The following is a 55,457-nucleotide window of genomic DNA, read 5'->3' as shown; positions in this document are numbered from 1 at the left end:
AGGCCACCGCGTTCGCCGCCGAGCCGCTGCTCATGTACCAGGTGGAGCGGCATGTCGCCCTCACGCTCCAGCACAGCTTCCTGCCCCAGCCGCACCGGCTGCCCGAGCTGCCGGGCCTGGACGTCGTGGTCCGCTATGTGCCCGCGTCCCCGGAGACGGAGATCGGCGGCGACTTCTACGCGGCGCTGCGTACCGACGAGGGCGTGCTCACCGCGGTCGGCGACGTCGTCGGGCACTCGCTGGACGCGGCGACCGTCATGGTGGAGATCCGGCACGCGCTGCGCGCCTACGCCGTCGAGGACAGCGACCCGGCCGTGCTCGCGGAGCGCCTCGACCGGATGCTCCAGCGCTACCACCCCGACCTCACGGCCACCGTCTGCATGGCCCTGATCGACCCGGGCACCGGGCGGACGCTGCTGGCCAACGCCGGCCACATCCCCCCGCTGATCATCCGGGACACGGGCAGCGCCGACTACGTCAAGGCGGCCGGACCGCTGCTCGGCGTGGGTCTGCCCCACCCGCCGGCCACCGAGCTCTTCCTCGAACCCACCGACCGGCTCCTGATGGTCACCGACGGTCTGATCGAGACCCGGGGCACGGACCTCTCGGCCTCGATGGAGCACCTCCGCGCGGCCGCGGCCGGCTCCCTGCCGGGCCTGGACGCCCTGTGCGACACCCTCCTGGCCTCCTTCGGCCATGACCGGGAGGACGACATCGCGATGCTGGCGCTGCGACTAGGCTGACGTGTGTTGACCTAGAACAGGAGTGCTCATGCCGCAGATCACCGTCGACTACTCCCAGACGATCGCCGCCGTCTTCGACCGGGCCGGCTTCGCCCGGGCGCTGCACGAGGCGACGGTCGAGATCGCGGCGGCGAAGCCGGAGGCGTGCAAGACGCAGTTCCGGCCGAGCGCGTACACGGCCTTCGGCTACGAGGACCCCGACGAGCAGGGCCACGCGGTCGTCCACGTCACCCTCGGGCTGCTCGCCGGACGCACCGAGGAGACCAAGGCGAAACTCACCGAGGCGGTTCTGGAGCTGCTGCGTAAGCACATCGAGACAGACCAGGACTTCGTGCTGCACGCGTCCGCCGAGGTACGCGAACTCGACGCGTCCTACCGCAAGTTCTAGGACGCCAGCGCGATCAGCCGGGCGGCCAGGTCGGTGAACGGCCCGTCGTGCGGCTCGTCCTTCAGCATCCGGGACAGCAGCGCGCGCATCTCCTCGTCGTAGGCCGCGCTCACCGCGGCCAGCGCCGCGAAGTCGTGGACGAGCTGGGTCTCCAGCTCGGCGCGCGGGATGCGCCGGCCGTCCAGCCAGATCAGCGCGGTCGACTCCGCCAGCGAGATCCAGGAGCGGATGACCAGCTCCAGTCGCGCGGGCGGATTCTCCACCCGCAGATGCGAAAGGATCTGGTCGTACGCGGCCTGTCGTACGGCGTCGATGAGCGCGTTGGTCGCCGACGAGCCGACCGCCGGGCCGCCGCGCATCAACGCCGCGAAACCGGGTCCGTGGTCGTCCACGAAGTCGAAGTACCGCCGCATCACGCGCAGCAGCCGGGTGCCCAGCGGCCCCTCCCGGGGCTCGACGAACCGGCCCGACAGATCATCGGCGGCGCGCTTCAACGCGGCCTCGTACAGGCTGAGTTTGCCGGGGAAGTAGTGGTAGACCAGCGGGCGCGAGATGCCTGCCGCGGTCGCTATCTCGTCGATGGAGACGTCGTCGGGCGAGCGTTGGCTGAACAGTTCGAGGGCGACGCCGATCAGCTGCTGCCGCCGCTCCTCGACTCCCATTCTTCGCCGTACCCCGGTAGTCATGCGAACACCTTACCGATCGGATCCGGCCCGGAACGGCCCGGTCCGGCCACGAGTGTTCACAGATCCAGCACAAGTCGCTCACTTCGCGCCCGCGAAACACAGATCAGCATCGAGTCACCGCGCTCACCGTCGGTCAGCAGCTCGTCGCGGTGGTCCACCTCGCCCTCCAGCACCCGCTGTTGGCAGGTCCCGCAGAAACCCTGCTCGCAGGAGTACAGGGTGTCCGGCAGCTCCCGGCGCACGGCGGCCAGCACGGTGGAGTCCGCCGGGACCGTCAACGTCCGCCCGCTGCGCCGGAGTTCGAGCTCGAAGGAGCCGCCCGGCGCGGTGGCCCGAGGGGTGAACCGCTCCAGGTGCACGCGCGGGAACCGTTCCGCCACCGCCGCCATGAGCCCGTCCGGCCCACAGCAGTAGACGGCGGCGTCCTCGGGCACCTCCAGCGCGTCGAGGTCGGGCACACCGACGGCCACGGTCACCCGGTCCAGCCTCTCCAGCTCGGCCACGAACGGCATCGACTCCCGCGACCGCCCGCAGTACAGCAACCGCCACCGCGCCCCGTCCGGCAGGGCCCGCAGCATCGACAGGATCGGCGTGATCCCGATGCCGCCCGCGACGAAGACGTACGAGTCCGCCTCGACCAGCGGGAAGCGGTTCCGCGGCCCGCGCACCTCCAGCTCCATCCCCTCGGCCACCTGCTCGTGCACCTCGCGCGAACCACCCCGCCCGTCCGCCACCAGCCGGGTCGCCAGGGTGTACGACGAGGTGTCCGCGGGGTCCCCGCACAGGCTGTACTGCCGGACCAGCCCCGAGGGCAGTACGAGGTCGAGATGCGCGCCGGGCTCCCAGCGCGGCAAGTCGCGCCCCTCCAGGCGCAGTTGGACGACCCCGTCGGCGACCTCCTCGCGCGAGGCCACCAGCAGCCGCAGCGCCCGCGACCGGGGGCGCCCGGAGGTCGGTTCGTCCAGCGCGGGCAACGGCCACAGCGGCGAGGCCTGGATCCGGCGGCGCATCGCCCGCCGAGCGAGCAGCGCGGCACCCGCCACGACGGCGACGGTCAGCGGCTTCGGCGGCATCAGACGGCACCCTTCTCGGCGGCGATCGCCGCGGGCGACCGGGTCAGATACGCGACCGCCTGCTCGGTGCAGCCCTCCTGGGAGGGGTGGTAGTCGCGGCTGAGGTAGCGCGGGATGGACCTGAGCATGTCCGGCGTCGCGGGCAGGGTGCCCTGCCGCCCGCGGACGTAGAAGTCCTTGAAGGAGGCCTTTCCGTCGACCAGCGTCGGGTCGTTCTCCATGAAGAAACGGGACCCGCGCTGCCACATGAACAGCAGCGCCGCGAAGGCCGTCGCCCAGGTCCGCACCCGGCGCCGGTAGCCGCCGTCGACGTGCATGAACAGATCGAAGGCGACCGACCGGTGCTCGACCTCCTCGGCGCCGTGCCAGCGCAGCAGGTCCAGCATGGTCGGATCGGCGCCCCGCCGGTCCAACTCGTCGGCGTTCAGCACCCAGTTGCCGAGGAACGCGGTGTAGTGCTCGACGGCCGCGATGATCGCGACGCGCTCCATGAGCCACCACTGGCGCGGCCTGCCCGGCGGCAGGGTCCGGTCGCCGAGCAGCTTCTCGAAGAACCAGTCGACCTGCGCGAGATACGGCGTCGGATCGAGCCCGAGTTCCTTCAGGTGCGGCAGCACCTCGTCATGGGCCTGGGAATGCATGGCCTCCTGGCCGATGAACCCGATGACGTCCTCGCGCAGTCGCTCGTCCCGGATGAGCGGCAGCACCTGCTTGTAGACGTGCACGAACCAGCGCTCGCCGGCCGGCAGCAGAAGGTGGAGCACATTGATGGTGTGCGTGGTGAACGGATCGCCGGGCACCCAGTGCAGCGGGGTGTCCTCCCAGGCGAAGGACACCTTCCGCGCCTTGAGCGGCACCCGGGCCTGCTTGTTGGACATGCGTCAATGTACTGACGGGTAGGGCCTCGGGGAACCCCTCTGCCCGCTCTTGTTTACGCCGGTGTCAGCAAGCCTGCTCCCTGGGCTACCGCAGCCCGTTGACCGACCGGCCGCTCTCCAGGGTTCCCTTCAGCCCGGCCTGCGCGCCTTCCTTCGTCTTCACGGCCAGCAGGTTCCCCTGCGCGGAGCCGCTGACCGCGCCCGTCGCACGGATCGACGCCGTGTTCGCGCTGCCCGCGGCCAGCAGGTACCAGGAGCCCTTCGCCGACTTCCACAGCACACCCGCCAGCACCTGCGGATCCCGCGGCCCGCACGCCGGGACGTTCTCGGCCTGCGCCGCGACCGCGCCGTAGGCCCCGCCCGGGGTGCGGAACTGCGCCAGCACCCGGGTGCCGCCACCGCGCCAGGTCTCGGCCCGCGTGCACACCCAGTCCGCCGCACCGCTCGCGTCGGGCAGCCGCTGCTCGGCGTACGCCCAGGCGTTCACCGTCCGCACCCCGGCGGAGCGCATCGCGGACAGGGAGCAGGCGTACGGCGCCCAGGTGCGCAGCGCCTCGGCGCCGGAGGCCTCGTGGATGGCGCCGGGGCGGCCGGTGGTGAGCCGGGCCGGGACCAGTTCGCCGAGGTCGCTCATGAGCCGGCTGCCGCCCCGGCCGTTCACCTGGAGGACGTTCCAGGACGTGCAGCCGCCGTTCTGCTGGACGGGGCCGGACAGCGGAGAGGTCACCCCGTCGGTCAGGGTGAGGGGCATCGCGCCGGAGGAGGGCTTCAGCAGATCCCGTTCGGCGGCCTTCGTCACCCAAGGCGCCATCAGATAGCGGACGTTGCCGTCGGCCCGGCCCAGCACGACCGCGCTCGCCTCGGCCGGCGTCGCGCCGTCGACCCGGGCGAAGTCGAGGGCCGCGCCCTGCGTGCCGTCCTTCGGCTCGGCGTAGCGGGCGATGCGCAGACCGTCGTAGAGGATCACCACGCGGGCGTTGTCGACGAGCCCGGCGTACAGGAGCTGGGTCGGGCCGGCGGGGCCGCCGGCCGGGGTGCCGGGGGTCGCGGAGACCCGGACCGTCTCGCCGGGGCGGGCCCAGACGGCGAGGGCGCGGCGCAGGAGCGCGGTGTCGTCGGTGAGGTCGCCGCGGGCGGGCCACACGGAGAAGTCGTTGCGGGAGGCGGCCTGCCAGGCGGTCGCCGGGACCCGGGTCAGTTGCCCCGGGTCGAGGGCGGCCTGGGCGGCCGGGTTCCGCGCGTACGAGGGTGCGGCCGCGCCGTCCGGTCCCCAGCCGTCGCCGGGCAGGCCGAGCAGGGCCCCGCACACGCCGATGGCCACGGCGGCGGCGAGGGCGGCCTTCAGATGCTGGCGCCGCCGCATCAGGTCGGTGGGGCGGGCCTGGAGGGAGCAGGGGTCGAACTCGGGGGAGTCGAGGAGCGGGTACCGGTCGGCAGGGACGGTGCCGGCCTCCTCCAGCGCCTCGTCCGGCTCCGCCACCCCGGCCGCCGTCAGCACCCGGCGCACATCACCGTCCGGGAGCCGCTCCAGGCCGCGCAGCACATAGGCGGCGCGGGCCGGGCCGGACAGGGCGGACAACTGCTGGTCCAGGGCGAGTTCGTCGGCGCCGCCCGAGCGGGGGAAGAGCCTGAGGCCCCACACCTGGGGGAGCAGCGGCGGCAGCTGGGAGCGCCTGGGGCGCGTCCTGAAGGTGAGCGGCAGGCCCGCCTCCAGTGCCGTACGCAGCACCTGGAGGCGGACGAAGGCGTACCCGGGGTCGCCGTCGCGGCCGGTCGACTGGGCCGGGATGACGGGGGTCGCGGCCCGGCCCCGGGGCAGGGCACGCTGGGTGAGGGCGTGCGCGGTCAGGACCCGCCGGTTGCGGCCGAGGCTCGGCGGCAGCACCAGATAGGCGAGCCGGACGAGCCGTGGGTAGTGCTCGACGAGCGCGGCCTCGGCCTGTTCGACATCGACGAACGGTTCGGCGGAGGAGGCGGGTGCGGGGCTCGGGGCGACATCCTGTGACTGCACGTTCAGCAGAACGAGCGAATCGTGGGTTGGTCACCGCCACCCGGGTGACCTCAGGTCGCCGCGGGGTCCTCGGGCTCCACCAGGGCGCGCGCGTAGTTCGCCATCGACCGCTGGTAACGCGGCAGATGAGGGGCCAGCGCACCCAGGACGAGGGAGAGCCCCTCACGGTCCCGGCCGAGGCTGGACAGACACAGCGCGAGAGTCGCTCGTACGGCGTCGTCCAACTCGTCCGAAGGGCCGTCCAGTTCGGGTGTCAGCAGCTTGACGCCCTCCTCGGCCTGCCCGATGTTCCGCAGCGAGCTGGACAGCTGGATCTTGGCGCGGCGGCCCTTGTAGCCGGTCAGGCCCAGTGCCAGCGCCTCCCGGTACAGCGGGGCGGCCCGGTCGGAGTGGCCGGTCGAGTCCCAGGCGCAGGCCCGCTCGAACGGGGCGTCGGGGCTGCCGTCGGGGAGTTCGGCGACGAGGGTGTCGATCACCGCGCGGAAGTCGGCCGCTCTCTCCTCGGGGTAGTCGTCGAAGGTGGCCCAGGCGGCCGTGATCCGTTTTTCCCAGTCGTCGTTCACCGGCACACTTTCGCACGGGTGTGCCCACGGGGACAGCGGATTTGAGCAGACCTTGGCCCACGGCCGTATGGATGGGGACGGGCACCCAGGCCCACGGGATGGTTCCGGAGGAACAGATGAGGTTGACCCGACCGATGCTCGCGGCCGCCGCGGCGGCTCTCCTGCTCACCGGCTGCGGATCCGGCGACGACGACAAGGCCGCCGTACCGGAGACGGCGACCGGCAGCCTGGAGCATCTGGCCGCCGAGGTGGGCTGCGAGCCGACGATGCAGATCGACGCCGACGAGATCCGCCAGGCCTCGTGCCGCAAGAGCGACGCCGACGGCAAGTTCATCCTGGCCACCTTCGCCACCGACCGCGGCCAGCGCGAGTGGATCAACGGGGCCAAGGACTACGGCGGCCACTACCTCGTCGGCCGCAAGTGGATCGCCGTCGGCGAGACGAAGACCGTGACCACGCTGCGCGCCACCCTCGGCGGCGACATCGAGGAGGGCCAGGACCACTCCGCGCACACGGGAAGCCACTCGACGAGTCACTGAATGAGTCACTGAACGAGTCGCTGAACGCGCGAGAAGGCCGGCGGTGGGAAATCCCACCGCCGGCCTTCTCATTGCTCAGGCGCTAGCTCACTGGCACTTCTTGCCGGTGTTGATGCAGTTGACCATCTTGTTCATCGTGTTCGCGGAGAAGAAGTTGATGAAGTCGTTGTGGTCGGTGATCGGCTTGTGGATGTTCTCCGGGAAGGTGTCCACCGCGTACGGGTTCACGACCGTCCCGTTCTGCAGCTTCGGGGCCGGAACGTTGTAGACCAGCCGGACCTGGAGCTGCGGGATCGCCTTGAAGTTGTTGGCGCAGGTGCCGTCGGCCTGGACGAACGCCACGTGGGTGCGGTGGTTGGCGCTGTCGATGTTCTGGCCGTCCCAGCAGCTCTGGAAGTTGGTCGTGCGGACGACCTGGCTGCCCTGCGGGCAGATCGGGTACTTGTCCTTCAGCTGGACCTTGTTCTCGAAGCCGGTGCAGGACCAGTTCACGTTGGCGTTGGCGTTGCCGTTGACGAAGGCCTTGGCGTCACCGGTGATGATGCGCAGGGCCGTCGGCATCGCGACGACATTGCCCTTCTTGTTGCCGACGAACTTCAGCTGGGCCTGGGCCGGCTGGAGGATCTTGCCGACGTTGCCCTCCTTGCCGCCGCCGTCGTTGTTCTGGTCGAAGTCCTGCGTGCCGTCCTGCAGACGCAGCACCGGCCAGAAGTACGAGGACTTGTCGCCCTGGTTCTGGCACGTGGTCTGGGCCCCGGCCAGTTCCTGGTCGCTCGCGAACGCGTCGTTGCTCTGGTTGCCGACGTAGTCGTGCAGGTGGTGGGCACCGTTGGAGACACCCGGGGCGACGATCACGTTGTCCGTGTTGTGGTTGTCGTTCCCGTTGGTGCCGCACTTGGTGGTGAAGGTGCCTCGCGAACCGGACTGGCCGTTGGCCGGGAGGCCGTTCGCGCCGACGCCCAGCTGGGCGTTGCCCTGGACCTTCGTGATGTCCACGAAGTCCGCGGCCACCGGGCCGTTGCCGCCCTGGCCGTTCTGCTGCTGACCGCCCTGCTGCTGGCCACCGTTCTGCTGGCCACCGTTCTGCTGGCCGCCCTGCTGCTGGCCGCCGTTCTGCTGCTGACCGCCCTGCTGCTGGCCGCCGTTCTGCTGCTGACCGCCGTTGTTCTGACCGGCGTTGGTCTGCTGGGCAGGGACTCCGGTGCACGCGGCGAACTGGCCCAGGTTGGGGTTGGCGCCGCCGGAGCGCTGGATGTTGATTCGGATCCGGTCCAGAGCCGCGGTCCGCTTGTCCTTGAGCGGGCCGAGGATCGCGTTCTGGACGAAGCCCGAGTCGTTCGTCTGCGCCTGGCGCGTCGAAGCGAGTCGGGCGTATGCCTCGGTGATCTGCTTGTCCAGATTCGCCAGCTCCGTACTCACGCCGGACCGGGCGCCGTTCGGGACGTTCGTCAGCTTCTGGCCGACATCCGGGCACTGGATCGTGGCGATCTGTGCCCCGGCGGCCTTCACCTGGTTCTGTCCCGAGTTCGACTCATGCGCCGAAGCGTAGAAGTTCGCCCAGACAAGCCCGCCCCCACCGAGCGCTAGGGCTGCCGACCCGGCCACGACCTTGGTGGTCATCGACGTACGGCGTTTGCGATTGTTGCGTCCCATGGAACTCCTCTGACTTCCTTGCGGGGCTATCGAGGCGCCCGACAGGAGTGAAGCGGCGCAGTTCCATACGGACGCCGTCCCACGGGTGTTCAGCCGTCCCACAAACAAATCAGAGGATTGCTCGGCCGCCTGGTCTCAACGGCGGCCTGAGCAGCGGAAGTTACACAGAATCAGCGAACTGTCACCGGCCCTGGTCCAGATAGGCCAGGACCGCCAGTACGCGTCGATTGTCGTCGTCCGACACCTCCAGGCCCAATTTGGCGAAGATATTGGAGGTGTGCTTGGCAATGGCCCGTTCTGTGACGACGAGCTGTCCCGCGATCGCCGCGTTGGAGCGGCCCTGAGCCATCAGCTCCAGCACCTCCAGCTCCCGGGCGGTAAGCCGGCCGAGCGGCTGGTCGGCGGCGGCCCGCCGGGTCAGCAGCTGCTGGATCACCTGCGGGTCCATCGCCGTCCCTCCCGCCGCCACCCGGTGCACCGCGTCCACGAACTGCGTCGCGTCGAACACCCGGTCCTTCAGCAGATACCCCACCCCGCCGGTGCCGTCCGCCAGCAGCTCACGCGCGTACAGCTGCTCCACGTGCTGCGACAGCACCAGCACCGGAAGCCCGGGCCGGGCCCGCCGGGCGTCGAGCGCGCACTGGAGCCCCTCGTCGGTGTGCGTCGGCGGCAGCCGTACGTCGACCACGGCGACGTCCGGCTCCAGCTCGGCCAGCGCCCGGGCGAGCTCGGGGCCGGACTCGACGGCCGCGGCGATCTCGAAGTCATGGGCTTCCAGCAACCGGACCAGTCCGTCGCGCAGCAGGAACAGGTCTTCGGCTAGGACAACACGCAAGGGATCTCCATGGTGACCATGGTGGGACCGCCCGCGGGAGAGCTGACGGCCAGGACGCCGTCGAATGTACCGAGCCGGCGCTCGACCCCGGCCAGACCCGAGCCCGCCCCGATCACCGCACCGCCCCTGCCGTCGTCGGTGACGGTGACCCGCAGCATGCCCTCGGCGTGATGCAGGTCGACCCACAGCCGGTCGGCGCCGGAGTGCTTCACGGCGTTGGTGAGGACCTCGCTGATCGCGAAGTACGCCGCCGACTCCACCGGCGCGTCCGCCCGCCCGGGCAGCTCCACCGTCACCTCGGAGGGCAGCGGCAGCCGCAGCGCCAACGCCCGTACGGCGTCCCCGAGTCCCCGCTCGGCCAGCACCGGCGGATGGATCCCGCGCACCAGGTCGCGCAGTTCGGCCAGGGCGTCCACGGACGACTTACGGGCCTGCGCGAGCAACTCCCGCGCTTTCTCCGGGTCCTTGTCGAGGAGCATCTCGATGGTGCCCAGGTCCATGCCCATGGCGACCAGCCGGGCCTGCGCCCCGTCGTGCAGATCCCGCTCGATGCGCCGCAGCTCGGCGGCCGAGGTGTCCACGGCGTCCCGCCGGGTCTCGGTCAACACCCGAACCCGCTCGGCGAGTTCACCCTGACCGGCGCCCAGGACGACCCGGGTGAGCCGGAAGTGCGCCTGGAACACCCGGGACGTGAAGAAGTGCGCGAAGAAGAGGATGACGAGCCCGAGGGCACCGGCGGCCAGCGCGGAGGCCTGCCCCGTGACGGGCACGAACCCGTACCAGTACCCGTCGGGGAACACCCGCCACAGCCCCGCCGCCAGCGCCAGCCCCTCCAGCGGATAGAGCACGAGCGCGGCCGGCAGCAGCGCGGTGACGAAGCCCGCCGTCATGTCGACCGGCAACCACCGCAGGTCCCGCCAGGTCGCCGGGTCCCGGAGCATGCCGAAGGTGCGCGCCCACGGGTTCGCGTCCTTCGGGATCGGCCGGTACGTCGACGGGATCCGCACCCCGCCCCACTCGGCGGCGAGCACCCGCCGCCAGTCCGCGAACGCCCGCACCCCCGTGAGCACCCAGGGCGTGGTGACGATGCCGACGCCGATCGGGATGAGCGCGAGGGACACCATCGAGAGCGTGAAACAGAGCACGGCCCCCGGCAGCGTCACCAGCGCCAGTCCCAACCCCCGAAGCGCCGCCAGCGCCATGCCCTTTGCCCCGGTACGGCCGTTGCCGTCCTGTGTCTCGATGTCCATGCCAGCAGTCTCGCCGAGGGGACGGGGCGGGGGCACGGGGCTTGGCCACCCGATCAGGGGGTGGTGTCAGATACACCCCCGGCGGTCCCTCGGCGGTCCCTCTGCGGTCCCGCGGACGTCCCCTCGGCGCCCCCGGGTCACGCCCCGTCGAGGCCCAGCACCTTCGCCTCCACCGCCGGGTCGAGGCCCACCGCGGGTCGGTCGGGGCGCTGGGGCGCGGTTCCGCCGATCTTCTGGAGCCAGCTCCAGGTGTCGGCCACCGTCTCCTCGACGGGACGGCAGCGCAGCCCCGCCGCGAGGGCCCGCGAGACGTCGGCACTGTGCAGGGCCGCGTGCAGGTCGCTGCCCGGCGGCACCCACACCGGCAGCTGGGTCCACGGCTCGATGCCGGCGCCGAGCACCACGTCCGGGTCGGTCCACCGCAGCTCGGCGTCGCCCCCGGTCACCTTCGAGCATGCGTCGAGGAGGGCGCCCATGGTGGTGTGCCCGCGCTCGCTCATCAGGTTGTACGGGCCGTGCAACTCCTGCTCCACGCCGCCCAGGACCCACTCGGCGAGGTCACGGACGTCGATGTACTGGAGCGGCAGCTCCCGCGGCCCGGGCGCCAGCGCGGGGCCACCCCGCGCGATCCGGTTCAGCCACCACGGCAGCCGCCCGATGTTCTCGTACGGCCCGATCAGCAGCCCCGACCGGACGAGCAGCGAGCGGTCCGCGCCGAAGGCCTCGGTCGCGGCCAGCTCGCCGCCCAGCTTGTCCCGGGCGTAGTCGCTCTGCCCGGCGTCGGCGGCGGCGCCTTCCACCAGGGGAGCGTCCTCGGTGTATCCGACGGGCGGCGCCCAGGCGTACACCGAGCAGCTCGACACGTACACGTACCGCCCGGCGCGGTCCCGCAGCAGCCGGGCCGTGTCCCGCACCGCGTGCGGCGCCGCCGACCAGGTGTCGACGACGGCGTCCCAGGTGTCCTCGGTCCCGGCGAGCGCGGCGAGCCCGTCGGGCGCGGTGCGGTCGCCGCGCAGCGACCGCACTCCGGCCACGGGTGCGTGCCGGCCACGATGGAACACGGTCACGTCCCAGCCGCGCCCGAGGGCCGCCTCGACGACGGCCCGTCCCGCGAACTCCGTACCACCCAGCACCAGAAGTCTCATGACACAGACTCTGTACGGTCGGGCGGCCGAACGGAACGGCTGTCTGCCGTCAGCAGACGACCGCGGGTGTCACCGCCCGGCCGGCGGGGCGTACTTGTAGCCCACCCGGCGGATCGTCTGGATCGCCTGCCGGTGCTCGACGCCCAGCTTGCGGCGCAGCCGGGCGATATGGACGTCGACGGTACGGCCGTCGCCCACATGTCCGTACCCCCACACCGTGGTGACCAGCTGGTCGCGGGTGTGCACCCGGTGCGGGTGGGCGACGAGGTGGGCGAGGAGCTCGAACTCCAGGTAGGTGAGGTCGAGTTCGGCGCCGTTCACCTCGGCGGTGCGCTGCACGGTGTCGATGCGGACGAGCGGGTCGCCGCCGAGCGCGCCGATCGCGTCGACCTCGCCCGCGGGCCGGGGCGGCTGCCGGTCGGCCGGGACGAGCACCAGGTAGCCGATCATCGGCGGCCGGCCCGGCAGGGTGGGCAGGGTGTGCGGGGGAGCGGGCAGCAGGGTGGCACCCGGCGGCAGGTAGTCCACCAGGTCCGGGACGTCGTCCGGACCGACGGCCCGGAGCCGGTGCCGGGCACCGCCCTCGGACGGGGCGTGGAGGGCGGCGTCGGAGAGAGGGGCCGCGGACAGGGAACGGGAACGAGTGGTCGCCATGACAGGTCAGCTCTTTTCGCGCGAGAAGGTGCGTCGGTGGACGTACGTCGACTGCGCGCAGGCCGAAGGCCGAAGGGGTGTACGGCTTTAGAGGGCCGGCGCGTTCATCGCGCGGCAACACACCCGGTCGAAGTCATGGTGCTGACGGGAGGGCCAGAACGGCTCGAGGTCATGGCGACCTGTCGCGCTGGGGTTCTGGAAGCCGGTCATGCGCTCATTGAAGCAGACACAGCCCCGTTACAGCAGTCTCCTCTCACTGCTTGGACGCTTCCTTGACCCGAAACCGACGTTGCGTGCGTCACCCCACCAGGCGTTTGCGCCAGATCAGGGGTGCGACGGTGATCGCCTTGTCCGGATCGCCGTCCCACTCCGTGGACAGCCCCGCGGAGTCGAGGGCGGCGACGACCTCGTGGCCGACGGCTCTGGAGGCCTGCGGGGAGTTCTCCAGCCCGCCGTAGTACAGGGTGAGCCCATGGCCCTCGGCCGCGCCGCGCGTGCACTGGTAGTGGAAGAAGACGAACCCCCGGGCGCCCTCCGTGTCCGCCAGCTCGGCGCCGATCTCCGTCATCCCGCAGCTCCGGCAGCAGGTGAAGTTCTCTCGCGCGACGATGCCGCCGCGCTCCAGGGCCGCGAACGCCCGCTCCAACCGGTCCGGGTCGGTGATGTCCGTCCAGGTCTCCTGCTCCTCGACCTGCTCCAGCCACAACCGCTCCACGAGCGGGCGGGCCTGGGCCGTGTTGAGCCGGTCCTCCACCATGTACACCGTCTCGCGGATGATCTTCTCGATGCCGAGGTAGCCGTCGGCGAGCGCCTCGCGCACATACCGCTCGGCCTCGGCGGCGACCTCCGGATCGGGGGCGGGCACCTCCCCGGGCGCCCCGAGTTCGTCGCGCTGCCAGTCGATCCCGGCGTCCCAGTCCTTCTCCTGCCGTGCCCAGCGCGCCATGACGTCCGCGACGAGGTCCGGGTCCGTCACCTCGGTCACCCACATGTGGGGGACGGAGCCGGTGCGGTGCTGGAACTCGTAGACCCCACCCGGCTCGTGGGCGACCTGGATGAACACCGCCGGCCGGTCCGGTATCCGCTGCACGACCAGGAAGTGGTCGTCCGCGCCCCCGATCCGGTGCACCAGCTCCCGCAGCCGCTCCGCCGAAATCCGCGCGTACGACTGCCCGTTCTCCGTGCCGACCTTGATGGCCAGGCCCCCGTCGATCTCCATGCCTGAACCATCGCACGCCCCACTGACAACGCGGTGAGGGGCGCCCACCGCGAAGGTGGACGCCCCTCAAGGAGCTTACGAGTGCGAGGCTCAGACCTGGCCGGCCTTCTCCAGCGCCGAGCAGCAGGTGTCGACGATCAGACGCGTCACCAGGTACGGGTCGACGTTGGCGTTCGGACGGCGGTCCTCGATGTAGCCCTTGCCGTCCTTCTCGACCTGCCACGGGATACGGACCGAGGCGCCACGGTTGGAGACACCGTAGGAGTACTCGTTCCACGGGGCGGTCTCGTGCAGACCGGTCAGACGGTCGTCGATGCCGGCACCGTAGTTCTTGACGTGGTCGAGCGGCTTGGAGCCCTCACCGAGCGACTCGCACGCGGTGATGATCGCATCGTAGCCCTCGCGCATCGCCTTGGTGGAGAAGTTGGTGTGCGCGCCCGCGCCGTTCCAGTCGCCCTTGACCGGCTTGGGGTCCAGGGTGGCGGAGATGCCGAAGTCCTCGGCGGTGCGGTAGAGCAGCCAGCGGGCGACCCACAGGTGGTCGGAGACCTCCAGCGGGGAGACCGGGCCGACCTGGAACTCCCACTGACCGGGCATGACCTCGGCGTTGATGCCGGAGATCGCCAGGCCCGCCTTCAGGCAGTTGTCCAGGTGCGCCTCGACGACGTCACGGCCGAAGATCTCGTCGGCGCCGACACCGCAGTAGTAGCCGCCCTGGGGGGCCGGGAAGCCGCCCTTGGGGAAGCCGAGCGGGTAGCCGTCCTTGAAGAAGGTGTACTCCTGCTCGATGCCGAAGATCGGCTCCTGAGCGGCGAACTTCTCGGCGACCTCGGCCAGCGCGGCGCGGGTGTTGGAGGAGTGCGGCGTGAAGTCGATGTTGAGGACCTCACACAGGACCAGGATGTCGTCGCCGCCGCGGATCGGGTCCGGGCAGGAGAAGACGGGCTTCAGCACACGGTCGGACGAGTGACCCTCGGCCTGGTTCGTGGAGGAACCGTCGAAGCCCCAGATCGGCAGCTCGGCGCCCTTGGCGGAGTCGGCCAGTATCTTGGTCTTCGAACGAAGCTTGGCCGTCGGCTCGGTGCCGTCGATCCAGATGTACTCAGCCTTGAAGGTCACGGGCCACATCCTTCGGGGGTGGGTCTCTAGGCGCACGCGGGTGCTTGCGGCGTTGCGGCACTGAAACGCCGCGCTTGATGCCCGGCAGCCTGTCAACAGGCGATTTCCCGATCATTGCTCGAATGTGAACCCCGTGTTACCTGGTGGTTCTGTGGCGCGTCTCACGCCGTGAGGGCGGCCGCCGTGCGCGCCCCGACACAGAAAGCCGACAGAAACCCCTGTTCACAGCCGCCGAGCACCGGACCGCGACGGCTCGTATGCGATGCGGTTGGGGATCTCGGGGAGACGGCCGCCGACTTCCCCTCCGTGTCGAAGCCGGTGACCGGCCCCACGCGCCGGTCCTGCCGATCGTGGCCGCGAGCAGCAGGACCTGTGGCGCGTTCCTAGGCCGTGAACCTCACCCCACCTTCTCGATCAGGGCCCGCCGGATCAGGAACTTCCCGGGCTCACGGACCTGCTCGAAGGCGGCGTTGTTCAACAGGGCACAGCTGCCGGAGACCGAGGTGACCTCGACCGTCGTGGACTTGTTGTTGTCCAGGTTGGTGACCTTCAGCTTCGTCCCCGCCGGGAACTGGTTGCTGGAGGCGGCGGGCGCCCCGCCCTCCCCGGAGAGGGTGACGGTGGAGCCGTTGCAGACCTGCTGCCCCGAAGCGGCACCCGCACCGGCGTTCCCCGCGTTCCCGCCGTTCCCCGCGGAGGCCGCGGGCGTGCTCGGCGCGGCCGGCGCGGCGGGCTGGGCCGTCTGGGAGTCCTGAGCCGACTCCCCAACGGCGCACCCGGACGCCTTCTGCTGCACCTTGATCTGGGCGATGACCGCCTCACGGTTGGCGATCCGAGCCTCGGACTGCGCGTCCGGGTTCGCCCGCTGGCCGTCGATGAACTTCTGGTTGTTGCCCAGCGCGGTGGCGAGCCCCTGACAGACGGACGAGTCCGCCTTGGTCTGCACCTTCTGCGGAGCCTGCGAGGCGTTGGAGGTGCTCGCCATGACGAAGGCCCCACCGCCCGCCACCGCCGCCGCGCCGACCAGCAGCGCGATCTTCTTGCCCGTACTGACAGTTCTCCTACGCGACATGCGCGCCTCCTGAAGAGGTAGGGGAGCGTACGCCGCTATGTACGAGATACCGAACGAGGTTACTCAGCGGTTTACAGGAGTCACCGAAGTAACCTGCGTCACACGGAACTTGGGTCCTCGTAGGCCACGACGTTGTCATCGGCGTACCGGAGGAGGTCCTCGGTCTGCCGGGTGATCGCGGCCTCGTCGCTCTCCGACCCGTCCCCCCACTGTCCGTTCGCGAACACCACGGACCGCACGGTCATCACCCGCCGGAACACCCCGGCCGACCCGGGCGGCACGGTCGGCAGCCCCGCCTCCGGCGGCGGATCCAGTGACACCGTCTGATAGGTCACCGGGTCCATCGAGGCCATCGCGAAAACGGTCGAGGCGTCCTCGACCCGGCGGAAGCTCAGCACGGTCACCGTCACCTGGGACCGCCGCTCGGAGTCGGTGAACAGCGCGGCGGTCAACCGCTCGCAGCCCTGCCCCTGTTCGATCAGCGCAGACAGCTCCGGTGCCACGCCCTCGGAGCAGTCGGCGGTGGTGGCCAGGTCGACGCGCTGGTACCGGGAACCGTCCGCCAGCCGCACGCTCTTCGCCGGGAAGGCCTGTTCGGGGCGGATCACGGGCCGGGAGAGCAGCGAGGGCAGGGAACTCGGGGCGTCGGAGGGCAGCGATGCGGTGACGGACGGGACCGGCGACGCGGTCGAGGACGGGGGAGCGGCCGCCCGGCCTTCCTCGTCGTCTCCGCCCGTGTACAGCACGGCGCCCGCGGTGAGCGCCGCGACGAGCACGACGCCGGTCCCCGCGGCCGCCGCACGCCGGGTGCGACGGCGCCGGCGTATCCGCTCCTGCTCGACCACCCACTGGGTGTACGGGTCCACGGCCCCGTACGGCGTTCCTTGATCACCGAAGCTCATGGCGGCGGAGGGTAACAGCGTTCGGGTGCCGAACTCCCGCCGCCGGACAATCAGTTGGCTACCTGGACAGAGCGTCCCGTACCGCCTCGTCGGTACGGCCGACCACCGCCGTGCCGTCCTGCGCGGTGATGATCGGCCGCTGGATCAGCTTGGGGTGCTCGGCGAGCGCCTTGACCCACCGCTCCCGCGCCGACTCGTCCCGGGCCCACTCCTTGAGCCCGAGCTCCTTGGCGGCGGGCTCCTGGGTGCGGGTGATGTCCCACGGCTCGAGGCCGAGACGCTCGAGCACGTCCCTGATCTCGGCCTCGCTCGGTACGTCCTCCAGATAGCGGCGGACGGTGTACTCGGCACCCTCGGCGTCGAGCAGGCTGATGGCGCTGCGGCACTTGGAACAGGCCGGGTTGATCCAGATCTCCATGCCGCCCACGGTACGCGAAAACCCGTTCTCCACCTGCGTCACAGCACCCTCGAAAGCCCTTGTGGCCAGGGCCTTTTGTCAGTGGGGGCGGGTAGAATAGAAGCAGTGTTCGAGGGTGTTGCCGGGGGCGCCGAGGCCTTCGGTGGAGACCCTGACCGCGACAGGAGGATGCCTGTGCCCGCTGCCGCACTGAAGCCGATGCCCACCCAGTCGACCGTCCAGCGCCCGGTGCTGCTGGACCTGCCGTACACACCCGTGGAGAAGCGCCCGCTGCCGTCGGGACGTCCGCGCGAGTGGTACATCACGCACAACCGCCGCCTCAAGGCGATGCGGCTCGCGATCGCCCTGCTCGACTCGGGCGTGTACCTGCCCAACCAGGCCCGCAACGAGACGATACGTACCACGGCGGAGACGATCGGCGTCCATCCGCCGTCGGACACGACGTGCCACATGGTGCGCGCGCTGATGCGTTACTCGCGGTGAGCCATGGCGCCGGGCGCCCCGCGCTGACCGGGGCGCCCGGCGCTGATCGGAGCGTCGGCGGGCACTCCTAGCCGCCCAACTCCCGCTCCAGCGGCGTCCGGAACCGAGGTGTCACCCGCGTCGCCCCCAGCCAGCCCCGCAACCGCTCGGCCTCCACCGCGATCGCCGCCTCGCCCTCGCGCCCCACACCGCCCGGCTCCAGCACCCGCCAGACGATCTCCCCGTCGGCACGCTGTGCCCAACTCCCCACCACCCGCCCGTCCCACCACACCGTCGGCCCGACGTTGCCGCTGCGGTCGAAGAGGAGGGGCCGCAGCTCCGGCGCCAGATACCAGTCCCGCCCCTGCCAGCCCATCGCCGTGGGATCCAGCCCCGGCAGCAGTGCGGCCCAGGGCTCCGCGGGCCCGGCGACCGGTTCGGTGTCCCCGGCCACCACCCACCCCGTGCCGTCGTCGAGAGCCACCGTCTCCGCGCCGATCGCGCCCAGGGCCCGCCGGACGTCGGTCACCTTCCATCCCGTCCACCACTTGAGGTCGTCCTCGGTGGCCGGCCCGCACACCGTGAGCCAGCGTTCGAGCAGGGACGCCTGCGCCCCGGCCACGTCGAGCTCCGGATGCGGGGGCGCCGGCGCCCAGCGGAACTGCGAGGACGTCCAGGACCCGAGCGGCCGCCCCCGTACGACCTTCCCCTCCGCGCCCAGCACCATCAGCAGCCGGGTCGAGACGGTGTGCACCCCCTCGTAGCTCTTCCCGGCCGCGTACACGAACTGTTCCCTCAACCGGGGCTCGTCCTGGGCGAGTTCGGCCGCCGTCGCCTGGCCGCGCCGCGCCAGTGCGGCGAGCGCCGACTCCTCGACCGCCGCCAGCCAGGCGGCGTCCGGCGCCCCGGCCTTCGCCATGTCCTTGAGCAGCGCGGCCCGCACCCGCGCGGCGATCGTGAGGCCGGTCGAGGCGTGCACGACCGCGGTCAGCTCGGTCGGGAACACGAACACCGTCCGCCGCATGCCGTGCATACGGACCAGCGTGCCGTCGTCGTACAGCGCCCGCTCGGTCTCGGCCACCGTCCTGGCCGGCTCCGCCAGCCGCGCCCCCACGGCCAGATACACGGCCGCCGGATCGGACCCGTGCAGCGCGACAAGGGTCTCCGCGACCTCCTCGGGTCGCGCCGCGCGCGCCGCCGCGGCCAGCCGGTGCCGCACCCCGAGCCGCGCTCGCCGCTCCGCCACCCCGACATGCCGCTGCTTCCCGCTGCCCATCCCGGCCTCCGCCCGTCACCCGACCCGTGTGGGCATCCTGGCGGACACCACTGACAATCACTCCCGTCATCGGCCCCGTGTGGGCGTCCTGCCGGACGCCACTGACCACCACCCCCGTCACCCGATCGCCGTGCCCGGCATGCGCGGGCCCGTGTCCCGGGCTTCCCTGCGATCAGGAGGTGGCGGCGGATCCGGGAGGCACGATGTGCGGACAGGGCGGGGGATGAGTACCCCCGGAAGCCCCGACGAGCGCGCCGCCCGCGGCCGCGCCGCCCGTAAACGGGTCGCCCGTTCCGCGCACGCCGCCTGGATCCCCGCCGTCGACCGCCCGGACCCCGTCGCCGTACTGGAACGGCAGGGCCGGGACCGGCTCCCGGAACTGCTGCCCATCCGGTACGGCCGGATGACCTCCTCCCCGTTCGCCTTCCTGCGCGGCGCCGCCGCGGTCATGGCCGCCGACCTCGCCGCCCAGCCGCACACCGGGCTCACCGTCCAGCTGTGCGGCGACGCCCATCTGCTCAACTTCGGGCTGTACGCCTCGCCCGAGCGTTCCTTGCTCTTCGATCTCAACGACTTCGACGAGACGTTCCCCGGCCCCTTCGAGTGGGACGTCAAACGGCTCGCCGCGAGCGTCGTCGTGGCCGCCCGGGAGAACGGCCACAGCGAGGCCAAGGCGCACCGCGCGGCCCTGGAGGCGACGGCGGCGTACCGCACGGCCGTCCACCGGCTCGCCCGGCTCGGCGAACTCGCCGTCTGGTACGAGCGGATCGACGCCGACAGTCTGCTGCCGCTCGTCCGCTCCGCCCGGCACCGCAGGCGGGTGGAGTCGAGCCTGACCCGGGCCCGCCGCCGCACCAGCCTGCACGCCCTCGGCAAGCTGACGGAGGTCGTCGACGGGCGCCGCCGCATCATCCAGGACCCGCCGCTGCTCGAACCCGCGGGCGCCCCCGACATGGCCGCGCTGCGCAAGATCTTCAGCGACTACCGCTCCACGCTCTCCGAGGAGCGCCGTCTGCTGCTCGACCGCTATCGCTTCGTCGACGCCGCCCGCAAGGTCGTCGGCGTCGGCAGCGTCGGCACCCGCTGCTTCATCGTGCTGCTCGCCGGGCGGGACGCCGACGACCCGCTGTTCCTCCAGATCAAGGAGGCGCGTCAGTCCGTACTGGAGGAACACCTGCCGCACGGGCCCTACGTCCATCCCGGGCACCGGGTCGTGGCCGGGCAGCGGCTGCTCCAGGCGGCCAGTGACATCTTCCTGGGCTGGATGACCGGGCCCCAGGGACGGGCCTTCTACTGGCGCCAGCTGCGTGACATGAAGGGCTCGGCGGACATCGCCGGCATGACTCCCGCCGACCTCACCGCCTACGCCCGCCTCTGCGGCACCGCCCTCGCCCGCGCCCACGCCCGCTCCGGCGACCGCGTCGCCATCGCCGCCTACCTCGGCGCCTCCGACACCTTCGACCACGCCGTCGCCGACTTCGCCCGCACCTACGCCGACCGAACCACCCACGACCACGCCCTGCTGACCGCCGCGATCGCCGCGGGCGTGGTGAGAGCCTCCCCCGAGATCTGACACAGGACCCCTTGAAAGACCGGCCCTTGAAAGACCGACCCCTTTGAAAGCCCGATCCCTAAAAGCCCGACCCTCAAAAGCCCGGCCCCTTAAAAGCCCGACGCCGTAAAAGACCGCCCCCTCCCCGACCGGCCCCCCGGCACCTGCCCCTCCGACCGGGCCTGCACGAGCGACGACCGTGCATGCGCAGGGTCCCCCGGCAGGCCTACGCTGGCCGCGTGCACTCCGACGCACCGTCCGGCGACCGTTTCGACGTCGTGGCCGTAGCCGCCTCGGCCGGGGGTATCCACGCCCTCGTCACGCTCCTCGGTGACCTGGGCGCCGGTCTGCCGGTGCCGGTGCTGGTCGTGCAGCACCTCGATCCGCGGCACCGCACCGTCATCGCCGAGGTACTCGGCCGGCGCACATCGCTGGAGGTGAAGCTCGCCGAGGATCATGAGCGGGCCCGCCCGGGGACGGTCTACATCGCCCCGCCCGACCGGCACCTCCTCGCGGCCCCCGACGGCCGGCTCACCCTCAGCGACTCCGAGCTCGTGCACTTCGTCCGGCCCTCCGCCGACCTGCTCTTCGAGTCGGTCGCCGGGGCGTACGGGCCGCGGGCCGTGGCCTGTGTGCTCACCGGGACGGGGCGGGACGGCGCGATGGGCGTGGGCGCGGTCAAGGAGCGCGGCGGCACCGTGATCGTCCAGGATCCCGGAACGGCTGAGTTCAGGGGCATGCCGGAGGCTGCCGTGGGTACGCGAACAGTGGACTTCGTGCTACCTCTGGGGGAGATCGCCGCGGTGATCCGTGGACTCGTCGAGACCAAGAGGCAGTAGAGCAGTGGTGGCAGGCACGGGTGACGGAAAGCCGGATGCGGAAGCCGACGAGGATCTGGAGGAACTCCTCGGTTTCCTCCGGGATGCCCGCGGCTTCGACTTCACCGGCTACAAGCGGTCCTCACTGGGACGCCGGATCCGCAAGCGGATGGCCGACGCGCGCGTGCCGTCGTACACCGACTACCGCGACCTCCTGGAGACCAACGCCGGTGAATTCGACGCCCTGTTCAACACCATCCTGATCAACGTCACCTCCTTCTTCCGCGACACCGAGGCCTGGGACTTCCTCCAGCGCGAGGTACTGCCCGAACTGCTCGCGCAGAGCAACGGCGACGAGGAGATCCGGGTGTGGAGCGCGGGCAGCTCCAGCGGCGAGGAGGCCTACTCGCTGGCCATGATGTTCGCCGAGGCGCTGGGCCTCGACGAGACCCTGGAACGCGTCAAGATCTACGGCACCGACGTGGACGACGAGGCCCTGCGCGACGCCCGGGCCGGACTCTATTCGGCCAAGTCCCTCGCCGCCCTGGCACCCGAACTGCGCGACCGGTACTTCGAGCAGAACGGCGCCCGCCACGGCTTCCGCTCCGATCTGCGCAGGCGGGTCATCTTCGGCCGCCACGACATCACCCGGGACGCCCCGATCTCCCGGCTCGACCTGCTGGTGTGCCGCAACACGCTGATGTACTTCAACGTCGAGGCGCAGACCCAGATCGTCGACCGGTTCCACTTCGCGCTGCGCGAGGGCGGCTTCCTCTTCCTCGGCAAGGCGGAGATGCTGCTCAACGACTCCGACCGGTTCGACGTGATGAGCGTGCGCCAGCGGATGTTCCGGCGCCGTCCGGGCGAGGCCGTGACGCCGTACCAGCCCGCCCCGATGAAGCTCAGGGCCGGCATGAGCGCGGAACTGCACTCCGCGGCCCGGCACCGGCAGATGCGTGACCTCATCCTGGACGCCGCGCCCAACGCCGCCCTGGCCGTCGACGGGGGCGGCACGGTCGTCCTCGTCAACAGCCAGGCCCGCGCGCAGTTCGGCCTCACCCCGGCCGACATCGGGCGCCCCTTCCAGGACCTGGAGCTCTCCTACCGGCCCGTGGAGCTGCGCTCCCTGATCGAGCAGGCCACCCACGAGCGGCGCACCCTGCGGGTCAACGGCGTCGAACGCCGGATCGCCGAGGACGTCCAGTACTTCGACATCGTCGTCCAGCCACTGGCCGGCGCCGACGGTCCGGCGGCCGCCACCTGCATCACCTTCAGCGATGTCACGGTCGCCACCCATCTCAGGTCCGAGATCAAGCGCGTCCGCGAGGACCTGGAGACGGCCTACGAGGAACTCCAGTCCACCAACGAGGAGTTGGAGACCACCAACGAAGAGCTCCAGTCCAGCATCGAGGAACTGGAGACCACCAACGAGGAACTCCAGTCCACCAACGAGGAGTTGGAGACCACCAACGAAGAGCTCCAGGCCGGCAACGAGGAACTGGAGACCATGAACGAGGAGATGCGGGTCCGCACCGAGGAACTGGACGAGGCCCGCGCCTTCCTGGAGGCGGTGCTGACCTCGATCGGCGCCGGGATCGTCGTCCTCGACCAGTCCATGAGGGTCAAGAGCTGGAACCGGGGCGCCGTCGACATGTGGGGTCTGCGCCCCGACGAGGTCCTCGACCAGCCCTTCTTCGACCTCGACTTCGGGCTGCCCGCCGAGAAACTGCGCGAGACCGTCCTGCGCTGCGTCGAAGCTGGCCGGCGCGGCGCCCCGCTCTCGGTGCCCGCCGTGAACCGGCTGGGCCGGGCGATCAACTGCCTGGTGCACTGCAGCCCCTTCGACGGGTACCACGGCGGCGTCGTCCTGCTCATGGAAGAAGGCCGGACGGACGCTCTCGCCTGAGCACCCGGGGCGTACGATTCCGGTATGGCCACCGGAGGAGGGGCCTCGGACACCGTGGCCTCCGCGGAGCGGAGAGCCGCCGCGGCTCGAGCTCGTTCGGCTCACGAGACCAGCTGCGCCGACCGGCACACGGCCCTCGCCGGAACGGCCCCCACCGAGCTGCTCAGGGACGCCCACGCGCGCATCGCCGCCGTCCACCGGTCGACGGCCTCCTGTCATCTGGCCGCGGCCCGGCTGCACGACGACTACGTGGCCCGCCTGGCCGTCTGGGCCAAGGCGCAGGACAGCCCGCAGCCCCTGTTCATGACCGGTGTCGCGGCGGCCTGCGGCACCGACAGCGCCGCCCTCACCCTCGTCGGCGCCACGCTCGACCAGACCACTCTGGCCGCGTCCAACGAGCCGGCCCGCGCCGCTCAGGAGCTGGAGTTCCTGCTGGGCGAGGGGCCGGCCCGGGACGCCACCCGCGAGGCCCGTCCGGTGTCGGCGGCCGGCGCGACGCTGACCGCCCGCTGGCCCGGCTACGGCGCCGCCCTCGGCGAGCTCGGCATCACCGAGGTGGCCGCCGTACCGCTCAGCCTCGCGGACATCTGCGTCGGCGCCCTCGCGGTCTTCGATCCCGGGCCGGGTTACGGCCCGGCCGCCTTCGCCCAGGTCGCCGAGGCCCTCACCCGCTCGATGATCCTGACGCCGGACGGCGATCCCAGCCTCTACGGCGCCGTCGACCTGCGCGCCGCGGTGCACCAGGCGGCCGGCATGGTCGCCGTACAACAGGACTGTGCGGTGGCCGACGCGCTGGAGCTGATCAGGGCACACGCTTTCGCGGAAGGCACCTCGGCGGGGTCCGTGGCGGCACGGATCCTGCGGGGTGAACTGCACCTCGGCTGAGGCGGGGAGACACCAGGGGTGTGGGCAGGGAAGGCTGCGGGCGGGAGTCCGTGGCCGGGTCCGAGAGGGGAAGGAACTCCATGATCATGCCTCTGTCGCAGCAGCGGATCGCACAAGCGTTCGTCGACCTCGCCGCCTGCGGTGTCACCGAACCGTCCAGGCTCCTGACGGTCCTCGCGGACCACGGCAACGGCCTGCTCGGCGACGGCGCCGCGATCGTGCTGTACGCGCCCGACGAGCGCGCTGCGACCCAAGTGGCCGGCACGGGCGAGGAGTTGCTGCGGCTGGCGCGCGACGCCGTGGAGTGGGGCGAGGGTCCCGGGCCGCAGGCCCGCCGCACCGGCCGCCCGGTTCCGGACACCGCCCTCGACGAGGAGCCCGCCCGCCGCACCTGGCCGCGCTACACGGCCCGGGCCCGGGCGCTGGGCTACGGCAGGGCCGCCGCACTGCCGCTCCGGGTCGGCGCCGCCACCCCCGGCGCCCTGGTCCTGCTGGGTTCCGGCCGCACCCCGCTCTCCCGCGAACTGCTGGGGCTGGCCCAGGCGCTCACGGATGCCGCCGGCTGGGCCCTCCAACGCGACCGTGAACTGCGCGAGAGCCGTGCCCTGGCCGACCAGCTCGGCCAGGCCCTGACCAGCCGTATCGTCATCGAACAGGCCAAGGGCATGCTGGCCGCCCGGCTCTCCGTCACGGTCGACGAGGCCTTCCAGATCCTGCGCGTCCACGCCCGCTCGAACCGGCGCCGGCTGACGGACGTGGCCGGGGAGGTCGTACGGCAGCGGCTGGACCTGCGCGGCGCCGACTGAGCCGTCAGGCGTACCGCTCCAGCAGCCCGCCCACATAGGCCGCCAGCCGCCCGCCCAGCACCTCGGGCGTCAGATCGGTCCGCCCCAGCTCGCGCCACGAGCCGGCCAGCTTCTCCGCGTCGGGGGCGTAGCCGAGGGAGTCCAGCAGCCGCCAGTACAAGTGGTCCTCCCCGTCGGCGAGCCGACGCCCGCCGTGGGCCTCGTACCGGTCCCGGAACGCCAGTCCGTGCTCCGGCCCGTGCAGCAGCGCGAGCGCCGTCGAGCAGTGGGCGACATCCAGGTCGGCCGGCCCCCACGAGGTCTCCACCCAGTCGACGACCCCGCTGATCCGCACACCGTCACCCGTCCGCGGGTCCTCCGAGAACAGCACGTTCCCGGGATGGAAGTCCCGGTGCAGGAAGACCCCTTCGTACGAGGGCGGATCGCGCCGGATGACGTCCACGGCCCGTTCCCACATCGCCCCGTGCAGGGCCCGCACCCGCTCCGGCGACGTCCACGCCTGATAGGCGCGCGGCCTCTCGTCCGGTACGACCTCGTGGATCCGCACCAACTGGGCGGCCAGCAGGTCCAGTCGGCGTACGAGGTCCTCCTCGTCGACCCGGACGCGGCCCGGCAGCCGGGTCATCAACAGGGCGGGATGGTCGGCGTGTTCGGCCGTCGCGTCCACGGCGACCAGTCCGGGTGCCGGGATGCCGTCCTCCTCGGCGAGCAGGGTGAGGACCGTCGCCTCGCGGTTCAGCAGGCCCGGCGCGTGATGCCGGAAGAAGGGCTTCACGAAGGACCGCAGCACCAGGTCCGTGCCGTCGTCGAGGGTGAGGCCGCGCATCTGCGAGGTCCAACCGCCGGACAGGAAACGGGAGTCGGTGACCGTACGGCCCGCCGGGAGCTGCTTGGCGACCCAGCCGCGGGTCGCCGTCCAGCCCTCCACCAGCAGCAGGTCGACGAACTCCCGCCGGTCGTCGGCGTGGTCGCGGAGCCAGAGGCCCAGGAAGTGGTCGGCGTCCGGGAGTTCGAGTCGGGTGTACTGGGCCCGCGCGGACAGCGCCTCCTGGACCGCCTCCGTCACCGCCGACGGGACGACCGCGTCCTGCCCCGGCACCGCGAGCACCGCCCGCCCCTCGAACCCCCGCAGGCCCTCCAGCGCGGGCGAGCCGCGCCAGCTGTCCGGCGTCCGCAGGATCTCGCTGAACCGCCCGTCACCCTCCCCGAACGGCACGTCCCACGCCTCGGCGGCGTACACCGCGGGCGAGCACAGCCCGACCGCCGTCACGCGCCGGCCGTAGTGCCGTACGAGATCCGCCACCGTCTGCCCGCTCATGCTGAACCCGATCAGGACCAGCGGCCCGTCCGCGGGCACCCGGGCGTCGATCACCGCGACGGCCTGCTCGAAGCGGCGACGCAGGCTCAACTCCCGGAGCTCTCCGGTGGATTCGCCGTGCCCGGAGAAGTCCAGGGCGAGCCCGCCGAGGCCGCGGTCCAGGAACTCCGCCAGCAGCGGGAGCAGCCGCTCCTTGCTGCCGTTGCCCGCCCCGTGCAGCAGAACGGCGGTGGCCCGGTCCGGACCACCGCCGCCGTACACCCCGCTGAGCCGTTCCTCGCCGTGATCGAACGTGAAGTCGGAGAGCGTGAAGTCGGAGAGCATGCCCTCATTCGATCACGGCGGCCCGGCGTCAGGCAGCCGACTTCTGCGCCGCCCTGATCGCTTCCCGCAGATGCTCCTCGTCGGCCTGGCTCAGCGAGGTCTGCACCAACTGGCCGCCGAACGGGGTGAGTTGCGGGATCACCTTGTCCTGGGCGGCCTGCTTGACCAGGACGAACAGGGCCGCGGCGCCCGGACGCAGATTCTGGCTCAGCTCCTTCATGAAGTTGTCGTTGATGCCCGTGTCGGTGACCGCGCCCCCGGCGGCACCGGCCGCGGCGCCCACCGCGGCGCCGAGCAGCGGGGCGAGGAACAGCAGACCGATCACGCCACCCCACAGCGCGCCTCCGGCGGCACCCACGGCGGTGTGGTTGACGGCCTGGTGGAGCTTGATCTTGCCGTCGTCGCGCCGCTCGACGACCACGATGTCCTCCAGCTCGACGAGATGCTGCTTGGACAGCTCGACGACCTTGTCGCGGACCTTGTCGGCGGTGGCCAGGTCGTCATAGGCGACGACGAAGAGATCACTCATCCGGAATACCCCTTGTGTGTGGATTCTTCCTGTTCGCCCGACTCTAGGCGGCGGGAAAAGGAGATGCACGCCGAGTGACCGGCTCCCTACGCTGGACACGCATCGCGGAGCTGCTCCCCACCGCTTGCCGCAGGACCGGTTTCACCGGGCCGACGCGGGGCTACTCTGCTGCTCACCCACCCACGTACACGGAGGCCCGTGATGGGCACCATCGTCATGGCCGGGGCCGCGGTCCTGGTCGTCCTAGGATTCGGAAACAGCGTCTACTGGCTCGCCGCCGCCGCGGTGCTCTTCCTCTACATGCAGTACGGCCGGGGCCCGTCCTCGACGTCCTCGTCGCGCGGCGGCTCCTCGTCCGGGGTCGTGCCCGGTGACTACCGGGCGTACCGCGACCGCCGGGACAAGCAGGCCAAGTGGGAGCGCCGCTACCGCCGCGACCGCCCCTTCGAGTCCCGCCGTCAGGAGCGCGAGAAGAAGGGCAAGTGAGTCCTTCCCGAGGGACTCCCTTCGGGGCGCCGCCCGGTCACAGGCCGGGGGCGCCCCACACCGGGAACCAGCGGCTCAGATCCTGCTCGACCCGCAGATCGTCCCCGAGGGCCGCCCTGACCCGCAGTTCCAGCGCGTTGTCGCGCCGCTGTCCACCGCCGGGCAGCGGCGCGAACGGGAACCAGGTGCCGCGCTTGTAGCGGTAGACCAGCGCGAGCGTGCGGCCCTCGCCGTCCCGGAAGCCCGCAAGCGAGCACAGCAGCTGCGGGCCGAAGCCGTTGACCTCCATCGAGGAGTTCACGGCGTGCAGGTCGTTCACCAGCAGGGGCAGTTCGTCGGCGCCCCGCTCGGAGACCAGCCAGGAGTAGCCGTACTCGTCGCGTCGCAGCAGGACCGGCGGCCCCTCGCGGTCGGCGTCCGCGTCCAGCAGCGCCTGCACCTCCCGGTGCGTCTGCTCGAACGCGGCGCCCTCGACCGTGGCGAAGCACACCGCCCCGCTGCCGGTCGGGGTGAACCCCGCGGCGGCCTCCAGGGTGACGGCCGCCGACGGCAGTGCGAAGAGCTGGTCGAGATCGGGCGCGACCGGTTTGGTCCGTCCGAGCAGGATGTCCAGCAACCCCATGTCTTCTCAATCTGCCTTCCCCGGGTTCCCCGGCCTCACGGCCTCACCCAACTCGGTGGAGATCCGGCCCAGTTGATCCAGTCGCTGTGCCAGGCTCGGGTGGGTGGAGAAGAGCCGGGCGATGCCGGGCTCGGACCCGAGGGCCGGGGTGAAGTAGAAGGCGTTGAACGCCTGCGCCGTCCGCAGGTCCTTGGTCGGGATCCTGGCGATGTCCCCGGAGACTTTGGTGAGCGCGGAGGCCAGCGCCGAGGGCCGTCCGGTCAGCTGCGCGGCGGCCCGGTCGGCGGCCAGCTCCCGGTACCGGGACAGGGCCCGGATGAGGAGGAAGCTGATCGCGTACACGGCGGCGGAGACGCCCATGACCCCGGCGAAGACGACGGCGGTGTTCTGGTCCTTGCGCCCGCTGAAGATCTGCGAGTAGAAGGCGAACCGCACGATCAGTCCCGCGAGGACACCGAGGAAGGACGCGACGGTGATCACGGCGACGTCCTTGTGCGCCACGTGCGACAGCTCGTGCGCCAGCACGCCCTCCAACTCCTCGGGCTCCAGCCGCCGCAGCAGCCCCGTCGTCACACACACCACGGCGTGGTCCGGGTTCCGGCCGGTCGCGAAGGCGTTGGGCATGTCGATGTCCGACACGGCGACCACCGGTTTCGGCATGTCCGCGATGGCGCACAGCCGGTCCACGACCCCGTGCAACTCCGGGTACTCCTCCCGCTCCACGACCCGCCCGCGCATGGCGAACAGTGCGACCCGGTCGGAGAACCAGTACTGGGCGCCCAGCATCCCCGCGGCCACGACCGCGACGAGCACCCAGGACCTTAGCAACACGATCAACGCGGCGACAAAGCCCACGTACAGCAGCCCGAGCAGAAAAAGCGTGACCGCCATCCGCACGGTCAGCCGCCGATCGCTCCGGAAACGGCTCTGCATCTGCATCACCCCGCAGTCAGGCACTCGCCCCACTGCCAGTGTGCACCCGGCCCCACCATGAAGCGGTCGTGATCACCTCTAGGACCAGCAAAGGTTCAGGCCTTGACGCCGGCCTCCCACAGACGCCACTTCAGCCCGTCCTCGCTGAACAGATCCCGCGCCCGGTACAGCAGCTCACCCACCTCCGCCGTCCCGCGCGGCACGTCCGCCGTCGGACTCCACCGCTGCGCCGACCGCCGGGCCCGGCCCCGGAGCCTGTCGTCCGGATCGTCGACCAGCGCGACGGCCGCCCGCAGGGCCACGAGCCCGTCATGCGCCTGGAGCAGCCGGAACGCGGCGACCCGCACGGCGCGGGGCCGCTCCACCGCGAGCCGCGTCATCAGCGCCTCGGCGGACAGCTGGTCCGCGTACGGCAGCAGCGCGGCGGTCGTCTCGCGCACGACCCCGGGCGCCGGATCGTCGAGCAGCGCCCGCAACCGCCGTACGTCCACCCTGTCCAGCACCCGCAGCCCGGCCACGGCCCGCGACCGCACCCCCGCCGCCGGGTGGTCGAGGAGCGGCCACAGCAGCTCGGCGTCCGGCCGTTCCCCGCACTCGGCGAGCCCGATCACGACGCCCGGTGACAGGTCGTCGCGGCCGTCGGCACACCTTTCCCGGTACCAAGGCAGCGGATCGATCCCGCCCTGCCGTACGACGTACCGCGCACAGGCCCGCACGATCCCCGACCGGTCCCCGAGGAACCGCGCCCCCCGCTCCGGCCGCCCGGCCCGCCGCAACGCGGTGACCCCGGCGGCCCGCGCCAGCGGACCACGGGCGGCGAGCAGCGGTTCGAGTACGTCGTCGTCGGCGCCGTCCGGGACGGCGGCCAACGCGGAGTCGGCGCACAGCGACTGCACGACCGTGTCGGTGTCCCGGGCGGCCGCACGGGCCAGTTCGGCGGGGGAGAGGAACCTCTCCTCGACGGCGAGCCGGTACGCGAACCGGCGTACCCGTCGACGCGGGTCGGTGTACAAGGGCGCGAGTGTCTCCGGGGGCGCCGCCCGCAGCAGCCCCGTGACGAGACCGGTGACGAAGTCCGACCGGTCCCGCCGTCCGATCGCGACCACGAGGGGCGTCACCCGCACCGCGGCCTCGGCGTCGAGCGTCTCCGCCAGCCGCCGCCGGGCGATCTCCCGCACCGGCGCGACCCAGTCCGAGCACCGCACGACGAGCAGGGGGAGCAGCCCGGGAAACTCCACGGCCCGCCCCAGCGCGGCCTGTCTGATCCGGCCGTCCCGGTGGCACAGGGCGAGGGCGACCTGTTCCTCGCCGAGCGGCCCGCCACCGCGCAGGGTGTCGATCAGGGCCCGCCCGCCCACGGTGTTCTCCCAGGCCGGCAGCGACACGATCACGTCCAAATCCCAGGAGATCGCCCGCGCCCCGGCGTCCAGCGCGGTCCAGGCCGCCGGATCACCCGTGTCGAACGCCTCCCGCAGCGAAACCCCGTCCGCCAGCCGCTCCGCGGCCACCGCCCCGTCCCCGACCGTCGCGCCCATGCCCACCCCTGACCAGCCTCGATGTGTCCGGTGATGGTAGGCGGCGGGTCCGTGTCAGGTCGCGCGATATACGCGGCACGGGGGCCGGCGCACGGTCTAGAAGGGCGCCCTGAAGTTCGCGTACCCCAGCAGCACGATGACCGCCGCGACACATCCGAAGACGAGGGCCGTGGACGTCCACGGCGACCGAGGCCGGCGCACCCGCTTCGCGTCGGCACGGAACGGCTGGGGCGCGGGAGGGTTCTCCTTCCAGCGCGCGGCGAGCATCCGGGCCCGCGCGGACGGCTCCTTCTGCTCGGCGCCGTCGGCCCACTTGATGTCGAACTCCCGCTCAGGGTCGTCCTGTTCGGCCATCCCCGTAACCCCCGCCGGTCCTTCTCGCACGTCTGTTCCCGAAACCATACGACGACGCCCCCGCCCTGAGAAACCAGGACGGGGGCGCCGAATCAGCCGTGGGAACCGGCCGCGGTCCGATCACACGTCGAAGTACAGCTCGAACTCGTGCGGGTGCGGACGCAGCTGGAGCGGCGCGATCTCGTTGGTGCGCTTGAAGTCGATCCACGTCTCGATCAGGTCCGGCGTGAAGACGTCGCCCTGGAGGAGGAACTCGTGGTCGGCCTCGAGGCGGTCGAGGACGGCCGGGAGGGAGGTCGGGACCTGCGCGACGCTCGCGTGCTCCTCGGGAGCCAGCTCGTAGAGGTCCTTGTCGATCGGCTCGGCCGGCTCGATCTTGTTCTTGATGCCGTCCAGACCCGCGAGCAGCAGGGCCGAGAAGGCCAGGTACGGGTTGCCGGAGGAGTCGGGCGCACGGAACTCGACGCGCTTGGCCTTCGGGTTGGAGCCCGTGATCGGGATACGCATGGCCGCGGAGCGGTTGCGCTGCGAGTACACCAGGTTGATCGGCGCCTCGAAGCCCGGGACCAGACGGTGGTAGGAGTTCACCGTCGGGTTGGTGAAGGCCAGCAGCGACGGGGCGTGCTTGAGGATGCCGCCGATGTAGTAGCGGGCGGTGTCCGACAGGCCCGCGTAGCCGGCCTCGTCGTAGAACAGCGGCTGGCCGCCGGTCCACAGCGACTGGTGGACGTGCATGCCCGAGCCGTTGTCACCGAAGATCGGCTTCGGCATGAAGGTCGCGGTCTTGCCGTTCTTCCAGGCCACGTTCTTCACGATGTACTTGAAGAGCTGGAGGTCGTCGGCCGCGGCGAGCAGCGTGTTGAACTTGTAGTTGATCTCCGCCTGGCCGGCGGTGCCCACCTCGTGGTGCTGGCGCTCGACCTGGAGGCCGGAGGCGGCCAGCTGGAGGGAGATCTCGGCACGCAGGTCGGCGAAGTGGTCGACCGGCGGGGTCGGGAAGTAGCCGCCCTTGTAGCGGACCTTGTAACCGCGGTTGTTCTCGACCGCACCGGTGTTCCAGGCGCCGGCCTCGGAGTCGATGTGGTAGAAGCTCTCGTTCGCCGAGGTGGCGAAGCGGACGCTGTCGAAGACGTAGAACTCAGCCTCGGGACCGAAGTACGCGGTGTCGGCGATACCGGTCGAGGCGAGGTAGGCCTCGGCCTTCTTGGCCACGTTGCGCGGGTCACGGCTGTACTGCTCGCCGGTGATCGGGTCGTGGATGAAGAAGTTGATGTTCAGCGTCTTGTCGCGGCGGAAGGGGTCCACCCGGGCGGTCGACAGGTCGGCGCGCAGCGCCATGTCGGACTCGTGGATGGCCTGGAAGCCACGGATCGACGAGCCGTCGAACGCGAGCTCCTCGTCCGGGTCGAACGCCTCGACGGGCAGCGTGAAGTGCTGCATGACGCCCGGCAGGTCGCAGAAGCGGACGTCGACGAACTTGACGTCCTCGTCCGCGATGAACTTCTTGGCCTCGTCGGCGTTCTGGAACATCCAGCTCCTCCTACTCCCGACCCGCTCCGTGCCGGGGTGGTAGTTCGTTCGTGCGGCCAGTGCGGTGGCACACGCTGCCCTCGACCCTAGGGACGGGTGATTTCTCGGGCGTGACCCATTTGTTTCGCACAAGTTAACCGGACATCGTTCGCCTCACCCCACCTGTCCGTATCCCGAAACGCGCGCAGTACGGTGGTCGGGTGGACAAGAGGGAAGCAATCGGATCGTGGCTCTCGGGGCCCCGCGCGGCCGCCGAGCAAGCCGGTGTGGACTTCGGTTACCGGGGGCAGCAGCTGGGCCTGCCGGAGGAGGGGCCGGGCTCCATCGCCCGGCCGGGGCGGCGGCTCGGAGCACTCGCCGTGGACTGGGCGATGAGCGTTCTGATTGCATCCCAATTGATCACTCAGGGCTACGAGGTCCCGGCGACCTCGAACTGGGCGCTGCTGGTCTTCCTCGTGATGAGCGTGCTCACGGTCGGGACCATCGGTTACACCCCGGGCAAGCGTCTCTTCGGTCTGCGCGTCGTCGACCTGTCGACCGGCCGCCCGAGCCCGCTGCGCGGCCTCCTGCGCAGCGCCCTGCTGTGCATCGCCGTCCCGGCCCTGATCTGGGACCGCGACGGCCGCGGCCTGCACGACAGGCTGGCCCGCACGGTGGAAGTCCGTATCTGACGTCTCTACGACGAGAAGGGGCCCGGAGAGATCTCCGGGCCCCTTCTCGTCGTAGAGGTCGATCAGCGCGCCTTCGGGCCGCCCTTGGGGAGCTTCATGCCCTTCGGCATCGGCCCCTTGGGCAGCGGCATGTTGCTCATCAGGTCGCCCATCGCCCGCAGCCGGTCGTTGGTCGCGGTCACCTGCGGGCCGGTCAGTACCCGGGGGAGCTTCAGCATGCTGGTGCGGAGCTTCTTCAGCGGGATCTGGCCCTCGCCCGTGCCGACGATCAGATCGTGCACCGGTACGTCCGCGACGATCCGGTTCATCTTCTTCTTCTCGGCGGCCAGCAGGCTCTTGATCCGGTTCGGGTTGCCCTCGGCGACCAGGACGATGCCGGCCTTGCCGACGGCCCGGTGCACCACGTCCTGGCTGCGGTTCATCGCCACCGCGGGCGTCGTCGTCCAGCCCCGGCCGATGTTGTCCAGCACGGCCGCGGCGGCCCCCGGCTGGCCTTCCATCTGCCCGAAGGCGGCCCGCTCGGCGCGGCGCCCGAACACGATCGCCGTTCCGAGGAAGGCGAGCAGTACACCCAGGATGCCCAGGTAGACCGGGTGGCCGATCAGGAAGCCGATCGCGAGAAAGACACCGAGGATGAGGATGAAGACACCCGAGAGAACAAGGCCGATCGTCTTGTCGGCCCTGCGGGTCATCTTGTACGTCAGGGCGATCTGCTTCAGTCGCCCGGGGTTCGCGGCATCGGCCGCACTGTCACTTCTCGCCATGCGACGAAGTCTACGTGGCCCCTGGAGCGCCGACGACGGCAGTGCCCCGGGAGAAACGCCTCAGGAACGGGGGAGGAGCGTCTGCTCCAGGACACGCTGCGCCTCGACCCTGTCCTTGGCGCGGCGGCGGTCCTCCAGGACGGATGTCCAGGCATTGCGACGGGCGGTGCGCTGGCCGCTGCTCATGAGCAGCGACTCGACGGCACGGAGTGCATCGGTGAACGACGGGATGGCGGTGGCGCGGACGGGCGCGGCCTGCATGATGGAGGTCCCCCCTCGGGAAAAGGCAGCTTTGGTGAGTGGTGCACGGGCTGTACAACCAGGGTCACTGATTGGTGTTACCAGGGCGTGACCGACCGGTCAAACACCAATGAAGCCTTGATTTGCGGCACGAGAACACCGACGCGGCCCCGGCACCGCCCCCATCTGCGGGGACGCCCAGGGCCGCGTCAATCGGTCGCTACCGAGCGGTAGTTGCTTGTGCTCGGATTCACACGCGTCAGATGGCACTCCGTGCCATGCCGACGACCTCAGACAGCCTGCGAGGCGACGTACGCGCCGCGCTTCTCGATGGCCATCTGGTACAGCCGGCCGGCGCGGTACGAGGACCGGACCAGCGGGCCGGACATCACACCGGAGAAGCCGATCTGGTCGGCCTCCTCCTTCAGCTCCACGAACTCGTGCGGCTTGACCCAGCGCTCCACGGGGTGGTGGCGCACGGACGGGCGCAGGTACTGCGTGATGGTGACGAGCTCGCAGCCGGCGTCGTGCAGCTGCCGCAGCGCCTCGCTGACCTCCTCGCGGGTCTCGCCCATGCCGAGGATCAGGTTGGACTTGGTCACCAGGCCGAAGTCGCGGGCCTCGGTGATGACCTTCAGCGAGCGCTCGTAGCGGAAGCCCGGGCGGATCCGCTTGAAGATCCGCGGCACCGTCTCGACGTTGTGCGCGAAGACCTCGGGGCGGGACTCGAAGACCTGCCGGAGCAGCTCCGGCACGGCGTTGAAGTCCGGGGCGAGCAGCTCGACCTTGGTGTGGCCGCTCTCGCGCTCCGCGGTCTGCTGGTGGATCTGGCGGACCGTCTCGGCGTACAGCCAGGCGCCGCCGTCCTCCAGGTCGTCGCGGGCGACGCCGGTGATGGTGGCGTAGTTCAGGTCCATCGTGACCACGGACTCGCCCACGCGGCGCGGCTCGTCACGGTCGAGGGCCTCGGGCTTGCCGGTGTCGATCTGGCAGAAGTCGCAGCGCCGGGTGCACTGGTCGCCGCCGATGAGGAAGGTCGCCTCGCGGTCCTCCCAGCACTCGTAGATGTTGGGACAGCCGGCTTCCTGGCAGACCGTGTGCAGCCCCTCGCTCTTCACGAGCTTCTGCATCGCGGTGTACTCGGGACCCATTTTCGCCCGCGTCTTGATCCACTCGGGCTTGCGCTCGATGGGGGTCTGGGCGTTCCGGACCTCCAGGCGCAGCATCTTGCGTCCGTCGGGTGTGACTGCGGACACATCGGCTCCCTGTAGCTTCGATTCTTCGGCGTACACCAGGGTACGCCCGTGTTTGTAGGGCCCTGCTGTTGAGGCCAACCTCTGGACTCCGGGGACCATTCCCACCTAGGGGCGCGGGGAACTGCGCGACCAGCCCCCGCGGCCCGCAGCTCTCCACCGGCCGTCAGACCGCAGCTTTTTCAATCTCCCGAGGCTTCAGATCGGCAGTCTCGAGAACATCCCTCAGGTGCCGCTCGACAACCGGCAGCACCTCGGAGATCGTCACGTCCCGCCCGAGCTCACCGGCCAGGGAGGCGACCCCCGCGTCACGGATCCCGCACGGGATGATCCGGTCGAACCACCGGTTGTCCGGGTTCACGTTGAGCGCGAACCCATGCATCGTCACGCCCTTCGCCACCCGGATCCCGATCGCCGCGATCTTGCGGTCCTCGCGGCGCTGGCCCGCGTTGGACGGTGCGTACTCGGGCCCGTTCATCCGCGGGTCGAACTCCTCGTCGTGCAGACGGGGATCGAAGTCCAGCGACAGTCCGCCGAGCGCCGGACGCTGCTCGACAGGGTCACCCAGCACCCATACGCCGCTGCGGCCCTCGACCCGGCTGGTCTCCACGCCGAACTCCGCGCAGGCGCGGATCAGGGCTTCCTCGAGTCGTCGTACGTGCGCCACGACGTCCACCGGACGCGGGAGCTTCTGGATGGGGTAGCCCACCAGCTGGCCCGGGCCGTGCCAGGTGATCTTGCCGCCGCGGTCCACGTCGACGACCGGGGTGCCGTCGAGGGGGCGTTCGCTGTCCGCCGTGCGCCGCCCGGCCGTATACACCGGCGGGTGTTCGAGCAGCAGCACAGTGTCGGGGATCTCGTCCGCGAACCGGGCCGCGTGCACCCGGCGCTGCTCGTCCCACGCCTCCTGGTACTCGACGGCGTCCGCGTCGAAGCCCATACGGACGAACCGCAACTCACTCACGGCAAGCGCCTCCCTAGAGGGGTCGTAAGGCACGAAGCGTGCCTACGCCACTGTACGACCGACCGTCGCGCGTCAGCCGTGCGGTCAATCCTCACACGATCGGATGAACGAGCGTCGAAGTGTGCGATCGTCTGCTCACTCTCCGCTACATTCGCGCCGTCCTATAGAGGCCATAAGGGCTGCTCACAGGCAATCCGGGCAGGAGACACCACCGCAGATGACGGAACGACCCGCGCAGCGCACTCCCAACCGCCAGCTCGCCGCGCTCATCGCAGAAGCGGGGTTCTCCAACGCGGGACTCGCCCGTCGCGTGGACCAGCTCGGTCTCGAACACGGGCTCGATCTGAGATACGACAAGACATCGGTCACCCGGTGGCTGCGCGGCCAGCAGCCCCGCGGCACCACCCCCGCCCTCATCGCCGAGGTCTTCACCCGCCGTCTGGGCCGACGGCTGAGCGCCCAGGACCTGGGCCTCGACGCCTGCGCGCCGGTCTACGCCGGTCTGGAGTTCGCGGCCACCCCCGAGGAGGCCGTCGACATCGTCAGCGGGCTGTGGCGCAAGGACTCCGGCAGCCACGCCGAACTGCGCAAGATCGCGTTCACCCCGGCGGGGCTCGTCGTGCCCAGCCGCGACTGGCTGATCGGCCGGGCCGACGACAGGGTGGCCCGCGGCGAGCCGCCCGTCCGGGTCCCCGTCCAGGGCCGCCCCGCCGTGCCCCGGCAGCGCGGCGCCGAGCGCGGGCCCGGCCAGAAGGTCACCGGCGGCGACATCGCGGCGCTCCGCTCGGTCGGCGAACTCTTCCGCTCCCTCGACGACATGTACGGCGGCGGCCACGCCCGCCAGGCCCTCGTGCGCTACCTGGAGCACGAGTGCGAGCCGATGCTGCGCGGTATGTACGGCGAGCAGACCGGCCGCCGTCTGTTCGCGGCCGCGGCCGACCTCACCCGGCTCGCCGGCTGGACCTCGTACGACATCGCGGCGCACGGGCTCGCGCAGCGGTACTTCGTGCAGTCGCTGCGGCTCGCGCAGGCGGCGGGGGACCGGGCCTACGGCAGTTATGTGCTGATCACGATGAGCCGGCAGGCGGTGTACCTCGGGCACGGGCGCGAGGCGGTGCAGCTGGCGCGGGTGGCCCAGCAGGGGGTCGGCACCAACGCCCCGCCGGTCGTCCAGGCCCTGCTGCACTCCGTCGAGGCACGCGGGCACGGAGTGCTCGGCGAGGTGCGGGCCTGCACGGGCGCGCTGGTCCGTGCCGAGCGCGCCCTGGAGACGGCCCGGCCCGGCGACGAAGTCCCTTACTGGGCACGGTTCTTCGACGAGGCGCAACTGGCGGACGAGTTCGGGCACGCGCACCGGGACCTTCAGCAGTTCCGGGCGGCGGCTCAACATGCCGAACGGTCCTTGCAGTTGCGTGCGCCCGCGTACGCCCGTAGTCGGCTCTTCTGCCGGGTGGTGCTGGCCTCCGCCCGGCTCGGGCTGGGTGAGCTGGACCAGGCGTGCGCGCTCGGTGCGGAGGCGGCGGGGGCTGCCGTGGAGATGCGGTCGGTGCGGGCCGTGGAGTACGTGCGGGACTTCGAGAAGCGGTTGGAGCCGTACAAGGACGCGGCGCCGGTGCGGGGGTATCGCGACAGGGTCGCCGCGCTGGGGTGAGGGGCTCGCCGTGGCGGCGACCGCCCGTGGGACTGCGCGACAGCGTCGTGGCTTGTCGCGCCCACGCGGCGGTAGCCGCACATCGATACAGCCCCGCGCCCCTTCAGGGCGCGTTTCAGGCGGCCTGCGTCGTTGGGATCGGTTCTGCCCTGTGCATCGGGATCGCCGATCCCAGGTCCGTCAGGATTGCCGTCGAGGCTCGGTGGCCCGAGTGGAGGGCGCCCTGGACCGTGCTGGTGTCGCGGTGGTCGCCGCACACGTACAGGCCCGCCAACAGGCGTACCGGCCGCCGGAGATCGTGCGGTGCCCGCATCGCCGGTACGGCTTCCGGGGTGTGGTGGACGGCGAGGGTCTCCCAGCGGTCGGTGGGGGTGCCGTAGAGGCGGGACAGGTGCATGCGTACGGCCGTGTCGACGTCCGGCGGAGGCGGGCCCAGGACCGTGGAGCTGACCAGGGCGCGGCCCGCCGGGGCGCGGCTCGGGTCCACGCGGCTCATCACCGCCGTGTGCGCCACCGGGCCGCTCCGGTCCGCGTCCAGGAGCATGGACGCGTCCGTCTCCGGGGGCTCGTCCGTGGTGTGGTGGACCACCGTCACCGGGTGGAAGTCCGGTACGCGCAGGCCGGGCAGCAGATGCGCCGCGGTGCGGGCGTCGGTCGCCAGGAGCAGCGCCCGGCAGCGGAACTCACCGTGCTCCGCCGTGCTCACGGAGCTCGTCGACACCGAAGTGACCCGTACGCCCGTGTGCACCGTGCCCGGCGGCAGCGAGCGCGCCAGGAGTTCCGGCAGCACCTCCGCGCCGCCCTCCGGCACACACAGCCGCCCGGCGGCGAAGGCGCGCAGCGCGAGGTCGGCGCACCGGCTGGACGTGGTCAGCTCGGGGTCGCAGAGCAGCGCGGCGAGCAGCGGGCGCAGGAAGCCGTCGATCGTACGGGCGGGCAGACCGCGGGCGGCGAGGGCCTGACCTGCCGGCGACTCGGGGCGGGACAGCAGCCGTTCGATCGGGGTGTGCGCGATCCGGGTGAGCGCGGCGCCGAGGCGGGCCTGGTCCACGCCGCTGCCCAGCGGGCTGGTCACGGACGCCGTGGTCGGCCGGGGCGCGCTCGCCAGGGCGCGCACCGCGTGGAGTGCGCCCCGTGCGCCCCGCGCGCTCCCGGCGCCTGCCGGGGCGTGCACGCGATGGTGGCGTCCGTCGCTGTGCAGCAGGACACCGGGCGCGAACGGGCGCAGGACCAGCCCGTCGAGCCCTGGTGTCATCCCTAGTTCCGGGTACGCCGTGGACAGCAGCTGTCCGATCCGGTCGAGCCGGAAACCGTCGACCTTCTCCGTCGACATACGGCCGCCCACCCCGTGGGCGGCCTCCAGCACCGCGGTCGTCACTCCTGCGCTGGTCAGCCGATGCGCGGCGGAGAGTCCGGCAACCCCGGCTCCCACGATCACGACGTCCGCCTGGTACGCGGGCTCAAGCACGTGCCCCTCCTCGAGGTTGCGCGGCCGGTGGAGACGTCATGCCCCCAACTGGCTCCGGGGATACCCGAGTTCGGCTTGAGGTTAAGTCGGTAGTCGGTCAGGAACAGTCGCGCATGAACAGAGCACGGTCGCACGCCGGTCGCATACGGTCACGCGGCGGCTCGGAGGGCTCCCTCGATCTCCGGGAACGCGAAGGTGAACCCCGACTCCAGCAGTCGCTTCGGCACCACCCGTTGGCTGCCGAGCACATCCCCGGACAGCTCACCGAGGACCGTCCGCAGCACCGGCGAGGGCACCGTGAAGAGGGTCGGCCGGTGCAGTACGCGCCCCATGGCGGCGGTGATCTCCCGGTTCGTCAGGGGGTTCGGGGCCGTCAGGTTGAACGGTCCGGAAAGCCCGTCGGTGTCGATGAGATGCCGGATCGCGGCCACCTCGTCGTGCAGCGAGATGAACGACCAGTACTGCCCTCCGTCGCCCAACCGCCCGCCCAGTCCCGCCTTGAACAGCGGGAACAGACGCCCCCAGGCCCCGCCCTTGCGGGACACCACCAGCCCGGTCCGCGTGAACACGGTCCGTACGCCCGCCTTCCGCGCCGGCTCCGCCGCGCCCTCCCACTCCACGCACAGCTCGGGCAGGAACCCCTCCCCGGGCGGCGCGCTCTCGTCGACGACCCGGTCGCCGGTCTCGCCGTAGTAGCCCATCGCGCTGCCGTTGACGAAGACCCGCGGCGGCTTGTCCAGCGAGGCGACCGCCTCGGCGAGCGCGGTCGTGCCGAGCACCCGGCTGCATCGGATCCGCGCCTTGTACGCCTCCGTCCAGCGCCGGTCACCGATCCCGACACCCGCGAGGTTCACCACCGCGTCGCACCCGGCGAGCCCGGCCGTGTCCACCCGCTTCCCCTCGGGATCCCACCGGACCTCGTCGGCACCCCTCGGCGCCCGGCGCACCAGACGCACCACCTCGTGACCATCCGCCGTCAGGGACCGGACCAGTGCGCTGCCGATGAGACCGGACGCACCGGCCACCGCGATTCGGGAAGGCTGCATGCCGTCAATTCTGCTCCGGATCCGCACAAAGGCCCGGTCTCGTGCGCCGTATGGTGGCCGACATGCACATACGCCACGCCACCCTCGACGACGAGGACACGCTGGGCCGCCTCGACCGTGCCACCTGGTCCACGCTGCACGCCGTCTCGCCGCGCCCCCAGCCGCCGTACGCGCCCTTCTACAGTGAGCGGTTCGGGCCGCGTGACCATCTCGTCGCCGAACTCGACGGTGTGCTCGTCGGCTACATCCGGCTCGGCTTCCCGACCCCGCTGGCGTCCAACGCGCACGTCCGCCAGATCCAGGGCCTGGCCGTCGCCGCGGAGGCGCGCGGCGCCGGGGTCGGCCGGGCGCTGCTGCGGGCGGTGCAGGAGGAGGCCCGGAAGCTGGGCGCCCGCCGCATCACCCTGCGCGTCCTCGGCCACAACACTCCGGCCCGGAGGCTCTACGAGTCCGAGGGCTTCGTGGTGGAGGGTGTGCTGCCCGAGGAGTTCCTCCTCGACGGCACGTACGTGGACGACGTCTTCATGGGGCGCAGTCTCTGACCTGGTCGGCCTCGGCGGCCGCACGGCGGCGGCGGACGACCAGACACAGCGCGGCTCCCGCGACCAGCAGCGAGATCAGGAAGAAGACGGGCACGGCAGCCTCCCGGGGTCAGGGCACATGATCAGGGGTATGCCCGGACGGGACCCCGGGTACGGCATTGGTCCGGACGAGGGCGTGGGGCGCCTCAGCCCGTCAGCAGTCGCATTCCGCCCACCAGTTCCCGCAGGCACCGCACCGCCAGCTCCGCGGGTGAACCCGGGCCGCCGGTGTCCGCGTCCGTCTCCGCCCAGGTCTCCAGCGCCACCCGGATCGCGTCCGTCGCGGCCGCCGCCGCGAGGCGCACCTCCAGCGGGTCGGCGTCCGGTCCGGCCAGCCTCGCCACCACCGGGATCAGCTTCTCCTCGGACTCCTGGTTCACCCGGTACCAGACGGCCCGCAGCGCCGGGTCGGCCACCGCCGCCCGCAGCAGCGCCCGCGTCTGCCGCAAGCCCTCCGCCGCGTGCGCGTCCGGCACGGACAGGGACTCCTCGATCGCCCGCTCCAGCGCCCCCGGCAGATCGGCGGCGCCCGGCTCCGACGCGGCGAGCAGCTCACGCCAGCGGTCGGCGCCCCGGGCCAACAGCGGGCCGACGGCGTCCTGTTTGCTGCGGAAGTACCGGTAGAACGTGCGCAGGGCGACCCCGGCCCGCTCGGCGATGTCCTCCGCGGTCGTGCCATCAGGACCGTGCTCGGTGAACAGCGTGGCGGCGGCGCGTGCGATGTCGAGCTGGGTAGCCGCCTTGCGGCGCTCGGTCAGTGAGAGGGGCTTGGTGCTCACCGGGGAAGCCTACGCCGCAGCTCTGACATCACTTCGGACGCGCCGACCGGCTACGACGTCACCAGTTCGCCGGTGTCCACCGGTGCCGTCGCGGTCGCCGCGCGCTCGGCGTCGTCGGCGACCTCGTCGGCGGTCAGGACGTACCCTGTCTCGTCGTCCGAGGTCGAGCGGGCGAAGACGACGCCGAAGACCTTGCCGTCCGTGGTCAGCAGCGGCCCGCCGGAGTTGCCGGGGCGGACGGTGGAGCGGATCGAGTAGATCTCGCGGGTGACCGTCCCGTCGTTGTAGATGTTCTGGCCGGTCGCGCGGACCCGGTTGGCGACGGTGGCCGCCTGGAGGTTGAGGTCGCCGTCCTGGGGGTAACCGGCGACGACCGCGGCGACGCCGCGCGCGGCGTCGTCGTCGAAGCGCAGGACGGGGGCCTCGAGGTCGGGCACGTACAGCACCGCCACGTCCTTCTCCGGGTCGAAGAGCACCACGCGCGCGTCGTACGACCGGCCGACCCCGCCGATCCGGACGGTGGGCTCGTCGATACCGGCCACCACATGCGCGTTGGTCATGACGTGCTCGCGGGAGTAGACGAAGCCGCTGCCCTCGCGGCCCTGGGTGCCGGAGGCGCCCTCGATCTTCACCGTGCTGCGCTTGGCCGCGTTCGTGGCGCTCGCGGTGACGCTGTCGCCGGAGGGCTTGGCGACCCGGGCCGTCGACTCGTTCTCGAAGGGGTTGAAGACCTGTGGGAAGCCCGCCTCGGTGAGCGCGGAGGTGGCCCGGGAGAACCAGGCGGGCGTGGTCTCCGGCATGGCGTTCTGGACGGCCCCCAGCAGCCGTGAGTCCTGGATCGCCGTGGTGAGCACCGCCGACGAGGACGCGCCGAGCACGCTCGCCGCCACCCACGCCACGATCAGCACGGCGACCGAGTTGGCCGCGGCCCCGCCCACCCCGTCGGCGACCCGCAGCGGTCCGTGTTCCAGCTCCCGGCGCAGTCGCAGTGCCAGCCGCCCCGCCAGTTCGTGCCCGACCACGGCCGGGAGCAGCACCGTCAGCACCGCGGTCACCGTCGCCGTGGTGCTGCCCGGGGTGACCAGGTCCATGATCCACGGCAGCACCCACACGCCGATGATCGCGCCGCCCACGAAACCGGCGAGCGAGACACAGCCGGCCATGAGGCCGCGCCGGTAGCCGGATGCCGCGTAGGCCAGGATCACCAGCACCAGCAGGATGTCGAGCAGGTCCACGGAGCCGCCTTTCTCTCGGACCCCTTATTACGGGCGGGACGAGCCCAGTGATCAGCACGCGCACGCGCGGGACGCCGGGAACCGGCCACGCGTGCGTGCACAGGCCGTGCATCCGGAGAAACGCCCCGGACCAGGACGATGGTTCCACCGGGTGGCACACCACACATCGCGGACGCGGGAGATCCGGCCGAGAGTGGGACCATGCGTGTCCGAAGAGCTCGGGGGATGCGACGACGGCGCCCGGTCCGGATACCGACCGGGCGGCGGCCCGTCCGGATACCGGCCCGGATGCGGTACCCGCTCGCCTGTCTGCCCGGCCTGGCGGCCGTGGCGGTCCTCGTGCTCTGCGCGTACGGCGTCGAACACGCGGCCCAGCCCCGCCCCACGCACCCCCTCGCGGTCCGCCCCGCCGCCACGCACCAGGCGGCGCGGCCGCCGATCGTGCCGAGAGCGGTCTGGGCGGCCGCCACCGGCGAGGCGAACACGGCCGCGCTCACCCCGCCCCCGGCCCGCTACGACGACAAGGTCGTCGCCGTCTTCGTCCACCACACCGACTCGCCCAACGGCTACGACTGCGCCGAGGCGCCCCGCATCATCCGCTACCTCGCCGCGGGCCAGACCGGCACCCGGCACTGGGACGACATCGGCTACAACTTCCTCGTCGACCGCTGCGGCACGATCTACGAGGGCCGCGCGGGCGGCGTCGACCGTCCCGTCACCGGCGCCCACACCCAGGGCTTCAACCACCGCACGACCGGCATCGCGGCCCTGGGCACCTTCACGGCGGGCGTCCCGGTACCGAGGGCGATGACGGACGCGATCGCCGCGCTGGCGGCCTGGAAACTGGGCCTCGCGGACATCGACCCGCGCTCCAGAGTGAAGCTGACCTCCAGCAACGGCCTGAGCCGCTACGCCGCAGGCACCAAGGCGTCCCTCCCCGCCGTCGCGGGCCACGACGAGGGCTACATGACCAGCTGCCCCGGCGCCGCCCTCACGGCCCGTCTCCCGGAGATCAGACAGACGGCGGCGAGACTGCAGGGCAGACTCCCCGCGACCCCCTCCGCACGGCCGCCCACCGGGCTCTGACACCCTGGACGGGTACCGCCGCGCGGTACCGACGGGGAGGGGTGAGCGCGATGTCCGGGACGTGGACCGACGACAGCGACCACGACGAGGCGGTCCGGCAGGCCGAGCGCGCCGAACGGTTCGCCTGGCGGGCGATCGGCGGCGTGAGCGCCCTGCTGGTCCTCGTGGCCGTGGCCGTGGCCGTCGCCCTCCTGGTCGCCGGCGTCGCGCTGGCCTACGCCCTGACCGTCGTCACCGACTGACTCACCGCCGCCCCAGATAGGCCCGCACGGCCCGCTGGAGCACCTTCCCCTGGCTGCCCACCGGCCGCTCCCACTCCCCGAGGTACTCCACGGCGTGCCCGCCCGCACCCGTCTTGAAGCCGAGCCGGCCCAGCAGCCGGTCCTCGGTGAGGGCGGGCGTGATGGACCGCAGGTCGTACGTCTCGACGCCCGCCGACCGCGCGTCGTTCATCATCCGCCACAACAGGGCGCTGCTGGGCCGCAGTTGACGCCCCTGACGCCCGGACGCGGCATACGAGTGCCATGAGCACGAGCCGACGTTGATCATGAGGGCGGCGGAGAGCACGACGCCGTCGTACTCGGCGAGATACAGCCGCACCCGGTCGTCGTCCTCGGCGTTCAGCGCCTTCCACATGCGGCGGAAGTAGTCCAGGGGCCGCGCCTTGAAGCCGTCGTGCGTGGCGGTCGACACATACAGCCGGTGGAAGTCGGGCAAATCCGCCGCCGAACCCCAGGAGACCCGGACCCCGGCCCCCTCCGCCGTACGCAACGACTGCTCCCAGTGCGAGGCCAGCCCTTCGCGCAGATCGTCCGCCGTGCGCCCGTCCAACGGGACGAGACACCCGTAGCGCGGCTGCCCCAGGCCGAAACCGCTCCCGTCCCCCTCCTCGCACCGCCGCCACCCGAGCCGCCCCAGCCGCTCGGCGGCGTCCAGCGCGTACCCGTCGATGGCCTCCGCGGGCAGATCGTGCAGATGGCGTACGGCGGGGTCGGCGATCCCCGTCGCGACCGTCGCCGGGTCCCACTGCCGTACGACGACCGGCGGCCCGATGCGCACCGAGAACGCCCCGCGCGCCTCCAGATGCGCCACGAGCGGGTCCAGCCAGCGCTCCAGACGGGGGTCCCGCCAGTCGATCCGCGGCCCGTCGGGCAGATAGGCCAAAAAGCGCCGGGTCCCGGGCAGCGGCCGGTACAGGACCAGGGCCGCCGTCACCATCGACTCGCCCTCGAACCAACCGACGCTCTCCGCCAGCCAGTCCGGCTTCACATCGCCCCACTCGGGGATCTGGAGATGGCTCGAGTCGGGGTGCAGCCGCAGGTGGGCGAGATGTTCCTCGCGTGAAATCTCCCGCACGTACGGGCTGGTCATGGGCAGGGCGCTCCTGTTCAGGGCCGCAGCGCGGCGGGAGCGGCCACCGTACGCCGGGAATCACGCCACGGGTCAAGGGTCCGGAGGTGAACCTTCCGGACCCGCCCCGTGACGTCGGTCACCGGACCGCGCGGAGCGCGGCGGTGAGCCGGGGGTAGACCTCCAGCTGCCGGTCGGCCGCGGTGATGCGCAGCACGCTGCGGGTGAGCGGATGCGACGCGACGACGAGCAGCCTCAGCGTCACCGCCCGCGCGAGGGCTTGCGCGTCCTCCAGACAGGGGTGCCGCAGATCGACGACGACGGTGTCGGCGCGCTGACCGCGGGCGTGCAGCAACCGGCGCACGAGGGCGGTACGGATGTGCTCGGCGTTGGCGATGTCGATGACCTCGTCCACGTCCACCACCAGCACATGGTCGAGGGCGTGGAAGACCGGCAGTGGCACGATCGGCTCCTGAGCGGGGGTTCAGCCGGGTGGACGGCCGCTGCCTGACCGGTCCTCACCTCCGAAGGAGCGCGCGTGCGCCGTCCGTGGCACTCCCCGCCTCCCTCCCGCTTCCGTGAGCTCCCGCGCGGCGCGGCCGTGACAGGTGACCGGCCGTCATTCTGGAGGGCATGACGACCGATTCGCGCGGTTCCGCCGCATTCCTCGTCGACGAGTCGCTGGGCTACCTCTTCCCGGCCGCGCTGCGTGCGGCGGCCGCCGTGGGAGTGGCGGACCACCTCACCGACGGCCCCCGCTCGCCCGCCGAACTGGCCGCGGCCACCGGCACGGACGCCCGCAACCTCTACCGCGTCCTGCGCCTGCTCGCCACGCGCGGCATCGTCGCCGAGGACCCCGAGGGCCGCTTCCGCCTCATGCCCGCCGGCGACGCGCTGCGCACCGACGCCCCGCACTCGGCGCGCTCGGCGATCCTGATGAACACCGACCGCAGCCTGTGGCTCCCGGCCGCCGCCATGGAGCGCTGTCTGACCGAGGGGACCTCGGCGTTCGAGGGCATCTTCGGGATGCCCTTCTTCGAACACTTCGCCAAGGACAAGGAGACCGCCGCCGTCTTCCACACCGGGATGGCCGCGATGTCCGACCCCGAGAACGAACCGATCGCCGCCGCGTACGACTTCCCCGGGACGGGCACCGTCGCCGACGTGGGCGGCGGCCACGGCGGCCTCCTCCTGGAGGTCCTGCGCCACAACCCGGGCCTGCGGGGCGTGCTCCACGACCAACCGCATGTGCTGGCCGGTCACCGCCTGGACACCGAGGAGACCGCGGGCCGCTGGAGCGTGGCGGAGGGCGACTTCTTCACGGGGGCGCCCAAGGCGGACATCTACCTGCTCAAGCGCATCCTCCACGACTGGGAGGACGACCAGTGCGTCACGATCCTGGAGCGCTGCCGGGAGGCCATGGCGCCGGACGGGCGCATCCTGGTCGTGGACGCGGTCGTCCCCCGGGACAACGCACCCCACCAGTCCAAGACCCTCGACCTCCTGCTCATGTCCGCCCTCGTCGGCCGCGAACGCACCGAGTCCGACTTCGCCGCGCTGTTCGCGGCGGCCGGGCTCAGGATCTCCCGCATCCTCCCGACCCCGACCGTGCTCTCGGTGGTGGAGGCGGTCGCGGCACCGTAGCCCCGCCGCTCACAGACTTCTCCCAGCCGACTCAACGATCACCCAGAGCCGACAGCTCTACCTTCAGGTCATACGCACTGACTGGAGGTGGGGAAGATGAACAGCAGTCACACCGACACCAAGACGACCCGCGGCCCCTGGGCGGCGCTCTGCGCGGCCGTGGCCGTCGTCCTCGGGCCGGCCGCCGTCACGGCATCCGCCCTCGACCAGGCCAACGCGGCCCCCATGCACCACGTGGTGCTGAAGGCCGACCAGGCACAGGCGTACCTCCCCACGGACCCCACCCGCAGGCGCGCGGCGGCGGTCTGAGGCTCAGTCGGGGCCGTCGCCGGTCAGGCCCAGGAACTGCTCCCCGGACGGGTCGACGTCCACGCCGAGCCCGTTCATCAGGCCCGCCAGCATGACGTAGTAGCCGACCGTCGTGACGATCTCGACCACCTGCCGGTCGGTGAAGCGGTCCCGGAGAGCCGCCAACCCGCCCTCGGACAGGGTGTGTCGGGAGATCAGCTCGAACGTCGCGGCGACCACCGCGGAATCCGTCCCGTCGAACTCCGGCCCACTGGCCCGCCGTTCGGCGATCGCCGCCAACTGCTCCTCCGTCACGCCGGAGTTGAGCGCGATCGGGCGGTGCTGCGCGGCCTCGTACTCGCAGCGCGTCCCCGCCGCGACCGCCATCACGAGCAGCTCGCGCAACCGCACCGGGAGGGTCGACTCCAGCAGTACGGCCAGGCCCAGGTCGATCGCCCGGTCCGTGAGCGGCGGGGCGTGGGAGAGCATGCGGAAGGCGTTCAGCGGCACGGGGAGCTTCGCGACACCGGCGGCGGGATGTTCCGGGTACGGGATTCGAGCCATGGTTCCCCCTGAATCAGAAGCCGAAGCAGACGTCAGGCCCTGAACCGCTCCCACAGCTTGGGATACCGCTCCGACAGCACCGGCTCGCTCTCGAGGTCGATCGGTGCGCCCTCCGGCTCCGGGGGCGCCGGCGGAATGCCGAGGTCGGGGGCGACGACCCCGGTGAGCTGCTCGTACGCCTCGTCGGCGGCGTAGCCCAGCTCCTCCCCGTCGCCGTCGATCTCCTCGTCGAAGTCGTCCAGCAGGTCGGCCAGTGAGTCGGGGGCGTGCACGGCACCCTCGTAGACCTCGCGGCCCTGGCCGATCAGCCAGCAGCGGAAGAAGTCGAAGGCGTCGTCGCTGGCCCCGTCGAGCAGCACCCAGGCCGCCCCCCACAGGTCCCAGGTGTACGCGCGGTTGTAGCGGGCCTCGAAGTGACGGGCGAAGTCCAGGACCATCTCGGGGTCCATCTGGAGGAGCCGGTCCACGAGCAGGTCGGCCTGCTCCTCGGGGTCGCCCTCGGCGGCCCCGCGGGCGGCGTCCACCAGCTCCCAGAACTCCGTCTCGTCCATCACGGGACAAGCATCGGCCCTGGGCGGGTGAGGCGCACGTGGAGTGCGGCGGATTGTTATGTCCCGTACAGACCGGTCATACGTCTTGCGTCGGCGGCGAACCGCGCCCTCAGCCTCTCCGGAGCCAGCACCTCCACCTCCGGGCCCAGCGACAGCAGCTGTGTGTGGGCGACCGTCTCCGACTCCACGGCGACCGTCACGGTCACCCAGCCGTCCCCGTCCGGCGCCCCCGCCCGCTCCAGCGCCTCCGCGGCGGAGAGCCGGTCCGCGAGGGCGTACGGCAGCCGCCGCGCCCCGTCCGGCGACAGCCGCAGGACCACCTCGGCCCGCAGGATCGAGCGCGCGAACCGCTCCGCCTGCTCGTCCCAGAAAGCCGGCAGATCGAAGGCCTCGTCCCGGGAGAACCGGTCCGCCGACGGCGCCACGGTCGTGAACCGGTCGATCCGGTAGACCCGGAACGAGCCCGGCTCGATCACCCGCGCGCACAGGTACCAGACCCCGGCCTTCAGCACGAGCCCGTACGGCTCCAGCTCCCGCTCGACCTCCGCCGCGCCCTTGCGGTAGCGGGCGGTGACCCGGCGGTCGTCCCACACCGCCTCGGCGACGGCGGGCAGCAGCTCGGGTGTCTTCGGCTCGCTCCACCAGTTCGGGGCGTCCAGATGGAAGCGCTGGGCCGCCGTCCTCGGGGCGTCCCGCAGGGAGGGCAGCAGCGCCGCGGAGACCTTGAGCCGGGCGGCGGAGGCGGCGTCCTCCAGGCCCATCTCACGCAGCGCGCCCGGCACCCCGCTCAGGAACAGCGCCTCCGCCTCGCCCCGGGCCAGCCCGGTGAGCCGGGTCCGGTACCCGCCGATCAGCCGATACCCACCGGCCCGCCCCCGGTCCGCGTACACCGGGACCCCCGCCTCGGACAACGCCTGCGCGTCCCGAGTCACTGTCCGCTCGGACACCTCCAGTTCCGCCGCCAGCTCGGCGGCGGTCATGGAGGGGCGGGACTGGAGAAGGAGCACCATCTTGATGAGCCGGGCGGCACGCATGGGTTCATGATGCCGGGTGCGGGTGGGTGGGGGCTGGTCGCGCAGTTCCCCGCGCCCCTTAAAAGACAGGCCCGCTCAGGCGCACCTGCTTTTAGGGGCGCGGGGAACTGCGCGATCGACCCCCACACACCCGCAGCCGAATTACAGCCCGTACTTCTCGCGCGCTTCCTTCACGGCCGTAGCCTTCACCTCACCGCGACGCGCCAGCTGCGCCAGCGCGGCCACGACAACCGACTCGGCGTCGACGCCGAAGTGGCGACGGGCGCCCTCGCGGGTGTCCGAGAGACCGAAGCCGTCGGCGCCGAGCGAGGACCAGTCCTGCTCGACCCACTGCGCGATCTGGTCCGGGACCTGGCGCATGTAGTCGGAGACCGCCAGCACCGGGCCGTCGGAGCCGTGCAGCGCCTGGCGGACGTACGGGACGCGCTCCTCGCCGCGCAGCAGTGCGGCGTCCGCCTCCAGGGCGTCGCGGCGCAGCTCCGTCCAAGAGGTGGCGGACCACACGTCGGCGGCCACACCCCACTCCTCCGCGAGCAGCTTCTGCGCCTCCAGCACCCAGTGGATCGCCGTGCCGGAGCCCAGCAGCTGGATGCGCGGGGCGTTCGCCGCGGCCACGTTCAGGCCCGCCGACTCCGCCGTGTTGAAGCGGTACAGGCCCTTGACGATGCCCTCGTCGATGCCGAGCCCGGAGGGCTTCGCCGGCTGCGGGAGCGGCTCGTTGTAGACCGTGAGGTAGTAGAAGACGTTCGGGTCCTCACCCGGGGCCGCCTCGCCGTACATCCGGCGCAGACCGTCCTTGACGATCGCCGCGACCTCGTACGCGAACGCCGGGTCGTACGTCAGGGCGGCGGGGTTCGTCGCGGCGATGACCGGGGAGTGGCCGTCGGCGTGCTGGAGGCCCTCGCCCGTCAGTGTCGTACGGCCCGCCGTGGCGCCGACCAGGAAGCCGCGGCCGAGCTGGTCGCCGAGCTGCCACATCTGGTCGGCCGTGCGCTGCCAGCCGAACATCGAGTAGAAGATGTAGAACGGGATCATCGCCTCACCGTGCGTGGAGTACGCGGTGGACGCGGCGATGAAGTCGGCCATCGAACCGGCCTCGGTGATCCCCTCGTTGAGGATCTGGCCGTTCTCGGCCTCCTTGTAGTACATCAGCTGGTCACGGTCGACCGGCTCGTACGTCTGGCCCTTGGGGGAGTAGATCCCCAGGGACGGGAAGAGGCTCTCCATGCCGAAGGTGCGCGCCTCGTCGGGGACGATCGGCACCCAGCGCTTGCCCGTCTCCTTGTCGCGGACCAGGTCCTTGATCAGGCGGACGAAGGCCATGGTGGTGGCCACGTTCTGCGTGCCGGAGCCCTTGTCGAAGGAGGCGAAGGCCTTCTCGGCGGGGGCGGGCAGCGGGGCCAGCGCGTGCGTACGGCGGGCCGGGGCGGGACCACCGAGGGCCGCCCGGCGCTCCTGGAGGTAGCGCACCTCGGGGGAGTCGGCGCCGGGGTGGCCGTAGGGCACGACCCCGTCGACGAAGTCGCTGTCCTTGATGGGCAGTTCAAGAAGGTCACGCATCGTCTTGAACTCGTCCACCGTCAGCTTCTTCATCTGGTGGTTGGCGTTCTTCGACGCGAAGCCCTCACCGAGGGTGTTGCCCTTGACCGTCTGGGCCAGGATGACCGTCGGGGCGCCCTTGAACTCGACGGCGGCCTTGTAGGCGGCGTAGACCTTGCGCGCCTCGTGGCCACCGCGCGAGAAGTGGAAACACTCGAGGATCTTGTCGTCGCTCAGCAGCTTCGCCATCTCGGCGAGCGCCGGGTCCTTGCCGAAGAAGTCCTCGCGGATATAGGCGGCGCCACGCGTCTGGTACGTCTGGACCTGCGCGTCCGGTACCTCGCGCAGCCGTCTTACCAGCGCGCCCGTGGTGTCGAGCTGGAACAGCTCGTCCCAGGCGTTGCCCCACAGCGACTTGATGACGTTCCAGCCGGCGCCGCGGAACTGGGCCTCCAGCTCCTGCACGATCTTGAAGTTCGCGCGGACCGGGCCGTCGAGGCGCTGGAGGTTGCAGTTGATGACGAAGGTCAGGTTGTCCAGACCCTCGCGGCTCGCCAGTGCGAGTGCCGCCGTCGACTCCGGCTCGTCCATCTCGCCGTCGCCCAGGAAGGCCCAGACGTGGGAGGCGGAGACGTCCTTGATGCCGCGGTTGGTCAGGTAGCGGTTGAAGCGCGCCTGATAGATCGCGGAGAGCGGGCCGAGGCCCATGGAGACGGTCGGGAACTCCCACAGCCAGGGCAGCCGGCGCGGGTGCGGGTAGGACGGCAGTCCGTTGCCCCCCGCCTCGCGGCGGAAGTTGTCGAGGTGGTCCTCGTTCAGCCGGCCGTCGAGGAAGGCGCGGGCGTAGATGCCGGGGGAGGCGTGGCCCTGGATGTAGAGCTGGTCGCCCGAGCCGTCGGCCTCCTTGCCCTTGAAGAAGTGGTTGAAGCCGGTCTCGTAGAGCCAGGCCGCGGAGGCGAAGGTGGCGATGTGGCCGCCGACGCCGTATTTGGAGCCACGGGTGACCATCGCGGCCGCGTTCCAGCGGTTCCACGCGGTGATGCGGTGCTCCATCGCCTCGTCACCGGGCGCGGACGGCTCGGCGGCGGTGGGGATGGTGTTGACGTAGTCGGTCTCAAGGAGCTTCGGCAGCGCGATGCCGCCCGCCTCCGCCCTCTCCAGCGTGCGGCGCATCAGGTACGCGGCACGGTGCGGGCCGGCAGCCTTCGCGACCGCGTCCAGCGAGGCCTGCCATTCGGCGGTCTCCTCGGGGTCACGGTCCGGGAGCTGGTCGAGCTCGCTCGGCTGGATGGCGTTGGGGTCGGTCATGTCGCCGCCTTCCTCAGTCGAAGGGGGTTCCCTCATCGGTAAGGGTTCGGGGGTGCCCTAGGTCTTTGGCAGGACAGGGCTCAAGCCTCGGTGGAGGCCAGTCAGCCTCGGTGGAGGCCCGTCGGCGACTGTAACTCCCTGATCGATGATCGATCAAAGGGTTGAGGGGCAAAACCTCTTGGTTTCGAGAAAATAGGCACGGGGTGCCTCCCGAAGAGACACCGGGTGCCGTGTTCTCGAACGGTTTTCGCAGGTGGGGGCAGGTACGAGGCGACGAATGAGCGGGGCCGCGCTCAGGGCTCGTGGCGCGGTGCGCAGCCCAGGACATGGGCCTTGACGAGTTCGGCGATACGGGGATCCCGGCGCCGGAAGGCCTGCACGAGCTCCTCGTGCTCCTCGGCGTACGACTGCTGGACGGTGCCCAGCCAGCGGATCGACAGGGCGGTGAAGACCTCGATGCCGAGCCCTTCCCAGGTGTGCAGCAGCACGGAGTTCCCGGCCGCCCGGACCATCTCCCGGTGGAACCCCACGGTGTGCCGCACCTGCCCGGTCCCGTCGGAGGCGCGGTCGGCGTCGTAGAGCGCGGCGACATGCGGCTCCAGCGCCGAGCAGTCCTGCGCCAGCCGCTCCGCCGCCAGCTCCGCCGCGATGGCCTCCAGACCGGCCCGGACCGGGTAGCTCTCCTCCAGGTCGGCCGCCGTCAGGTTCCGCACCCGTACGCCCTTGTTCGGCGCCGACTCGATCAGCCGCAGCGACTCCAGCTCGCGCAGCGCCTCCCGCACCGGGGTCTGACTGACCTCCAGCTCGGTGGCGATACGTCGCTCCACGATCCGCTCGCCCGGCTTCCAGCGCCCGCTGACGATCCCTTCCACGATGTGCTCGCGGATCTGTTCGCGCAGCGAGTGGACGACGGGCGCGGTCATGAGTGCTCCTTAAGGGCGTTTGACGTTTAGACAATAAGGCCGAGTGCCCGTCACGGTGGGGCGCACGGGGGCGCTTTCATGCAGGTGAGACGAGACTTACACGCTCCCAGTCCGACGACTTCTGTCAAGACACGGAACCCCGTGGCCCGTCGGGGTGTCGCGTTCGGCAGGGGTTCCCACTTCGGCGCCCCTTCGTACGACTGGGGGATGGCATGAACATCGGGGGACACCGGGGACTGGCCGTCGCGGCCGTGATCGGCGCGATCATCGGCATCACGGGCTGCCAGCAGACGTCGACGCGAGCGGCGGGGCAGCCGGCGGACAAGGAAACGATCACCGGCCTGGCAGGTCAGGCCGGCACCGGCGCCCTCGGCGGCGCCTGCGTCTTCGTCAAGCCCGACGGGGCCCAGAAGTTCGGCCACGTCGGCTGGGGCTTCCGCGTGGCGGGCACCGGGCGCTGGGTGTACGGCGCCGTCGAGAACCCCACCGGCGCGCTCTACACGGCCCCGGGCGGCGACATCGGGGCGTGGCACGCGGAGGGGTCGTACCGGCGGATGCTGAGCGACATGTCCCGGGACGCGTACTACCCCGGTGCGTCGGACCACCCGTACAGCCGTTACCGCTGCACGAACTCGTCGACGTACGACGTGAACGCGGCGCGGACGATGATCCGCGAGGTCGAGGCCCGCGGCTTCCTGGTCGGCATCGATCCGCGGACGGGCGACCTGACCTCCCGGGACTGCCTCGACGCGACGTACGACGTGCTGAAGGCGTACCGGACGAAGGGGCTGACGCGCGCCGACAAGCTGTCCGTCCCGAACGTGTGGGTCGAGCTGCTGTGGGGCTGGTCCGACAAGCGGCTGACGCCCCGGTGACACGGCGGTGCCCCGCCCGGAAAGCTCCGGACGGGGCACCGTACTGCTTCTGAAGGGGCTCAGAGGCCGAGCTCGACCTCGAACTCGCCCGCCTCCAGGATCGCCTTGACCGCGGTCAGGTAACGGGCCGCGTCGGCGCCGTCCACCAGACGGTGGTCGTAGGAGAGGGTCAGGTAGGTCATGTCGCGGACCGCGATGACCGTGCCCTCTTCGGTCTCCAGGACGGCAGGGCGCTTGACCGTGGCGCCGATGCCGAGGATCGCGACCTGGCCCGGCGGCACGATGATCGTGTCGAAGAGCGCACCGCGCGAACCGGTGTTGGAGATGGTGAAGGTCGCGCCGGACAGCTCGTCGGGCGTGATCTTGTTGGCGCGGACCTTGCCGGCCAGGTCGGCCGTGGCCTTCGCGATACCGGCGATGTTGAGGTCACCGGCGTGCTTGATGACCGGGGTCATCAGGCCCTTCTCCGAGTCCACCGCGATACCGATGTTCTCGGTGTCGAAGTAGGTGATCGTGCCTTCGCCCTCGTTGATCTTGGCGTTGATCGGCGCGTGCGCCTTCAGCGCCTGGGCCGCGGCCTTGACGAAGAACGGCATCGGGGAGAGCTTGACGCCCTCACGGGCGGCGAAGGAGTCCTTCGCGCGGCCGCGGAGCTTCATCAGCCGCGTGACGTCGACCTCGACGACCGAGGACAGCTGCGCCTGCTCGTGCAGCGCCTTGACCATGTTGTCGCCGATGACCTTGCGGATGCGCGGCATCTTGACGGTCTGGCCACGGAGCGGCGACGCCTCCAGCGTCGGCGCCTTCTTGGCGGCGGGGGCAGCCGGGGCAGCCGCGGCCGGAGCCGGGGCAGCGGCGGCGGCCTTCGCGGCCTCGGCGGCGGCGACGACATCCTGCTTGCGGATACGACCGCCGACGCCGGTGCCCTTGACGGCGGTCAGGTCGACACCGTGCTCGGCGGCGAGCTTGCGCACCAGCGGGGTCACGTAGGCACCGTCGTCACCGGAGCCGGCGGCCGGGGCGGGCGCGGCGGGGGCGACCGGAGCCGGAGCGGCCGGCGCGGGGGCCGGGGCGGCCGGAGCCGGGGCGGCGGCGACCGGGGCCGGCGCAGCCGCGGGCGCGGCGGGGGCAGGAGCCGGGGCCGGCGGGGCCACGGGAG

General features: G+C 71.5%; 57 protein-coding genes (1 of these 57 running past the window's edge). 18 read left to right on the top strand and 39 right to left on the bottom strand.

Annotated features, from left to right (window positions below; translation table 11 throughout):
• Positions 1-743 carry the 3' portion of a SpoIIE family protein phosphatase gene (locus tag ABKA17_RS44995; protein WP_353698250.1) on the top strand. 880 nt of this gene lie to the left of the window's left edge, so only the last 743 of its 1,623 coding nucleotides appear in the window; its start codon lies beyond the left edge, outside the window; it ends in the stop codon at positions 741-743.
• Positions 744-771: 28 nt separating this feature from the next.
• Positions 772-1,131, top strand: coding sequence for a 5-carboxymethyl-2-hydroxymuconate Delta-isomerase (locus ABKA17_RS44990; RefSeq protein WP_353698249.1), 360 nt, complete (start codon positions 772-774; stop codon positions 1,129-1,131).
• Here ABKA17_RS44990 and ABKA17_RS44985 read toward each other — a convergent pair.
• The 5 genes from ABKA17_RS44985 to ABKA17_RS44965 form a co-directional block, all read right to left on the bottom strand.
• Complete coding sequence (locus tag ABKA17_RS44985; RefSeq protein ID WP_353698248.1) at positions 1,128-1,817, bottom strand: TetR/AcrR family transcriptional regulator; 690 nt, start codon at positions 1,815-1,817, stop codon at positions 1,128-1,130. The genes ABKA17_RS44990 and ABKA17_RS44985 overlap by 4 nt on opposite strands.
• A gap of 56 nt (positions 1,818-1,873) precedes the next feature.
• Positions 1,874-2,890 carry a PDR/VanB family oxidoreductase gene (locus tag ABKA17_RS44980; protein ID WP_353698247.1) on the bottom strand — a complete coding sequence of 339 codons (1,017 nt, stop codon included), beginning with the start codon at positions 2,888-2,890 and terminating at the stop codon, positions 1,874-1,876.
• Positions 2,890-3,768, bottom strand: coding sequence for a metal-dependent hydrolase (locus ABKA17_RS44975; RefSeq protein ID WP_353698246.1), 879 nt, complete (start codon positions 3,766-3,768; stop codon positions 2,890-2,892). The genes ABKA17_RS44980 and ABKA17_RS44975 overlap by 1 nt, the downstream gene beginning before the upstream one ends.
• Positions 3,769-3,853: 85 nt before the next feature.
• Positions 3,854-5,779: a hypothetical protein gene (locus ABKA17_RS44970; RefSeq protein ID WP_353698245.1), complete on the bottom strand. Its 1,926-nt coding sequence runs from the start codon at positions 5,777-5,779 to the stop codon at positions 3,854-3,856.
• A gap of 50 nt (positions 5,780-5,829) precedes the next feature.
• Positions 5,830-6,342 (bottom strand): tetratricopeptide repeat protein, encoded by a 513-nt coding sequence (locus ABKA17_RS44965; RefSeq protein ID WP_353698244.1) that lies wholly within the window; start codon positions 6,340-6,342, stop codon positions 5,830-5,832.
• Between the two features lie 116 nt (positions 6,343-6,458).
• Here ABKA17_RS44965 and ABKA17_RS44960 point away from each other — a divergent pair, with 116 nt between their 5' ends.
• Complete coding sequence (locus ABKA17_RS44960; protein WP_353698243.1) at positions 6,459-6,881, top strand: hypothetical protein; 423 nt, start codon at positions 6,459-6,461, stop codon at positions 6,879-6,881.
• Positions 6,882-6,968: 87 nt separating this feature from the next.
• Here the strand turns inward: ABKA17_RS44960 and ABKA17_RS44955 are convergent, their stop codons facing one another.
• The 10 genes from ABKA17_RS44955 to ABKA17_RS44910 all read right to left on the bottom strand — a co-directional run bounded on the left by ABKA17_RS44955 (position 6,969) and on the right by ABKA17_RS44910 (position 17,148).
• On the bottom strand, positions 6,969-8,534 hold the full coding sequence (locus ABKA17_RS44955) for a DUF1996 domain-containing protein (RefSeq protein ID WP_353698242.1): 1,566 nt from the start codon (positions 8,532-8,534) through the stop codon (positions 6,969-6,971).
• Between the two features lie 181 nt (positions 8,535-8,715).
• Positions 8,716-9,369, bottom strand: a complete 654-nt coding sequence (locus ABKA17_RS44950; protein WP_353698241.1) for a response regulator transcription factor — start codon at positions 9,367-9,369, stop codon at positions 8,716-8,718.
• A complete protein-coding gene (locus tag ABKA17_RS44945; RefSeq protein ID WP_353698240.1) occupies positions 9,354-10,619 on the bottom strand; it encodes a sensor histidine kinase in 1,266 nt (421 codons plus the stop codon). Before ABKA17_RS44945 ends, ABKA17_RS44950 begins: the two co-directional genes overlap by 16 nt.
• Positions 10,620-10,756: 137 nt before the next feature.
• Positions 10,757-11,764, bottom strand: a complete 1,008-nt coding sequence (locus tag ABKA17_RS44940; RefSeq protein ID WP_353698239.1) for an SDR family oxidoreductase — start codon at positions 11,762-11,764, stop codon at positions 10,757-10,759.
• A gap of 69 nt (positions 11,765-11,833) precedes the next feature.
• Positions 11,834-12,418 (bottom strand): winged helix-turn-helix domain-containing protein, encoded by a 585-nt coding sequence (locus tag ABKA17_RS44935; RefSeq protein WP_353698238.1) that lies wholly within the window; start codon positions 12,416-12,418, stop codon positions 11,834-11,836.
• Positions 12,419-12,716: 298 nt separating this feature from the next.
• Positions 12,717-13,637: a DUF6891 domain-containing protein gene (locus tag ABKA17_RS44930; protein WP_353698237.1), complete on the bottom strand. Its 921-nt coding sequence runs from the start codon at positions 13,635-13,637 to the stop codon at positions 12,717-12,719.
• A gap of 90 nt (positions 13,638-13,727) precedes the next feature.
• A complete protein-coding gene (gene glnII / locus ABKA17_RS44925; RefSeq protein ID WP_353698236.1) occupies positions 13,728-14,756 on the bottom strand; it encodes a glutamine synthetase in 1,029 nt (342 codons plus the stop codon).
• A 397-nt stretch (positions 14,757-15,153) separates the two neighbouring features.
• On the bottom strand, positions 15,154-15,828 hold the full coding sequence (locus tag ABKA17_RS44920) for an SCO2207 family protein (RefSeq protein ID WP_353698235.1): 675 nt from the start codon (positions 15,826-15,828) through the stop codon (positions 15,154-15,156).
• A 98-nt stretch (positions 15,829-15,926) separates the two neighbouring features.
• On the bottom strand, positions 15,927-16,730 hold the full coding sequence (locus tag ABKA17_RS44915) for a hypothetical protein (protein ID WP_353698234.1): 804 nt from the start codon (positions 16,728-16,730) through the stop codon (positions 15,927-15,929).
• A 58-nt stretch (positions 16,731-16,788) separates the two neighbouring features.
• Complete coding sequence (locus ABKA17_RS44910; protein ID WP_353698233.1) at positions 16,789-17,148, bottom strand: arsenate reductase family protein; 360 nt, start codon at positions 17,146-17,148, stop codon at positions 16,789-16,791.
• A 174-nt stretch (positions 17,149-17,322) separates the two neighbouring features.
• On the opposite strand from ABKA17_RS44910, the gene ABKA17_RS44905 reads away from it, so the two are divergent.
• Positions 17,323-17,631 (top strand): hypothetical protein, encoded by a 309-nt coding sequence (locus ABKA17_RS44905; RefSeq protein WP_353698232.1) that lies wholly within the window; start codon positions 17,323-17,325, stop codon positions 17,629-17,631.
• Between the two features lie 67 nt (positions 17,632-17,698).
• Here the strand turns inward: ABKA17_RS44905 and ABKA17_RS44900 are convergent, their stop codons facing one another.
• Complete coding sequence (locus tag ABKA17_RS44900) at positions 17,699-18,886, bottom strand: winged helix DNA-binding domain-containing protein (RefSeq protein WP_353698231.1); 1,188 nt, start codon at positions 18,884-18,886, stop codon at positions 17,699-17,701.
• A 223-nt stretch (positions 18,887-19,109) separates the two neighbouring features.
• On the opposite strand from ABKA17_RS44900, the gene ABKA17_RS44895 reads away from it, so the two are divergent.
• The 5 genes from ABKA17_RS44895 (at position 19,110) to ABKA17_RS44875 (ending at position 24,853) form a co-directional block, all read left to right on the top strand.
• Positions 19,110-20,459 carry a DUF2252 domain-containing protein gene (locus ABKA17_RS44895; RefSeq protein ID WP_353698230.1) on the top strand — a complete coding sequence of 450 codons (1,350 nt, stop codon included), beginning with the start codon at positions 19,110-19,112 and terminating at the stop codon, positions 20,457-20,459.
• A 218-nt stretch (positions 20,460-20,677) separates the two neighbouring features.
• Entirely contained in the window at positions 20,678-21,277 is a 600-nt protein-coding gene (locus ABKA17_RS44890; protein ID WP_353698229.1) for a chemotaxis protein CheB, read from the top strand.
• A gap of 7 nt (positions 21,278-21,284) precedes the next feature.
• Positions 21,285-23,162 (top strand): CheR family methyltransferase, encoded by a 1,878-nt coding sequence (locus ABKA17_RS44885; protein ID WP_353698228.1) that lies wholly within the window; start codon positions 21,285-21,287, stop codon positions 23,160-23,162.
• Positions 23,163-23,186: 24 nt separating this feature from the next.
• Positions 23,187-24,047, top strand: a complete 861-nt coding sequence (locus ABKA17_RS44880) for an ANTAR domain-containing protein (RefSeq protein ID WP_353698227.1) — start codon at positions 23,187-23,189, stop codon at positions 24,045-24,047.
• A gap of 80 nt (positions 24,048-24,127) precedes the next feature.
• Positions 24,128-24,853, top strand: a complete 726-nt coding sequence (locus tag ABKA17_RS44875) for an ANTAR domain-containing protein (protein WP_353698226.1) — start codon at positions 24,128-24,130, stop codon at positions 24,851-24,853.
• A 4-nt stretch (positions 24,854-24,857) separates the two neighbouring features.
• Here the strand turns inward: ABKA17_RS44875 and ABKA17_RS44870 are convergent, their stop codons facing one another.
• Positions 24,858-26,495: a phosphotransferase gene (locus ABKA17_RS44870; protein WP_353698225.1), complete on the bottom strand. Its 1,638-nt coding sequence runs from the start codon at positions 26,493-26,495 to the stop codon at positions 24,858-24,860.
• Positions 26,496-26,523: 28 nt separating this feature from the next.
• Complete coding sequence (locus ABKA17_RS44865; RefSeq protein ID WP_353698224.1) at positions 26,524-27,024, bottom strand: DUF1269 domain-containing protein; 501 nt, start codon at positions 27,022-27,024, stop codon at positions 26,524-26,526.
• 201 nt (positions 27,025-27,225) lie between these two features.
• On the opposite strand from ABKA17_RS44865, the gene ABKA17_RS44860 reads away from it, so the two are divergent.
• On the top strand, positions 27,226-27,510 hold the full coding sequence (locus ABKA17_RS44860; RefSeq protein WP_353698223.1) for a hypothetical protein: 285 nt from the start codon (positions 27,226-27,228) through the stop codon (positions 27,508-27,510).
• 37 nt (positions 27,511-27,547) lie between these two features.
• Here ABKA17_RS44860 and pspAB read toward each other — a convergent pair whose 3' ends face one another.
• The 5 genes from pspAB to glnA form a co-directional block, all read right to left on the bottom strand.
• Positions 27,548-28,132: a PspA-associated protein PspAB gene (gene pspAB / locus ABKA17_RS44855; protein WP_353698222.1), complete on the bottom strand. Its 585-nt coding sequence runs from the start codon at positions 28,130-28,132 to the stop codon at positions 27,548-27,550.
• Positions 28,133-28,138: 6 nt separating this feature from the next.
• Positions 28,139-29,065 carry a zinc metalloprotease HtpX gene (gene htpX / locus ABKA17_RS44850; protein WP_353698221.1) on the bottom strand — a complete coding sequence of 309 codons (927 nt, stop codon included), beginning with the start codon at positions 29,063-29,065 and terminating at the stop codon, positions 28,139-28,141.
• 95 nt (positions 29,066-29,160) lie between these two features.
• Positions 29,161-30,600 carry a HEAT repeat domain-containing protein gene (locus tag ABKA17_RS44845; RefSeq protein WP_353698220.1) on the bottom strand — a complete coding sequence of 480 codons (1,440 nt, stop codon included), beginning with the start codon at positions 30,598-30,600 and terminating at the stop codon, positions 29,161-29,163.
• 96 nt (positions 30,601-30,696) lie between these two features.
• Positions 30,697-30,954, bottom strand: coding sequence for an SCO2583/SCO2584 N-terminal domain-containing protein (locus tag ABKA17_RS44840; RefSeq protein WP_353698219.1), 258 nt, complete (start codon positions 30,952-30,954; stop codon positions 30,697-30,699).
• Between the two features lie 120 nt (positions 30,955-31,074).
• Complete coding sequence (glnA, locus tag ABKA17_RS44835; RefSeq protein ID WP_353698218.1) at positions 31,075-32,484, bottom strand: type I glutamate--ammonia ligase; 1,410 nt, start codon at positions 32,482-32,484, stop codon at positions 31,075-31,077.
• A 200-nt stretch (positions 32,485-32,684) separates the two neighbouring features.
• On the opposite strand from glnA, the gene ABKA17_RS44830 reads away from it, so the two are divergent.
• Complete coding sequence (locus ABKA17_RS44830) at positions 32,685-33,155, top strand: RDD family protein (RefSeq protein WP_353698217.1); 471 nt, start codon at positions 32,685-32,687, stop codon at positions 33,153-33,155.
• Between the two features lie 62 nt (positions 33,156-33,217).
• Here ABKA17_RS44830 and ABKA17_RS44825 read toward each other — a convergent pair whose 3' ends face one another.
• From ABKA17_RS44825 to lipB, 4 genes are all read right to left on the bottom strand, one after another.
• A complete protein-coding gene (locus ABKA17_RS44825) occupies positions 33,218-33,919 on the bottom strand; it encodes a DUF4191 domain-containing protein (protein WP_353698216.1) in 702 nt (233 codons plus the stop codon).
• 60 nt (positions 33,920-33,979) lie between these two features.
• Positions 33,980-34,180, bottom strand: coding sequence for an SCO2195 family GlnR-regulated protein (locus ABKA17_RS44820; protein ID WP_353698215.1), 201 nt, complete (start codon positions 34,178-34,180; stop codon positions 33,980-33,982).
• 269 nt (positions 34,181-34,449) lie between these two features.
• On the bottom strand, positions 34,450-35,415 hold the full coding sequence (gene lipA, locus ABKA17_RS44815) for a lipoyl synthase (RefSeq protein ID WP_353698214.1): 966 nt from the start codon (positions 35,413-35,415) through the stop codon (positions 34,450-34,452).
• A gap of 163 nt (positions 35,416-35,578) precedes the next feature.
• The gene (gene lipB, locus ABKA17_RS44810) at positions 35,579-36,376 is read right to left on the bottom strand and encodes a lipoyl(octanoyl) transferase LipB (protein ID WP_353698213.1); all 798 of its coding nucleotides are present in this window, start codon (positions 36,374-36,376) and stop codon (positions 35,579-35,581) included.
• 217 nt (positions 36,377-36,593) lie between these two features.
• Between lipB and ABKA17_RS44805 the strand changes: the two genes are divergently transcribed.
• Entirely contained in the window at positions 36,594-38,027 is a 1,434-nt protein-coding gene (locus ABKA17_RS44805; RefSeq protein WP_353698212.1) for an NsdA family TPR-like regulatory protein, read from the top strand.
• A gap of 115 nt (positions 38,028-38,142) precedes the next feature.
• Here ABKA17_RS44805 and ABKA17_RS44800 read toward each other — a convergent pair whose 3' ends face one another.
• Positions 38,143-39,495, bottom strand: a complete 1,353-nt coding sequence (locus ABKA17_RS44800; protein WP_353698211.1) for an NAD(P)/FAD-dependent oxidoreductase — start codon at positions 39,493-39,495, stop codon at positions 38,143-38,145.
• Between the two features lie 149 nt (positions 39,496-39,644).
• Positions 39,645-40,541 (bottom strand): TIGR01777 family oxidoreductase, encoded by an 897-nt coding sequence (locus tag ABKA17_RS44795; RefSeq protein ID WP_353698210.1) that lies wholly within the window; start codon positions 40,539-40,541, stop codon positions 39,645-39,647.
• Positions 40,542-40,603: 62 nt separating this feature from the next.
• Between ABKA17_RS44795 and ABKA17_RS44790 the strand changes: the two genes are divergently transcribed.
• Positions 40,604-41,083 carry a GNAT family N-acetyltransferase gene (locus tag ABKA17_RS44790; protein WP_353698209.1) on the top strand — a complete coding sequence of 160 codons (480 nt, stop codon included), beginning with the start codon at positions 40,604-40,606 and terminating at the stop codon, positions 41,081-41,083.
• Between the two features lie 185 nt (positions 41,084-41,268).
• Here the strand turns inward: ABKA17_RS44790 and ABKA17_RS44785 are convergent, their stop codons facing one another.
• Together ABKA17_RS44785 and ABKA17_RS44780 are read right to left on the bottom strand one after the other, a co-directional pair.
• The gene (locus ABKA17_RS44785; RefSeq protein WP_353698208.1) at positions 41,269-41,901 is read right to left on the bottom strand and encodes a TetR family transcriptional regulator; all 633 of its coding nucleotides are present in this window, start codon (positions 41,899-41,901) and stop codon (positions 41,269-41,271) included.
• Positions 41,902-41,951: 50 nt separating this feature from the next.
• Positions 41,952-43,136 carry a MarP family serine protease gene (locus ABKA17_RS44780; protein ID WP_353698207.1) on the bottom strand — a complete coding sequence of 395 codons (1,185 nt, stop codon included), beginning with the start codon at positions 43,134-43,136 and terminating at the stop codon, positions 41,952-41,954.
• A 225-nt stretch (positions 43,137-43,361) separates the two neighbouring features.
• Here ABKA17_RS44780 and ABKA17_RS44775 point away from each other — a divergent pair, with 225 nt between their 5' ends.
• Together ABKA17_RS44775 and ABKA17_RS44770 are read left to right on the top strand one after the other, a co-directional pair.
• Positions 43,362-44,222 (top strand): peptidoglycan recognition protein family protein, encoded by an 861-nt coding sequence (locus ABKA17_RS44775; protein WP_502994545.1) that lies wholly within the window; start codon positions 43,362-43,364, stop codon positions 44,220-44,222.
• A 50-nt stretch (positions 44,223-44,272) separates the two neighbouring features.
• A complete protein-coding gene (locus tag ABKA17_RS44770) occupies positions 44,273-44,464 on the top strand; it encodes a hypothetical protein (protein ID WP_353698206.1) in 192 nt (63 codons plus the stop codon).
• A gap of 1 nt (position 44,465) precedes the next feature.
• On the opposite strand, the gene ABKA17_RS44765 is transcribed toward ABKA17_RS44770, so the two are convergent.
• Entirely contained in the window at positions 44,466-45,593 is a 1,128-nt protein-coding gene (locus ABKA17_RS44765; RefSeq protein ID WP_353698205.1) for a lipid II:glycine glycyltransferase FemX, read from the bottom strand.
• A gap of 118 nt (positions 45,594-45,711) precedes the next feature.
• Positions 45,712-46,035 carry a hypothetical protein gene (locus ABKA17_RS44760; protein ID WP_353698204.1) on the bottom strand — a complete coding sequence of 108 codons (324 nt, stop codon included), beginning with the start codon at positions 46,033-46,035 and terminating at the stop codon, positions 45,712-45,714.
• Between the two features lie 170 nt (positions 46,036-46,205).
• Here ABKA17_RS44760 and ABKA17_RS44755 point away from each other — a divergent pair, with 170 nt between their 5' ends.
• Together ABKA17_RS44755 and ABKA17_RS44750 are read left to right on the top strand one after the other, a co-directional pair.
• Positions 46,206-47,216: a methyltransferase gene (locus ABKA17_RS44755; RefSeq protein WP_353698203.1), complete on the top strand. Its 1,011-nt coding sequence runs from the start codon at positions 46,206-46,208 to the stop codon at positions 47,214-47,216.
• A gap of 96 nt (positions 47,217-47,312) precedes the next feature.
• Positions 47,313-47,525, top strand: a complete 213-nt coding sequence (locus ABKA17_RS44750) for a hypothetical protein (RefSeq protein WP_353698202.1) — start codon at positions 47,313-47,315, stop codon at positions 47,523-47,525.
• Between the two features lie 3 nt (positions 47,526-47,528).
• Here the strand turns inward: ABKA17_RS44750 and ABKA17_RS44745 are convergent, their stop codons facing one another.
• From ABKA17_RS44745 to ABKA17_RS44725, 5 genes are all read right to left on the bottom strand, one after another.
• Positions 47,529-48,068, bottom strand: coding sequence for a carboxymuconolactone decarboxylase family protein (locus tag ABKA17_RS44745; protein WP_353698201.1), 540 nt, complete (start codon positions 48,066-48,068; stop codon positions 47,529-47,531).
• A gap of 32 nt (positions 48,069-48,100) precedes the next feature.
• A complete protein-coding gene (locus ABKA17_RS44740) occupies positions 48,101-48,619 on the bottom strand; it encodes a DUF4240 domain-containing protein (RefSeq protein WP_353698314.1) in 519 nt (172 codons plus the stop codon).
• 56 nt (positions 48,620-48,675) lie between these two features.
• Positions 48,676-49,653, bottom strand: coding sequence for a helix-turn-helix transcriptional regulator (locus ABKA17_RS44735; protein WP_353698200.1), 978 nt, complete (start codon positions 49,651-49,653; stop codon positions 48,676-48,678).
• Positions 49,654-49,794: 141 nt separating this feature from the next.
• Positions 49,795-52,500 (bottom strand): pyruvate dehydrogenase (acetyl-transferring), homodimeric type, encoded by a 2,706-nt coding sequence (gene aceE / locus ABKA17_RS44730; RefSeq protein ID WP_353698199.1) that lies wholly within the window; start codon positions 52,498-52,500, stop codon positions 49,795-49,797.
• 293 nt (positions 52,501-52,793) lie between these two features.
• Positions 52,794-53,423 carry a GntR family transcriptional regulator gene (locus ABKA17_RS44725; RefSeq protein WP_353698198.1) on the bottom strand — a complete coding sequence of 210 codons (630 nt, stop codon included), beginning with the start codon at positions 53,421-53,423 and terminating at the stop codon, positions 52,794-52,796.
• Between the two features lie 212 nt (positions 53,424-53,635).
• Here ABKA17_RS44725 and ABKA17_RS44720 point away from each other — a divergent pair, with 212 nt between their 5' ends.
• On the top strand, positions 53,636-54,298 hold the full coding sequence (locus tag ABKA17_RS44720; protein ID WP_353698197.1) for a hypothetical protein: 663 nt from the start codon (positions 53,636-53,638) through the stop codon (positions 54,296-54,298).
• 59 nt (positions 54,299-54,357) lie between these two features.
• On the opposite strand, the gene sucB is transcribed toward ABKA17_RS44720, so the two are convergent.
• On the bottom strand, positions 54,358-55,457 hold a 1,100-nt coding region (gene sucB / locus ABKA17_RS44715; RefSeq protein WP_353698196.1), incomplete at its 5' end, for a 2-oxoglutarate dehydrogenase, E2 component, dihydrolipoamide succinyltransferase.

The organism is Streptomyces sp. RG80 (assembly GCF_040446465.1).
Taxonomy (GTDB): Bacteria; Actinomycetota; Actinomycetes; order Streptomycetales; family Streptomycetaceae; genus Streptomyces.
Note: the sequence above shows the minus strand (reverse complement) of the source record. Positions and strands in the feature narration are given on the sequence as shown.

Coding starts and splice junctions, on each gene's coding strand:
- ABKA17_RS44990 (WP_353698249.1), top strand. CDS start 772: ATGCCGCAGATCACCGTCGACTACTCCCAGACGATCGCCGCCGTCTTC.
- ABKA17_RS44985 (WP_353698248.1), bottom strand. CDS start 1,817: ATGACTACCGGGGTACGGCGAAGAATGGGAGTCGAGGAGCGGCGGCAG.
- ABKA17_RS44980 (WP_353698247.1), bottom strand. CDS start 2,890: ATGCCGCCGAAGCCGCTGACCGTCGCCGTCGTGGCGGGTGCCGCGCTG.
- ABKA17_RS44975 (WP_353698246.1), bottom strand. CDS start 3,768: ATGTCCAACAAGCAGGCCCGGGTGCCGCTCAAGGCGCGGAAGGTGTCC.
- ABKA17_RS44960 (WP_353698243.1), top strand. CDS start 6,459: ATGAGGTTGACCCGACCGATGCTCGCGGCCGCCGCGGCGGCTCTCCTG.
- ABKA17_RS44955 (WP_353698242.1), bottom strand. CDS start 8,534: ATGGGACGCAACAATCGCAAACGCCGTACGTCGATGACCACCAAGGTC.
- ABKA17_RS44945 (WP_353698240.1), bottom strand. CDS start 10,619: ATGGACATCGAGACACAGGACGGCAACGGCCGTACCGGGGCAAAGGGC.
- ABKA17_RS44940 (WP_353698239.1), bottom strand. CDS start 11,764: ATGAGACTTCTGGTGCTGGGTGGTACGGAGTTCGCGGGACGGGCCGTC.
- ABKA17_RS44935 (WP_353698238.1), bottom strand. CDS start 12,418: ATGGCGACCACTCGTTCCCGTTCCCTGTCCGCGGCCCCTCTCTCCGAC.
- ABKA17_RS44930 (WP_353698237.1), bottom strand. CDS start 13,637: ATGGAGATCGACGGGGGCCTGGCCATCAAGGTCGGCACGGAGAACGGG.
- ABKA17_RS44920 (WP_353698235.1), bottom strand. CDS start 15,828: ATGTCGCGTAGGAGAACTGTCAGTACGGGCAAGAAGATCGCGCTGCTG.
- ABKA17_RS44915 (WP_353698234.1), bottom strand. CDS start 16,730: ATGAGCTTCGGTGATCAAGGAACGCCGTACGGGGCCGTGGACCCGTAC.
- ABKA17_RS44910 (WP_353698233.1), bottom strand. CDS start 17,148: ATGGAGATCTGGATCAACCCGGCCTGTTCCAAGTGCCGCAGCGCCATC.
- ABKA17_RS44900 (WP_353698231.1), bottom strand. CDS start 18,886: ATGGGCAGCGGGAAGCAGCGGCATGTCGGGGTGGCGGAGCGGCGAGCG.
- ABKA17_RS44895 (WP_353698230.1), top strand. CDS start 19,110: ATGAGTACCCCCGGAAGCCCCGACGAGCGCGCCGCCCGCGGCCGCGCC.
- ABKA17_RS44880 (WP_353698227.1), top strand. CDS start 23,187: ATGGCCACCGGAGGAGGGGCCTCGGACACCGTGGCCTCCGCGGAGCGG.
- ABKA17_RS44875 (WP_353698226.1), top strand. CDS start 24,128: ATGATCATGCCTCTGTCGCAGCAGCGGATCGCACAAGCGTTCGTCGAC.
- ABKA17_RS44870 (WP_353698225.1), bottom strand. CDS start 26,495: ATGCTCTCCGACTTCACGCTCTCCGACTTCACGTTCGATCACGGCGAG.
- ABKA17_RS44865 (WP_353698224.1), bottom strand. CDS start 27,024: ATGAGTGATCTCTTCGTCGTCGCCTATGACGACCTGGCCACCGCCGAC.
- ABKA17_RS44860 (WP_353698223.1), top strand. CDS start 27,226: ATGGGCACCATCGTCATGGCCGGGGCCGCGGTCCTGGTCGTCCTAGGA.
- pspAB (WP_353698222.1), bottom strand. CDS start 28,132: ATGGGGTTGCTGGACATCCTGCTCGGACGGACCAAACCGGTCGCGCCC.
- htpX (WP_353698221.1), bottom strand. CDS start 29,065: ATGCAGAGCCGTTTCCGGAGCGATCGGCGGCTGACCGTGCGGATGGCG.
- ABKA17_RS44845 (WP_353698220.1), bottom strand. CDS start 30,600: ATGGGCGCGACGGTCGGGGACGGGGCGGTGGCCGCGGAGCGGCTGGCG.
- ABKA17_RS44840 (WP_353698219.1), bottom strand. CDS start 30,954: ATGGCCGAACAGGACGACCCTGAGCGGGAGTTCGACATCAAGTGGGCC.
- glnA (WP_353698218.1), bottom strand. CDS start 32,484: ATGTTCCAGAACGCCGACGAGGCCAAGAAGTTCATCGCGGACGAGGAC.
- ABKA17_RS44825 (WP_353698216.1), bottom strand. CDS start 33,919: ATGGCGAGAAGTGACAGTGCGGCCGATGCCGCGAACCCCGGGCGACTG.
- ABKA17_RS44820 (WP_353698215.1), bottom strand. CDS start 34,180: ATGCAGGCCGCGCCCGTCCGCGCCACCGCCATCCCGTCGTTCACCGAT.
- ABKA17_RS44805 (WP_353698212.1), top strand. CDS start 36,594: ATGACGGAACGACCCGCGCAGCGCACTCCCAACCGCCAGCTCGCCGCG.
- ABKA17_RS44795 (WP_353698210.1), bottom strand. CDS start 40,541: ATGCAGCCTTCCCGAATCGCGGTGGCCGGTGCGTCCGGTCTCATCGGC.
- ABKA17_RS44790 (WP_353698209.1), top strand. CDS start 40,604: ATGCACATACGCCACGCCACCCTCGACGACGAGGACACGCTGGGCCGC.
- ABKA17_RS44775 (WP_502994545.1), top strand. CDS start 43,362: ATGCGACGACGGCGCCCGGTCCGGATACCGACCGGGCGGCGGCCCGTC.
- ABKA17_RS44770 (WP_353698206.1), top strand. CDS start 44,273: ATGTCCGGGACGTGGACCGACGACAGCGACCACGACGAGGCGGTCCGG.
- ABKA17_RS44765 (WP_353698205.1), bottom strand. CDS start 45,593: ATGACCAGCCCGTACGTGCGGGAGATTTCACGCGAGGAACATCTCGCC.
- ABKA17_RS44755 (WP_353698203.1), top strand. CDS start 46,206: ATGACGACCGATTCGCGCGGTTCCGCCGCATTCCTCGTCGACGAGTCG.
- ABKA17_RS44750 (WP_353698202.1), top strand. CDS start 47,313: ATGAACAGCAGTCACACCGACACCAAGACGACCCGCGGCCCCTGGGCG.
- ABKA17_RS44745 (WP_353698201.1), bottom strand. CDS start 48,068: ATGGCTCGAATCCCGTACCCGGAACATCCCGCCGCCGGTGTCGCGAAG.
- ABKA17_RS44740 (WP_353698314.1), bottom strand. CDS start 48,619: ATGGACGAGACGGAGTTCTGGGAGCTGGTGGACGCCGCCCGCGGGGCC.
- ABKA17_RS44735 (WP_353698200.1), bottom strand. CDS start 49,653: ATGCGTGCCGCCCGGCTCATCAAGATGGTGCTCCTTCTCCAGTCCCGC.
- aceE (WP_353698199.1), bottom strand. CDS start 52,500: ATGACCGACCCCAACGCCATCCAGCCGAGCGAGCTCGACCAGCTCCCG.
- ABKA17_RS44725 (WP_353698198.1), bottom strand. CDS start 53,423: ATGACCGCGCCCGTCGTCCACTCGCTGCGCGAACAGATCCGCGAGCAC.
- ABKA17_RS44720 (WP_353698197.1), top strand. CDS start 53,636: ATGAACATCGGGGGACACCGGGGACTGGCCGTCGCGGCCGTGATCGGC.